The sequence below is a fragment of the Zoogloea sp. GW822-FHT05C07 genome (assembly GCF_058800215.1).
The window spans coordinates 3,556,957-3,613,235 of the sequence record NZ_CM179510.1 but is presented as its reverse complement, the minus strand read 5'-3'; the positions used below and the strand labels follow the sequence as shown (position 1 = coordinate 3,613,235).

The following is a 56,279-nucleotide window of genomic DNA, read 5'->3' as shown; positions in this document are numbered from 1 at the left end:
GTGGGCAACAAATCCACGCTGCTCAACGTTGGCCTGAACTTCACGTTCTGATCCCCCGCCCCGACACACCAGAAGATCACAAGGACCACACCATGAAGATCGCCCAAATCCGCCTGGCCGCCTGCCTCGGTGCCGCCGGCTTGATCGCCGGCAGCGCGCTGGCCGCCGACACCCGCCCCGGCTACGCCGACCCGGACAACTGGCCCCAGTACCACCGCAGCTACAACGCCTGGCGCTTCAGCCCCCTCACCCAGATCAACAAGACCAACGTGAAGAAGCTCAAGGTGGCGTGGATCCACCAGCCGGGCAACATCACCCACGGCCTGCAGGCCACCCCCATCGTCATCGACGGCATCCTGTACTACGTGTCGGCCAACAACAACGTGTGGGCGGTGGATGCCAGCAACGGCAAGACCCTGTGGCACTACGAGCCCAAGCTGGCCGCCATCTCCAAGCAGGTCTTCTACGCCGCCGCCAGCCGCGGCGTGACGGTCGGCCGCGGCAAGGTCTTCCTCGGCACGCTCGACGGGCGCTTCATCGCCATCGACCAAAAGACCGGCAAGGAGCTGTGGTCCACCCAGCTCACCGACCAGAAGACCCAGTACGGCGCCCTCTTCTCGGCCCCGCCGCAGCTCGCCGGCGACGTGCTGTTCGGTGGCACCACCGGCGGCGACCAGCCCATCGCCGGCAAGATCTACGCGGTGAACGCCGACACCGGCAAACCGGTGTGGAACTTCGACATCATCAAGAACGACCCGGCCAGCTGGCCCGGCGACAGCGGCAAGGTGGGCGGCGGCTCGGCGTGGATGCCCGGCACCTACGACGAGAGCACCGACACCATCTACATCGGCACCTCCAACGCCGCCCCCGACTACTACACCGCCGGCCGCGAAGGCGACAACAAGTACACCTCCACGCTGCTCGCCCTCGACCCCAAGACCGGCAAGCTCAAGTGGCACCGCCAGGAAATCCCCCACGACACCTGGGACTTCGACGCCGCCTACGAGGCTCTGCTGGTCAAGAAGGACGGCAAGGACGTGATCGTCCACCTCAACAAGAGCGGCTTCGTCTTCGTGATGGACAAGCAGGACGGCAAGCTGGAGAACGTCTGGCAGTTCGCCGAGAACATGAACTGGGCCAAGGGTATCGACCCGAAGACCGGCGCCCTCATCGAGCCGCGCCGCCCGCAGCCCGGCAAGCGCGAGCTGCTGTGCCCCAACCTGCTCGGCGCGCGCAGCTGGAACCACGGCGCCTACAACCCGGGCACCGGCCTGTGGTACTCCCACGCCATGGAAGTGTGTAACGAAGTGGTTTCCGGCAAGGACGACCCGTCCAACCTGAACGCCATCTCGGCCCTGTCCCTCGGCATCGACGAGATCAAGCTGGTGCCGCCGCCCAACGGCAAGAAGCCGGACGGCCGCCTCGACGCCCGCGATCCGCTGACCGGCAAGATCAAGTGGAGCATCCACTACGACCTGCCGCCCCTTTCCAGCGTGCTGACCACCGCCGGCGGGCTGGTGTTCACCGGCGACATGGAAGGCCGCCTATATGCCTATGACGCCGACAACGGCAAGGAACTGTGGCGCTTCAACGCCGGCTCCGGCGCCCGCGGCGGCCCGGTCAGCTACTCCGTCAAGGGCAAGCAGTACATCGTGATCCCGACCGGCCTCGGCTCCCACGCCCCGGGCTTCCTGTCCGGCGCCTTCCCGCAGATCAAGGACCTGCCCGGCGGTGCCGCGCTGATCGGCTTCACCCTCGAGTAAGCCCGCCTTACGAGCTCCGCGGCACGACGGGTCCGGACGCGGCCCGCCGTGCTGTTCCTAGGGTGTGGTGCAGACCTTCCAGGCGCCACACCCCTTTTTATTTCAGTCCGCCGCAGCATCCTATAAGACAGCCCGTAACGGAGACCCCATCATGCAATCCATCCGCCGCCGCCTCCGACAGCTCGCCCCTGCCCTGCTCGTCGCCCTGTCTGCCGCCGCCCACGCGGTCGCCCCGCCGCCCGACGAAGGCAAGGCCCTGGTCGCCGCCGGCCACAACCGCTTCGACAAGCTGTGCGTGAGCTGCCACGGTGCAGGTGGCGCCGGCGTGGCCCCCGGCGGCGCCAATGCCAGCTACGGCCCCAAGCTGGCCTCCCGCAGCGATCTCACCGAAGAACGCATCCGCGACCGCATCATCCACGGCAAGCACGGCGACAAGGCCATGCCGCCATGGGGCACCGTGCTCGAAACCAAGGAGATCGACCAGCTCGTCGCCTACGTGCAGCGCATCGCCGGCACGCCCGCCGGTCGCGCCACCGGCCCGCTGGCTCCCTTCGACCTCAACGAGCAGGCCCGCATCGACGCCGGCAAGCGCCGCTTCGCCAAAACCTGCGCCGGCTACTGCCACGGCTTCGAAGGCGTCGGCGGCCGCGCCCCCGACTTCAAGGGCCGTACCGACCTGCCCGCCGAAGTGGCCTACGAGACCATCTCCAAAGGCCGCCAGGGCGCCGACGTGATGCCCCCGTGGGGCGGCGCCTTCACCGAAGAACAGATCTGGGAACTGGTCGCCTACCTGCAATACCTGGGCAAGCAGCAACCGTAAGCGGGCAACTGCAGCGGCCCTTTCGACCCCGGCATGGCGGGAACGGAAAGATACTTTCCACCTTTCGAGCTCTGCGCCCGAAAGTTCGAGCTCAACATCCGAAACTTCGACCGGAATCACCGAAACTTCGGACTCAAAGCTCGAAGTTTCGGACTCCGAGCTCGAAACTTCGAGCAATGCGGTCGAAACTTCGAGCTCGGAGTCCGAAGTTTCGAGCTCGCGATCCGAAGTTTCGGCAAATTCATCCGAAAAACGGAAGGCAACCATCCAATGACGGATGGTTACCTTCCGTTTTCAGTCAACAAGCGGGCGCCGGCGCGCGCCCGTGCTTGTCAGTACTTCAAGCTCAGACTCAGCCCCACGATGCGCGGCTCGCCGTAGCCGGTCGGGTAGTGGCCGTTGGTGGCGTTGGTGCCGCCCTGGTAGAGCATGGCCTGGTTCTTGTAGCGCTGGTCGGTCACGTTGTTCACGTAGGCCCCGACGGTGACCTTGCTCCCGGGCAGCGTGTAGGCGGCGCGCAGGCTGCCGAGCCAGAAGGCTTCCTGGATGGCGTAGGGGTCGGTGTTGTCGGTGACGTTGAAATTCACCTGGCTGGTGTAGCTCCAGTCGGTGCTGAGCAGCAGGCTGCCGCCGGCGACGGGCAGGCGGTAGTCGGCGCCGAGCAGGCTGGTGACGCGCGGCACGCGGGCGAAGTTGAAGCCGGCGTAGCTCTTGCCCCCTGCGGTGAGCTCGTTGAACTTGGTGCGCAGGCTGCTCAGGTTGGCGCGCAGCTTGAGGGCCGACGTGGCCTGGAACTGGGTCTCGAACTCGATGCCGTCCACCTCGCCGGCACCGGCGTTCATCAGCGTCGGGTAGAAGGCGCTGCCGAACACCTGGTTCACCACCAGCTGCATGTCCTTGTAGTCGTAGTGGAAGGCGCTGGTGTTGAAGATCAGGCGCTGGTCGAGCCAGCTGCTCTTGTAGCCCACCTCGTAGGACTTGAGCTTCTCCGGCTTGACCACCGAGAACTGCGAGACGCCGGGCACGCCGTTGGGGGTGATGTAGGTGTTGTAGTTGCCGGAGCGGAAGCCGCTGGCGTGGCGCACATAGACCAGCTGGTTGGTGGCCAGGCGGTACTCGGGCGTGAAGTCGTAGCCGAGGTTGGACCAGCTGTTCTCCACCCGCCCGTTGGTGGAGTAATAGGTGCTGGTGGTGGCGGCGCCCAGGGAGTCCGGCGACCACCAGTCGGCCGCCACCGGAAAGGCCGCGCCGCTTGACGCGATGCGCGTGGTGAGGTCGATGCCGACCGTCTCGCGGGTGTAACGCACGCCGCCGTTGAGCTTGAAGCGCTCGTTCACGCGGTAGCCGGCGTTGCCGAAGAGGGCCGTGCTGCGGGTGTCCTGGGTGTAGACCGTGTAGTTGTACGACTGGGTGCCCGTCGTGCCGGTGAGCTTGGCGTTGGTGGTGAAGGAGTCGTTCTTGTCGTGGAAGAAGTAGGCTCCGGCGATCCAGCTGAGGTCCTGATCCTTGCGCGAGGCGAGGCGGAACTCCTGGCTCTCCTGGGTCACGCTGTTGCGGTTGTAGGAGCGCGCGTTGCTGCCGGTACTGTATTCGTAGGGCGTGTAGTCGGAATCCGCGATACCCCAGCGGCGACCGTGATCGACGGCGGTGATGGAGGTGAGGGTCAGCCCGCCGAGGGCCCAGTTGAGGGTCAGGTTGAGGCCCTGGGTCTCGACGCGCAGGGGCAGGTCCACGTTGTAGGCGACGTGGCGGCGGTCGCCGTTGCCGTTGCCGATGGGTGCCACGTAGCCGTTGAGGTCCGCCGCGCCGTTGCGGGTGACCGAATACCAGGGGTTCTGGGTGCCTTCCAGGTTGCGCAGGTTGAGGGCCAGGCTGGCGTCGAAGTCCGGCGTCACCAGGGCCAGCAGCTGGAAGCGCCCGGCGAAGTCGCGGAAGTCGCCCACGTCGCGGCCGGTCACGGTGTTGGTGGCGAGGCCGCCGCGCTCCTCGTAATGCACGGCGGCACGGCCGGCCAGCACGCCTTCCTGCAGTTCGCCGCCGATGGCGCCTTCGGCCACGCGGCTGCCGTAGCTGCCGGCTTCGAAGCGGGCGTAGCCGTCGGTGTTGAAGGTGGGTTTCTTGGAGATGAAGTGGAAGGCGCCGCCGGTGGTGTTCTTGCCCCACAGGGTGCCCTGCGGCCCGCGCAGCACTTCCACCTGCTGCAGGTCGTAGAGCGGCGCGCCCTGGAACAGGTTGTTGTTGTAGTAGACCTGGTCGGCGTAGAAGCCGATGGGATTGACCGCGTTGTTGGTGGCTTCGTTGGAGCCGACGCCGCGGATGAAGAAGCGCGGCCGCGCGCGGCTCTCGGTGTTCCAGCCCTGGGCCGCCGGCACGAACTTGGCCACGTCCTTGGTGGTGCGCAGCTCGGCGTCCTGGATCTCGGCGCCGCTGATGGCGGTCACCGCGGCGGGCACCTCCTGCAGCTTTTCCGAGCGCTTGGTGGCGGTGATGACCACCGTGTCGAGGGCGGCGCTGTCCGCCTCGCCGTCGGCGGCCCAGGCGGCCGGAACGCTGCCGAGGCCGATCAGGGTGCCGGCGACGGCCAGGGCGATGCGCTGTCGTTTGAATCGCTTTACGTGATGCACTGTGTTCTCCGCGCAAGAGGGCACGGCCCGCCCGCCAGGGGCGCGGCCGGCCGTTTCGGTTTCAATGAAAAAGGGGAATAAGGGTCGGGAATCGGGGCTCGGGCTAGACCTTGCCGGCGGCCTTCCAGTCGGCCAGCAGCTGCCGGGCCTCGGCGAGGGGCGCCGGGTCCACCCACGGCCCGATGTCGAAGTCCTGCGGGATGAAGCCGTGTTCGAGCAGGAAGTCCTTCTGCACGCGCAGGCTGGCAACCTTGTCCGCGTCCAGGTCGATCTGCACGCCCCGGGCCACGCTATCGTAGGCGCCGGCGAGGGTCTCGGGGGCCACGTTGAAGTCGCGGGCGATCAAGGTCACCGTCTCGTCCGGGTGGGCCAGCGCCCAGTCGGTGGCCTGCAGCAGGCGGGCCAGGTAGCGCACCACGATGTCGCGCCGCTCGTCGAGCAGCGCCCCGCTCACCGCCAGGCCGCGCAGCACCGAGGGATGCACGCGGGCCAGCGGGTCCGGGTTGTCGCGGCTCTCATACACGGTGCGGATACCCAGTCCGGCCTCCACGTCGGCCGGCAGGCGGGCGAACACCGCGTCCACCTGCCCGGTGCGCAGGGCCTCGGCGAGCACGGCGGCCTGCTCCCTGAAATAGTCGCGGCGCAGCCCGTCGGGCCCCGGCTCGGTGGAATGGGGCGGCGCCGGCAGATCGACGCGCTGCACGTCGGCAAGGCTGAGTCCGGCGGTCGCCAGGGCCGCCGAGAAGAGCTTGAGCTGCTGGGCGATCATCAGGTCGAAGGCCTGCTCGGCTCGCCCGATGATGCCCACGCTGCGGCCCTTGAGGTCGGCCGGCGTGGCGATGCCGGAAGCCGCCAGCACCTTGAGCGGGTAGGAACCTTCCAGCCAGGCCAGCGCGACGATGCGGTTGTCCACCCCGTGGGCGCGCGCCCACACCGCCGGCGCGTGGCCGGCGTTGCGGATCCACAGGCGCTCGTGGTGGGCGTAGGACAGCTTGCCGGTGAAGCCGATGGACTTGAACGTCACGTCGAAGCCGGGCTCGTCGGCGAACTCTTCCTGCAGGTAGCCCAGCTGGTAGGCCAGCGCCGAGGCGGTGGGCACCGCCGGGCAGCGGGTCAGGCTGAGGGCGCTGCGGGTCGGGGTGGCGGCGGGCGCGGCCGCTGCCGCGTCGAGGGTGAGGCTCATCGGAATCTCCTGGGGCGGTGGGGCTGGGCGGCGCTCAGGCGGCCCGGGCCAGGCGTTCGAGAATCTCGCGCCCGTTGTTGAAGAGGGTCTGCAGGGTGTGGGCGTCGAGGCCGCTGCCGCGCACCGCGGCCAGCACCGGCGCACTCGGCACCAGCGGGTAGTCGGAGCCGAAGAGGATCCGCTCGGCCCCGAGCACGCGCACCGCCAGGCCGAGGGCTTCCGGGTCGCTGCCGAGCACGCCGGTGTCGATGTACACCCGGCGCAGCGCCGGCAGCTGCGGCGGCAGGCCTTCCTTGCGGCCCCGCGCGTCGATGGAGCCGGCCAGCGCCGGCAGGATGCCGCCGAGCATGGCGAGCTGCACCGTCACGTCCGGGTAGCGTTCGAGGTAATCCGTGAGGACCAGAGTGATCCACGCGGCGGAGAACTGGGACGTGGATTCCAGCAGCCAGCGGGCGGTGGCGGCGTCGGCCGCCGGCGGATGGGCCCACTGCCCCGGCACGCTGGGATGGGCCAGGCCGGTGTGCAGGTAGAGGTGGCTGCCGTGGCGCTGGGCCACTTCGAGGATGGGCGCCACGTGGCGGGCGCCGTCGAGGCTGAGGAAGGCGCCGGCCGGCAGCACCGCGCCGATCAGGCCCAGCTCCCGGTGGGCCCGGTCGAGTTCGCGGGCCGACCATTCGACGTCGGCGGTGGTCAGCGCAGCGAGGCCGCTGAGGCGGCCCGGATGGCGGGACACCAGCTCCGCCAGGTCGTCGTTGTAGTCGCCGAACAGCGTGCGGGAGGCCGCCGCGTCGAGGGCCGGGTCGACACCCAGCGTGGTCGGCCAGGAGATCACCTGGTGGTCGATGCCGGCCTCGTCGATGTGGGCGATGCGGGTCGGCCCGTCGAAGAAGGTCGGGCCGATGGGGATCGCGCGGGACAGCACCGAGCTGTTCACCAGGAACTCCAGTCCGCCGTCGGGGCGGCGCTGCACGCGCGGCGCGGCGTCGCGGCTTTCGAGGAAGGCCAGCGCGCGGGGCGACAGCCAGTGGGTGTGCCAGTCGATGATCTTGGTCATGGTCGGGTTCTCTCTCGGGGTCGGGGATGCAGGCGGCTCAGGGCTGATGGTTCAGGCCTGGGCGGGTTCGGGGAAACGCGACGGGAAGCGCGGCAGGGTGCCGTTCAGCGCGTAGTCGCCGACCAGGCGCAGGGACAGGACCAGCGGGTCGTGGGAGGCCAGCGTGCGGACGTCGCGCCAGTAGCGGTCGAAGTCGTTGGCGGCGCTGGTGCCGCGGCCGCCGGCGAACTCGAAGACCCGCGGCGTCACCTCCAGCGCGATCTGCGAGGCGTGGGAGCGCAGGCCCAGGGACTTCACCGACAGCTCGGACAGGCCGTCCTCGTCGATGTGGGCGCGGCCGTCCCAGCCCGCCTGCAGGTCGGCGATGAAGCGGTCGAAGTAGCCCAGCGCCGCCTCCACCTTGATCCACAGGTCGGCGAACTGGGTCTGCACCAGCGGGTCGCCGCCGATGGAACTGGCCCCCGGCAGGATGGACTGGCGCCGGTCGTGCAGCGCGTAATCGCGGGCGGCATCCAGCGCGGCCAGCGCCGAGCCGAGGTACACCGCCGAGTAATACAGCGCCCCGAAGGTGGTCCAGAAGGGCAGCACGCTGCGCTGGGCGCCGGCATGCTTCCACGGGATCACCTCGTCCGCGTAGAGGCGCACGTTGTCGAAGCTGACGGTGCTGGAGTCGGCGCCGCGCAGGCCGATGGGGTTCCAGTCGTCGTGGAAGCGGATGCCTTGCCGGTCGGTGGGCAGGTAGCCGTAGATGAAGTGCTGGCGGTTGCTGTGCTCGGCCAGCACGGTGGTGACGTTGGCGAGGGGCGCGCCGGTGTTCCACTTCTTGACGCCGTTGATGACGTAGCCGCCGTCCGGGTGGGGCGTGGCGAAGAACTCCCGGTTCACGTACTGGGTCACGTTGCCCCAGTACCAGCGCCCGGCGGTGGCCTGGCGCACGATGGCGGCGTTGTCGCCGGTGAAGTCGTGGAACAGCGGCACCGCCGAGTTGTACATGTGGAAGCCGAGCAGCGCGCCGACCGAGCCGTCGCCGCGGGCGATCTCCAGCACCGACCAGGCGGCGTCGCGCACGCTGCCGCCTCCCCCGCCGTGCTCCCGCGGGTAGAAGAGGTTGACGATGCCGGTTTCACGCAGGCGGCGGATCGCGTCGGCAGGACGGATGCGCTGGTGGTCGCGCTCGGCGGCGCCGGGCTTGAGTTCGGCGGCGAGGGCGCGGGCGGTGGCGATCCAGTCGCCAGGATAGGGTTCGAAGCGGAGGTCGGCGGGCGCAGCGGCGCGGGCGGCGTCCCGTTCGGGAGTCGCGGTGATGAGGCTCATGGCAGGCTTTCGTTGCGGGTTGCGGGGGAAGTTCAGGACGCGCTGGGCAGCACGCGGGCCGGGCTCAGCTTGACGGCCACGGCCAGCCCCAGCCAGACCAGGCCGGCGGCGAGGTAGCAGGCCGGCGCCACCAGCACCGCCGTAGCGAGGGAGTAGCGGTCGGACAGCACACCGACCAGCTCGGGGCCGATGACGCCGGCCACGCCGGAGGTCAGCACCACCGAGAAGGCGGCGGCGCTGTTGCGCAGGCGCGGCGGCACGGTCTCCACCACCAGCGTGGTCAACGTGCCGGCGCTGAGGCCGAAGCTGGTGATGGCGGCGACGATCAGGATCTGCGCCAGGGCCAGGTCGGCCGTGGTGTAGGCCAGCGTGAAGGCCGCCGCGGCGATCACCGAGGTGCTGCTCAGGAAGGCCGGGAAGCCCCAGCGGTACTGGCGCAGGAACAGGCTCGACAGGTAGCCGCCGATCAGCCCGGCCGGCAGCGTGAAGAGCAGCGTCTGCGCCAGGAAGGCCGAGGCCTGCTGGTTGGGCAGCCCATGGACGCGGTGCAGGAAGGCCGGAATCCACATCTGCACCGACATGGCGGTGAAGAAGAACACCAGCGCCACGCCATGCAACACGTAGCCGGGGCTGCGGAACACCGCCAGGCTGGCGCGGAAGTCCGGCCGTTCGACCGGCTTGCCGTCGGCCGCGCGCGCCTCGCTGCCGCCCAGCTCCGGCTCCCGGACCCACAGCAGCGCCAGGAACAGCGCGATGCCCGGCACCCCGGCGACGAAGAAGGCGGCCCGCCAGCCATATTGAGCGGCGACCCAGCCGCCCACGGCCAGCGCCAGCGCGGCGCCGATCTTGTTCTTCAGCATGTACAGCGAGAACACCAGGTTGCGCCACTTGGGGCGGTACAGGTCGGCCAGCCAGCTGGGCGCCAGGCTGTTGTAGGCGGCCTCGCCAAAGCCGGTGACGATGCGCCACAGGAGCAGGCCGGCGAAGCCCTCGGCGAGGCCGGTGGCCGCCGCCGCCACGCTCCACAGCAGCACGCCGGCCAGCAGCACCGCCTTGCGCCCGAGGCGGTTGGCGAGGAAGCCGAAGACCGGCGCGCCGACGATGCCGGCGAGGGTGAACAGGGACGACAGGCGGCCGATCTGCTCGTCGCTGAAGCCGAATTCGTTCTTGATCGGCGTGAGCAGCGACGCAATGATCATCGCGTCCATCACGCAGACCACGCCGAGGGCCAGCAGCAGCGCCAGGGAGGCATGCGCGCCCCAGTCGCGGGACGACGCGGCGTCGGCCGGATTCGGGAGGCGATCGGCCGGCGGCAATGGCGCGGCAAGAGTGGATTCGCGGGGCGGGGCCATGGTCGGAAATAGATGAATGAATAAGGGGGTATGGCTTCGGCGTGCCGTCCAATTCACTGCGGGCGCATCGCCTAATCTGGACGCTATTGTTGGCGAGCGCCCATCCGTAGAGAAGGACAATCCGTGCCACGTTTAGAAGGATTAATGGATTGCTTATCGCAAGGATTGCGTTTGGGCCACGGTGCGCCTTTGTTATATTTTTTCCGGGGCGCCTGGCGGCGGACTGCCGCGCCTTTCGACTTTCCCTATTGGGCCTCGCAAGAAGCCGCCACTCCCGATACCCATTCACGCCCGCCGCGCCCCCGGCGGCGCCCACCAATCCGATCATGGAGAGCCCCGATGGGATACCTGGACCCGGACAATCTGCGCCACACGGTTTCCACTGCGGGCTACGGCGCCGCCCGGGGCTGGGACATCGGCATCCACGACCGCCAGTTCACGCTCTACCAGCTGTCCGGGCTGATCGCCTGGGCCCGCGAGCGGGGCGCCCTGCCGCCCGCGCTGGAGCGGGAGCTGGGGCTCGACGTGTCGGCCCAGGACTGGCCGTCGATGGTGATCTCCTACGTGGACTTGCGGCGCATCCTCGAACGCCTGTGGCACGGCGCCGACAAGGGGGAATCCCTTTTCAATCACGCGTCGCGCGTCAATTTCGCCAGCTTCGGCCTCATCGGACTGGCGGCCATGGCTTTTCCCACCGGCGAGGAAGGCATCCGCTTCTGCGCGCGCAGTTTCCGCACCGCGTGGAGTGCGCTGCCGGAAACCGGCGGCGATGGCGGACTGCGCATGCTGCATATTCCGAAATTCCACGACCCGGAAATGCGCAGCGCCCTCGAGCTATTCCATTTCGTCAATTGCCTGTCGGTATCCCGCTCGCGCACGCCGGGCATTCCGATTGCACGGCAGGTGGAGCTGACGAATTCCGAAGGTATTTCCCGGCAGGCCCTGGAGGACTTTTTCGGCTGCCCGGTGCAACTCGGCGCCGATATCGCCCAGATCCATTTCACGCGGGAGTGGATCCAGCGCCCGACCGGCGTGCCCAATTCCGACGTGCGGACCCAGCTGCTGCGCCTGTGCGCCCAGGTGGACAGCGCCGAGGCGCCGGGCGCCCGCACGCCGCTGCAGTTCCTGTCCGATCACATCCGCGAGATCCGCTCGTCGGAGGAGATGGCCCGCTACATGGGGGTCAGCCGCCGCACGCTGGCGCGCATGCTCGACCGGGAAGGCGTCAGCTACAGCGTGCTGTCGCGGGCGGCCCGCTCCCTCCATGCGCAACGCATGCTGCGCGGCCGGGAGCCGATCCGCGAGGTTGCCGACGTGCTCGGCTTTGCGGACGAACGCAGCTTCCGCCGCGCCTTCCGCGAGTGGACCGGCCTGTCGCCGAGCGACTACCGGACCCGGCACGGCACCGGGGACGCGCCGGCCCGACCGGCCGATGGCGGCCCTGCGGGCGGGACACGCCACACGGCCTGAGCGGCATCCGGCCGGCCCTCACGGTTCAGGTATCGAAACGGAAGCCGGCGGGCTTTGGCCGCTGGCGTTCCCGGAAGGCGGTCATGAAGGCATCGCGGGAGCGCGGCAGAAAGAAGGGATTGCGCTGGCGCTCCTCGCCGATCGTCGACACGGTGCGGCCGTGCACGTCGTGGCCGGGAAAGACCAGCACCTCGTCGGGCAACGCAAACAGCCGGTGCACGACCGAGTCGTAGATGCGCCCGGGATCGCAGACCTCCCCTTCCGCCAGGCCGCAGCCGCCCAGCTCCAGCGCGTCGCCGCAGAACAGGCGGTCCCGCCACAGGTAGCTGACGCTGAACGGCGTGTGGCCGGGCGTGGCGATCACGCGGATCGCCTCGGCACCAAGCAGCAGCGAGTCGCCATCGCCAGCCGCCCGGTAGCGCTCGCCGCCGCCGGGCGGCGCACCGGCCACCAGCGGCACCGCCGGATAGAGATGGGCCAGGCGTTCCAGCATGTCGCCATGGACATGGGTCAGCAGGATCGTCTGCAACTCGAAGCGGCGCTCGGCCAGCAGGGACTTAAGCAGCAGCGCCTGGCAGGGATCGGGATTGGGATCGACGGCGACCGCTGCGTCCCCGTCCGCCGGGGCGAACAGGTAGCTCATCGCGGAAGTCTGCGGGTCGAAGAACTGCCGGAAATACATTACTGCGCTCCTCAATGCCCCGCCATCCGCAACGCGGCCAGCAGAACGCCAGTCAGCAGGGACAACAACCGCAGCACCGGGTCGGGGTCGCCGGGCATTCCGGCATCGGGATGAATCTTGCGCATGGACATCCTCCGCCGACCTCAGGCCACCGCGGCATCGTCCGCGCCGATCAGCAGGCGGGTGTCGCCCAGGTACTTGTAGGGCGGGATTTCCAGGTTGGTCGGCGCCGGCTTGTTCTTGAAAACCCGCCCCGCCAGATCGAAGGTCGAGCCGTGGCAGGGGCACAGGAAGCCGCCGGGCCAGTCGGCGCCGAGAGCCGGGTTGCCGGCCTGGAAGGCGCTGGACGGCGAGCAGCCGAGGTGGGTGCAGATGCCGACCGCCACGAAGACTTCCGGATTGCGCGAGCGATGGGCGTTGCGGGCGTAGTCGGGCTGCTGGGAGGCCACGCCGGATTGCGGATCGGCCAGCTGGGGCTCGACCCGGGCCAGCGCGGCCAGCATGTCCGGGGTGCGCCGCAGGATCCACACCGGCTTGCCGCGCCATTCGACGACCATCAGCTCGCCCGGCGCGAGCTTGTCGATGTCCACCTCAACCGGCGCCCCGGCGGCCATCGCGCGCTCGGACGGGGTCAGCGTCGCCACGAAGGGTGCGGCGGCGGCCACCGCCAGGGCCCCGCCGGCTCCGGCGGTGGCGATGAGCAGGGTCCGGCGGGACGGATCGCGGGGAGATTCGGGTCCGCCGAAGGCGGGCGGCAAGGTCGTGGTGGGCATGGAGTCCTCTCGGTTGGGCTGGCGGTGGTCGTCAAGCTGTATCAGCTCCGGCTAATCAACATCCATGCCACCCCAGTGCGTCACGCCAAGCCCTTGCGCATCAAGCACTTACGCCCACGCACCGCAGAACGCGCTGCCATCCGGCCTGCCACGCGAACTGCCACACGCGTGCCTGGCAGTTCCTGCGGCCGCCAGCGCACATCAAGGCCCGAAAGCGACCGCTCAGCATGATTTGACCGTGGCGGTCTGCCATGACAGCATCCGGCAGATCTGCTGGCAGAAAGCCTTCCCCATGAGCATCGGCCCCCATCCCCTCCCCGAACTCGTGTCCTTCCTCGACACGCTGCCGGAGCCGCACATCCTGTGCGACCGCAACTACCGGATCCTGGCCGCCAATGGCGCCTACCGCGCCAAGTGCGAGCGGCCGGACGACCTGATCGGGCGCCACTGCTACGAGGTGTCCCACCACTACCCGGTGCCCTGCGACCAGGCCGGCGAATCCTGCCCGCTGGCGCGCAGCCTGCAGTCCGGCCAGCGGGAGCGCGTGGTGCATCTGCACCACACCGCCGGCGGCGAGCGCTACGAGAACATCGAACTGTCGCCGGTGCGCGACCGGGATGGCGAGATCGCCTTCTTCATCGAGAAGCTGGAGCCGCTGCCGGTGGCCCGCGGCGTCGCGGCGGACCAGGGCCTGGTCGGCCGGGCTCCGGCCTTCCTGGCGATGCTGGAGCTGGTGGCCCGCGTCGCCCCGTCCGAAGCCAGCGTACTGCTGCAGGGGGAGTCCGGCACGGGCAAGGAGCTGGTCGCCCAGGCCATCCACGAGGCGAGCCGGCGCGCCGACCGCCCCTTCGTGGCGGTGGATTGTTCCGGCCTCACCGAAACCCTGTTCGAGAGCGAGCTGTTCGGCCACGAGCGCGGCGCCTTCACCGGCGCGAGCACGCGCAAGAGCGGCCTCGTCGAAGTGGCCAGCGGCGGCACGCTGTTCCTCGACGAGCTGGGCGACATTCCACTGGCGATGCAGGTCAAGCTGCTGCGCCTGCTGGAAACCGGCACCTACCGAAGGGTCGGCGGCACCGAGCTGATCCGTGCCGACATCCGCCTGATCTCCGCCACCCACCGGCCGCTGAAGGCGCTGGTGGAAAAGGGCCAGTTCCGCCAAGACCTGTTCTACCGCGTGAATGCCTTTCCGATCGGCCTGCCGCCGCTGCGCCGCCGCCCGGAAGACATCCCGCAGCTGGCCGAAACCCTGCTCAAGCGGGTCGCGCCGGAGCGCCCGCTGGGCATCGCTGCGGACGCGCTGGACTGCCTCGTGAACTACGACTATCCGGGCAACGTGCGGGAGCTGCGCAACATCCTGGAGCGCGCCAGCCTGCTGTGCGACGGCGATCTGCTGCAACTGCGGCATCTGCCCGAGGAGCTGCAATTCGGCGAATCCAGCGACGCTGCGATGCCGGACGCCGACGACGTGATGAGCCGCAGCGCCCTGCCCGCCGGGCGCCAGGCAGCACCGAGCGACGCCCAGCTGCGCGCCGCGCTGCAGGGCCACCGGGGTTCCCGCAAGAGCCTGGCGGCACAGCTGGGCATGAGCGAGCGCACGCTGTACCGGCGCATCAAGGAGCTGGGCTGACGGGTATCCGCAGGGTGTACCGCCCGGTATTCAGGGCAGCCAGGCCGGCAGGAGCCAGCGAGCACCTCAGCCACTCATCCACCGACCTTCCGGACGTAAAAAAGGGAAGCCGGATCGCTCCATGCCTCCCCTCCCCTGCCGCTGCGCCAGGCCCCACGCGCAGGTGGAGCCGGCAGCTTCCGGTACTTACTGCGGTATCAGGAACACCGACTTCTCCCGTACCGCCACGGTTTCGTCGTCCAGCGCCTTCACTTCGATATACACGGTGTTGGAGCCGGGCTTGCCCGACTCGGGCGGCGCCGCCACTTCGATGGTGACCGACTTCAGTTCCGCCGCATCGAGCTCGATCGGCCCGGCCGGGCTCAGCTTCACCCCATCCAGCCCGCTCGCCGACAGGGCGTAACGCCGCGGCTTCTCGGTCATGTTCATCACCTGCAGATTGTACACGTTGGCGATCAGCCCCCCTTCGATCTCCCGGCTCAGCGTCGAGCGGTCCTTGATCACATCGACCCGCAGCGTCGAGCGCGTCGCCAGGCCCCACACGAAGGCCGTGCACAACGCCATCAGCACGCCGGCGTAGATCAGTATCCGCGGGCGCATCACGTGGCCGAGGATTTCCTTCCTGCCCCAGTGCCGCTTCATCGCGTTTTCGGTGGTATAGCGGATCAGGCCCTGCGGGTAGTTCATCTTGTCCATCACCTGATCGCAGGCGTCGATGCAGGCCGCGCAGCCGATGCATTCGTACTGCATGCCGTTGCGGATGTCGATGCCGGTCGGGCAGACCTGCACGCAGATGCCGCAATCGACGCAGTCGCCCTTGCCGACCGTCTGCGGGTCGACGCCCTTGCGCCGCGGGCCACGCGGCTCGCCCCGCTCGGGGTCGTAGGTGATCACCAGCGTGTCCGGGTCGAACATCACGCCCTGGAAGCGGGCATACGGGCACATGTATTTGCAGACCTGCTCGCGCATCACGCCGGCAAACAGGTAGGTGAAGCCGCCGTAGAAGCAGATCCAGAACAGCTCCCACGGGCCGAAGCTGAAGCCCGCCGCTTCGCTCAGCAACTCGTGGATCGGCGTGAAGTAGCCGACCAGTGTGAAACCCGTCCACAGGGACAGCAGGCCCCAGGTGCCGAACTTGGCGCCCTTGATCGCCAGCTTGCGGACGCTCAGCGGGGCCTGGTCCAGCTTCATGCGCTGCGCGCGGTTGCCTTCGATCTTCTCCTCGATCCACATGAAGATCTCGGTATAGACGGTCTGCGGGCACGAATAGCCGCACCACAGCCGCCCGGCCACCGCGGTGAAGAAGAACAGGGAATACGCACTGATGATCAGCAGCACCGCCAGGAAGAACACGTCCTGCGGCCAGAAGATCCAGCCAAAGATGTAGAACTTGCGCTGTACCAGGTCCAGCAGCACGGCCTGCCGGCCGTTCCACGGCAGCCAGCACAGGCCGTAAAACAGGATCTGCGTCGCCCACACCAGGATCCACCGCCAGGTGGCAAAGCGGCCCGTCACCGCGCGCGGGTAAACCTTCTGGCGGACGGCGTAGAGGGTTTCTTCAGTTTCCGCCCGCGCCTTGGCCTGGGCATCGGGGGGGATGATGGTTCGAGGGTCGGCTTCGCTCATGGCTGCAAGGAACTCGCGTTGAAATGGGTCGGCACCACGGCGGAAGCTGCGTTACAAAACCGTGGCGAATCACCCGATCCATAACAACATCCGTGCCATCCGGTCCTGCTGGCGGAAAGCCCATTCGATCAAGGGTTTGGCCTGAGCTGCCACTGGCCCGGCACGCCACACTGGCAGTCTTCTGACAGAAACGCTGCCACAGCTGGCAGCGTTTCTGTCCGGAACACGTGGCGGCAAGCCCTTGCCACCACGCGACCGCAGCCCCGGATCAGTCGCGCAGCCCGCGCACGGCCAGCGCAGCCAGGGACGTCAGCGTTGCCAGGCCGGTGACCGCCAGCCAGCCCCACTGGGCGAACAGCAGGCTGCCAGCCACCGCCCCCGCCGCCATGCCGACGAACATGCTGACCACCAGCACCGCGTTCAACCGGCTGCGCGCGCCGGGGTCGAGGCCATACACGATGCTCTGGTGGGCAATCAGCGAGGCCTGCACGCCCAGGTCGAAGCCCACCGTGGCGATCCCCAGCACCACCAGCTGGACGGTCGGCGGCAGCTGCGTGCCAAGCCCCATCAGGCCGAAGGACAGCGCAGCGAGGCCGGACGCCAGGCGGATCACCAGGGCCGGCCCGCGACGGTCCGCCAGGTGGCCGGCCATCGGTGCTGCCAGCGCACCGGCCGCGCCCGCCAGCCCGAAAGCACCGGCAGCGGCGCTCCCCAGGTGGAAAGGCGCGCCGTGCAGCATGATCGCCAGCGTGGACCAGAAGGCGCTGAAACCCACCGACAGCAGCCCCTGGGCCAGCGCCGCGCGGCGCAGCTCCGCATGGCGGCCGAGCAGCGCCGGCAGCGACGCGAGCAAGGCGCGGTAGGACAGCTGCGTGGTCGGCGCGAAATGCGGCAGCCAGTGCCACGCGGCCAGGCCGATCAGCGCAATGCCGACCGCCGCCGCCGCGAACATCGCCCGCCATCCCCAGTACTCGGCCACCAGCCCGCTGACGACACGGGACAGCAGGATGCCCATCAACAGGCCGGTCATCACCGTGCCGACGATGCGCCCACGGCTCTGCTCCGGCGCGAGGCTGGCCGCCGCCGGCACGAAATCCTGGGCCAGCGTGGCGGTCAGGCCGATGGCCAGGCTGGCCAGCAGGAAGCTGCCGAAGTCTCCGGCCAGCCCGGCCGCCAGCAGGGCCAGCACCAGCAGCACCGACTTGCCGAGGATGATGTGGCGGCGGTCGTGGCGGTCGCCCAACGGCGCCAGCAGCAGGATGCCCAGCGCGTAGCCGAGCTGGGTCAGCGTCGGCACGAAGCCGGCTTCCCGCGCACCGGTGCCGAACTCGGCCGTCAGCACGCCGAGCAGCGGCTGGCTGTAGTACAGGGACGCGACAGACAGGCCGGCGCCCGTAGCCAGCAGGAAGATCAGCGAGCGGGCCGGCCGGTGGACCTCTGGCAGCGCCGCTTCAGGCAGCTCAGGCAGCGCCGGCACCAGCGGGACGGCCAGCGGGTCATGCGTCTTACAAATGGAAGTCATGGCAAAACTCCTGTTTCATGGGTGAGCGAAGCTTGCCCGTCGCCCAGCCACCACGGTAGTAGCCTGACATGCAGATTTGCTATACGTTTGACGCATGAAGAAGACGCTCATCACCGCCCCCGGCGAGCCGCGCGCCCGCATCGATGCCCCAGCCACCGCATCGGCTGCCGGCGACCGCCTGGAGCTCATCCAGACCTTCGTGCGCATCATCGAGGCCGGCAACCTATCGGCCGCCGCCGCCCAGCTCGGCATGACCCAGCCGACCATCAGCCGGCGCCTGCAGACCCTGGAGAAATCCCTCGGCGTGCGCCTGCTGCAACGCTCCACCCACACCATGCGCCTGACGGTGGACGGCGAACGCTGCTACGAAGGCGCCAAGGCCTTGCTGGCCAACTGGGCAGCCTTCGAGTCCGACCTGAAAGGCGCCCGCGAAGAACCGGAAGGCGTGCTGCGCGTCGTCGCCCCCCACGCCTTCGGCCAGGAGCGCCTGGTCGGCCCGCTGGCCAGCTACCTTCAGCGCTACCCGCGCATGAAGGTCGAATGGCTGCTGCACGACGACAGCGCGATCCAGGATTTCATCGCCGCCGGCATCGACTGCGCGATCCAGGTCGGCGAGATCGACGACTCGTCGCTGGTCGCCATCCAGCTCGCCGAAGTGCCGCGCATCGTCGTCGCGGCGCCGTCGGTGCTCGCCGCCGGCGCCATGCCCCGCGAGCCGGAGGACCTCGCCGGACTGCCGTGGCTGGCCCTGCGCACCTACTACCGGCACGAGATCGCGCTGCGCCACGTGACGACGGGCGAGCGCCGCGTCGTGCCGATCGAACCGCGCCTGAGCACCGACAGCCTGTACGCGCTGAAGAGCGCGGCCCTGATGGGCCTGGGCGTCGGGGTCGGCTCGGCGTGGGTGATGACCGAGGCGCTGGCCGACGGGCGCCTCGTGCAGCTGGCACCGGACTGGCAGGCCGCGCCGCTACCGGTCAGCCTGGTCTATCCCTACGCCCGCTTCTACCCGGCCCGCCTGCGCTGCTTCATCGACGTGATGCGCGCCGCCCTGCCCCAGGCGATCGCCGGCTGACTACCGTGGGACAGGGCATGGCTTTCAGTGATGCGAGCACAGCCGCATCAAAGTCTGCCATCAACATCCACTTGGAATTCACCCGGGAGCGTCTAAGTTGAATGAATGATGAGGTGACAGACGCCTTGCCACGCCAGGAGCGTGAGACCTCTGGCACCCATCATGGGATGAGGCAACAAGGGCGCATATCCGGGCACATGACAAACCGTCGCCCCTTCAAACCAGAGCCCGGCCTGGCAATTCGATGATGGACACCAACACCAGAGGATCCCACCATGGCTGCAAGACGTTTCAGGCTGTTACCCACCGCCACGGCAACATTCTTCGCGCTGTCGCTATTTGCCGTGCCCGGGGCCCGTGCAGACGACAGCCTCAGCGACATGAATTCGCGCATCAAGCGCGGCTTCGAAATCGTCCCGCTGGGAGTACACCTGAATCTACGCGGCAAGAACCGCGAATTGGTAGGCCTCGGCAGCTACATCGTGAATACCAACGGCTGCAATGACTGCCACACCCATCCCGAATTCGTGCAAGGCGGAAACCCCTTCCTCGGTGAAGCCGAGCTGATCAACTACACCGTGTATATGTCGGGAGGGCGGCAGTTCGGTCCCTCGATCACCTCCGCCAACATCACTCCGGATTCGACGGGTAAACCTGCCGGACTGACGCTGAAGGACTTCATGACGACAATGCGCACCGGCCACAACCCCAACGACCCACCGGGCTCGATCCTGCAGGTCATGCCCTGGCCGGTCATCGGCAAGAAGACCGACCAGGACCTTCGGGCCATCTACGAATACCTCAGCGCCATCCCGGCGCTGCCAGACAACCCGAACCCCGGCCCCTGAAGCTGAAACCCAGGCCAAGGCTCGGGCTGCGGCATTCAGTGGTCCCGTCGGTTGGGCGGCACGATGTTGAGGCGGGTCAGCTTGCGATAGAAGGTGGCCCGCGACAGGCCCAGCTCTTTCGCCGACACCGTCACCTGCCACTGGTTGCGGCGCAGCACTTCCAGCATGCGCTCGCGCAGGCGGGCGTCCTTCTCCTTCAGCGGCGGCGCGGGCGGTTCCGGCAGGGACTCGCGCAGGCTGTGGATGTCGTGATCATCCCGCGGCGCCGGCCGGGCCGACACCAGGCGCGGGCCGAAGAACAGGTCCGGCGGGAAATGCGCAGTGTGCAGCAGCGTGCTCTCGCAGATCGCACAGGCGTAGCGCATCGCATGACGCAGCTGGCGGATGTTGCCGGGCCAGCCGTGGCGGATCAGCGCATCGCGGGTTTCAGGCGCCAGGCGTAGAGACTCCCGCCCCATCGCCTTGATCTCCTCGACCAGCACCCGGTCAATCACCGTGCCGATGTCCTCCCGCTCGCGCAGCGGCGGCAGCACGAACACCGCGCCGTTGAGGCGGTAGTACAGATCCTCGCGGAAGCGCCCCTCTTCAACCAGGCGCGGCAGGTTCTGGTGGGTCGCGCAGATGATGTGCAACTTCACCGGGATCGGCTGCTCGGCGCCCAGCGGCAGCACCTCGCCCTCCGCCAGCACGCGCAGCAGGCGGCTCTGCAGCACCAGCGGCATGTCGCCGATCTCGTCGAGGAACAGTGTGCCGCCGTCCGACTGCAGGATCTTGCCGCGGGCGCCCTTGGCCCGCGCGCCGGTAAATGCACCGTCCCGGTAACCGAACAGCTCGCTCTCGATCAGGCTTTCCGGAATCGCCGCACAGTTGAGGGCGATGAAGGGTTGCTTGTGGCGGCTGCTGCAGTCGTGGATGGCCTTGGCGAAGGCTTCCTTGCCGGTGCCGGTCTCGCCCAGCAGCATCACCGGGATGTCCCGGTTGGCCACCTTCAGCGCACGGCTGACGTTGGTGCGCACCCGCGAATCGTCGGTGGCCAGGTGGCCGAAACCGCGCACCTCGTTGCAGCCCTCGTCGTTGGTCGCGCCGTGGTGCACATCGCTCGGCGCGCGGCGCCGTGCATCGGGCACCCGCAGCAGCGCGAAGAAACGTTCGCCGCTGTCCTGCACGCGCAGCGGAATGGCCTGCCCCGGCTGCGCGTGGGCCGCCGCCAGCAGATCGGCGGCCGAGCATTCGAAGAGGTCGGACACGCAGCTGATCATCCGCCCCGGCCGCTGCAGCAGTTCCTTGCGGGCCCGCCGATTGCCACCGACGATCATGCCTGTGTCGTCGAAGGCGAGCAGGTAGTCGGTCTGCACGTGCAGCAGTTCAGGACTGCGACCGAACTGCAATATCCAGTACTGGCGCAGGCTGTGGAACGCAAAAGCGTCCTCGATCAGGCGCGCCTTCTCGACCACCATCTGGAACACCAGCAACTGGCTGTCCCGGTTCTCGGGTGAATACAGCGCCGACGCATCGAGCACCGCCAGCGGCTGGTCGTCGATGCCGAGGATGGGCGCCGAGCTGCAGGTGAAGCCGATATTGTGGGAGCGGAAATGCTCGCCCCGATGCACAAGGATCGGCTGGCCATCCACCAGGCAGGTGCCCACGCCGCAAGTGCCCTCGTCCATTTCAGACCAGCGCGTGCCGTTGCGGAAACCCTGGGCGCGGAATTCCTTGTCCAGTTCCGGCACGGTGCGGAAATCGACGGTGACGCCGGTCGCGTCGGTCAGCAGCACGCAATAACTCGACGGCCGCAATTGTTCATGCAGGCGATCCATGCCCTCTCGCGCAATGCGCATGAAGGCATCCAGGCGGTCGCGGTGCTCGCGCAATTCCTGCGCGGTCACCACCTGGGGCGTCGTCGCCAGCCCCGGATCGACCTGGTATTTGCTCAGAGAGCGTTGCCACGAGCGCGTCAGCCGGTCCTGCGCCGGATGTCTGGGCAGCCGCGCGCCCCTCTCCACCACCTCGACCACGCGTTCCACGTGGCGGGCGATCTCACCTTGTCCCCGCATCATTTTATTTCCCCCATATATATCGGGAGTGTTTTAGGAAAAGCATCCTTTGGTAACGACAAAGCGTATTCCGCTACGGCAATTAAAGCAATGCTGACGTTTGTCTCCGTAAATTGAGACACCTGTCTCAGTTTCTCGTCTCTTTCTCGTCCTGGCGCCTCATTTCTCACTCCCTCTTTTCGAATCCATTTTCACCGCACAGCAAAATCAAAAATAAAAAAACATTACTTTTCATGACCATACAAAAATAGCAGCGCACAAATCCGGTATTCAATCGGCAATTGGCACGCCCCGTGCACAAAGGAACGCAATTCGCCAACCAATTGAAACCCAATTGTGAAACACGACTCCCAAATCCCTCCGATCGGCATCCTGGCCAATCCCGCCTCGGGGCGGGACATCCGCCGGCTGACCAGCAAGGCGCTGGTTTTCCCGACGGTGGAAAAGGTCAACATGATCGAGCGCCTGCTCGGCGCCTTCGGCGCGGTGGGCGTACAGCGTGTCGTGATGATGCCGGACGTGGTGGGCATCGCCGCCGGCCTGACCCGCGCCATCGACGGTCACCGGGCCGACCGCGGCCAGCCGTGGCCGCAGGTGGAGTTCCTGTCCATGCCGCTGCGCCACGATGCCAGCGACACCACCGAGGCGATCCGCCGCATGCGGGCGGCCGGCGTAGCGGTCATCGTCGTGCTCGGCGGCGACGGCACCCACCGCGTCGTGGCCTCCGCATGCGGCGACATCCCGCTGGCGACGCTGTCGTCCGGCACCAACAACGCCTTTCCCGAATTGCGCGAAGCGACGCTGACCGGCCTCGCCGCCGGCCTGCTGGCGAGCGGCGCGGTCAGCATCGAAGAAGCCGCGGTGCCCAACAAGCAGCTGCGCGTTCAGGTCGGCGAGCGGGAAGAGATCGCCCTGGTGGATGTCTGCGTGACCCACCTGGACCACGTGGGTGCCCGCGCCGTGTGGGACCCGTCGAGCATCGCCGAGCTGTTCGTGAGCTTCGCCGAACCGGACGCCATCGGCCTGTCCAGCATCGCCGCGATGCTCGCCCCGGTGGGCCGCAACGAGTGGCAAGGCGCCTGGGTGCAGTGCGACGGCGCCACCTCCGCGGTGCTGGCCCCCATCGCACCGGGGCTGGTGGTGCCGGTGCCGGTGGCCGCCCACGGCCTGCTGCTGCCCGGCGAGCCCCGTCCGCTGCGCTGCCTGCGCGGCAGCCTGGCCCTCGACGGCGAACGGGAGATCGAACTCAACGGCCGCGAGCCGGCCAGCGTAACCCTCGAACTGGACGGCCCGCGCACGCTGGACGTGCGCGCCACCCTCGCCGCCGCGGTGCGCCACGGCGCGCTGCGGCGGCCGCTGGCCACGGAGATGCCGGCATGACTCACCACCTTCTTCCCGCCTGCGGCCCGCCCGCAGCCCTCAACCCCGGACGGCGCCCCGCGGCGCCGACCGCCACCGACCCCGGCGCGGGCAGCCCGCTCCGCACCGGAAGCACCACCCAAAAATCCACAATCTGGAGACAACCGTGACCAAGAAACTGACTCGCGATGACCTGCTGACGGCCTACCGCACCATGCGCACCATCCGCGAATTCGAAGAGCGCCTGCACACCGACTTCGCCACCGGCGAGATCCCGGGCTTCGTCCACCTCTATGCGGGCGAAGAGGCGTCCGCCACCGGTGTGTGCATGAACCTCACCAAGGACGACCACATCGCCAGTACCCACCGCGGCCACGGCCACTGCATCGCCAAGGGCGTCGATCCGGTCGGCATGATGGCCGAGATCTGGGGCCGCAAGACCGGCACCTGCAAGGGCAAGGGCGGCTCCATGCACATCGCCGACCTGTCGGTGGGCATGCTCGGCGCCAACGGCATCGTCGGCGGCGGCGGCCCGCTGGTGTGCGGCACCGCGCTGGCGGCCAAACTGCGCGGCACCCGCAACGTCAGCGTGTGCTTCTTCGGCGACGGCGCTTCCAACCAGGGCACCATCTTCGAAGCCATGAACCTGGCCTCGGTGTGGAACCTGCCGGTGATCTTCCTGGCCGAGAACAACGGCTACGCGGAAGCCACCTCCTACAACTACTCGGTGGCCTGCGACACCATCGCCGACCGCGCCTCGGCCTTCGGCATGCCCGGCATCACGGTGGACGGCTTCGACTTCTTCGCCGTCCATGAAGCCGCCGGCGAGGCCATCGAGCGCGCCCGCAACGGCGGCGGCCCGTCCCTGGTGGAAGTGAAGCTGTCCCGCTACTACGGCCACTTCGAGGGCGACCAGCAGACCTACCGCGCCCCCGGCGAAGTGCAGAACATCCGCGACACCAAGGACTGCCTGCTGCAGTTCTCCCGCCGCGTGACCGCCAGCGGCGAGCTCGCCCAGGCCGACCTGGACGCCATCGACGCCGAAGTGAAGGCCCTCATCGACGGCTCCGTGGTCAAGGCCAAGTCCGACCCGAAACCCACCGAAGCCGACCTGCTCACCGATGTGTACGTGAGCTACTGATCACGCCCGCCCAAAGAATCCAGGAGACATAAAAATGGCACGAAAGATTACCTACCAACAGGCCATCAACGAGGCTCTCGACCAGGAAATGAGCCGGGACCAGAACGTCATCGTGATGGGCGAAGACGTGGCTGGCGGCTCCGGCGCACCGGGCGAGCAGGACGCCTGGGGCGGTGTGCTCGGCGTGACCCGCGGGCTGTACGCCAAGCATCCGGGCCGCGTCATCGACACCCCGATCTCCGAATCCGGCTACGTCGGTGCCGCCATCGGCGCCGCCTGCTGCGGCATGCGCCCGGTGGCCGAGCTGATGTTCGTGGATTTCCTCGGCGTGTGCTTCGACCAGATCTTCAACCAGGCCGCCAAGTTCCGCTACATGTTCGGCGGCAAGGCCGAAACCCCGGTGGTGATCCGCGCCATGTACGGCGCCGGCTTCCGCGCCGCGGCGCAGCACTCCCAGTGCCTGTACAACATCTTCACCCACATCCCGGGCCTGAAGGTGGTGGTGCCGTCCAACCCTTACGACGCCAAGGGCCTGCTGATCCAGTCGATCCGCGACAACGACCCGGTGATCTTCCTCGAGCACAAGGCCCTCTACACGATGGAAGGCGAAGTGCCGGAAGAGCTCTACACCGTGCCCTTCGGCGAAGCCGCCGTGGTCCGCGAAGGGCACGACGTGACCATCGTGGCCATCGGCCGCATGGTGCTGAAGGCCCAGGAGGCCGCCGCCGACCTGCAGAAGCAGGGCATCCACTGCGAGATCATCGACCCGCGCACCACCTCGCCGCTGGACGCCGACACCATCCTCGAAAGCGTCGAGAAGACCGGCCGCCTGGTGGTCGTGGATGAATCCCATCCCCGTTGCAGCATGGCCTCCGACATCGCCGGCCTGGTCGCCGAGCAAGCCTTCGACAGCCTCAAGGCGCCGATCCGCCAGGTCACCGGCTTCCACGCTCCCGTGCCGTTCAGCGACGCACTCGAAGAGCTTTACATCCCCAGCGCGGCGAAGATCGTCGCCGCCGTCAAGAGCGTCAAGGAGTACAAGTAATGTCTGCCATCCAAACCATCACCATGCCGAAGTGGGGCCTTTCCATGCAGGAGGGAAAGGTCAACGGCTGGCTCAAGCAGGTCGGTGATGCCGTCGAGCAAGGCCAGGAAATCGTCGAAGTCGAGAGCGAGAAGATCGCCGGCGCCGTCGAAGCAGGCGCCACCGGCGTGCTGCGCCGCCAGCTCGCCAATGAAGAAGACGTGCTGCCGGTCGGCGGTCTGCTCGGCGTCATCGCCGACGCCAGCGTGTCCGACGCCGACATCGACGCCTTCGTCGCCGACTTCCTGTCCAACTTCAAGCCGGCCGACGGCGAAGAGGAAGACCAGGGCCCGACCACCCAGAAGATCGAGGTCAATGGCCACAAGCTGCGCTACCTCAAGCGCGGCGAAGGCGGCGAGCCGATGCTGCTGATCCACGGCTTCGGCGGCGACCTCAACAACTGGCTGTTCAACCACGAAGCGCTGGCCGCCGACCGGGCGGTGTATGCCCTCGACCTGCCCGGCCACGGCGAATCCACCAAGGACGTCGGCGAGGGCAACCTGGCCGCACTGGCCGACACCGTCGCGGCCTTCCTCGACGCGGTCGGTGTCGCCTCGGCCCACCTGGTCGGCCACTCGATGGGCGGCGCGGTGTCCCTCACCGTAGCCCTGCGCCACCCGGCCAAAGTGCGCTCCCTCAGCCTGATCGGCAGCGCCGGCCTGGGCAGCGAGATCAACACCGGCTACATCCAGGGCTTCGTCTCCGCCGCCAACCGCAACGCCCTCAAGCCGCTGCTGGCCGACCTGTTCGCCGACAGCAGCCTGGTGACCCGCCAGCTGGTGGACGACCTGCTCAAGTACAAGCGCCTGGAAGGCGTCGGCCAGGCCCTTTCCACCCTGTCCGGCAATCTGTTCGCCGACGGCCGCCAGAACAGCGTGATGGCCGACCAGCTGGCCGCACTGGGCAAGCCGGTGCTGGTGATCTGGGGCGAGGAAGACCGCATCATCCCGGTCGCCCACGCCCACGCGGTGTCCGGCAAGGTGCAGGTGGAAGTGCTCGGCAACCGCGGCCACATGGTGCAGATGGAAGCCGCCAACGACGTCAATCGGGCCATTGCCCGCTTCGTCGGCTGACCGGCTCCGCCGGCGGGCGGAACGCCGGCCCACGGGTATCCCCCCTCCCCGTGGGTTGGTGTCCGCCCTGCCGCGCGGGCCACCGCAGGCCTGAACACACCGGAGTCCGGCCCAAGCCGGATCGCAAGCCCCCACCCCAAGGAGACATCATGCCCACCGCCCACGCCACGCCCGTCAGCCTGCGCGGCGCCGACAAGCTGGCCCGCATCCCCGTGAAGGTGGACAGCCAGCGGGCCTCGCCCCCCAAGCCGCCCTGGCTGCGCGCGCGCGACCCGGGCACCGCCTCCGTGCGCGACCTGCAGAAGCTGCTGCGCGAACAGGAGCTGCACACCGTCTGCGAGGAGGCCGACTGCCCCAACATCGGCGAGTGCTTCGCCCGCGGCACCGCCACCTTCATGATCATGGGCAGCATCTGCACCCGCCGCTGCCCCTACTGTGACGTGGCCCACGGCCGCCCGGCCCCGCTCGACGCCGACGAGCCGGCGCGCCTGGCACGCACCGTGGCGGCGATGGCGCTGCGCTACGTGGTCATCACCTCGGTGGACCGGGACGACCTGCGCGACGGCGGCGCCGGCCACTTCGCGGCCTGCATCGCGGCCATCCGCAACACCTCGCCGTGGGTGCAGATCGAGATCCTGACCCCCGACTTCCGCGGCCGCGAGGCGCTGGCTCTGGAAACCCTCGGCGACGCGCTGCCCGACGTCTTCAACCACAACCTGGAAACCGTGTCGCGCCTGTACCGCGCGGTGCGCCCCGGCGCCGACTACGCCGCGTCGCTGCGCCTGATCGCCGACATGAAGGCCCGCCACCCGGCACTGCCCACCAAGTCCGGGCTGATGCTCGGCCTCGGCGAGACCGACGAGGAAGTCCTCGCCGCGATGCGCGACCTGCGTGCCCACCACTGCGACATCCTGACCCTCGGCCAGTACCTGCGCCCGTCCGCCTCCCACCTGCCGGTGGAACGCTACGTGCCGCCGGAGGAATTCGAGCGCTGGCGCCACATCGCTCTGGAGCTGGGCTTCATCGAAGTGGCCGCTGGGCCGCTGGTGCGCTCTTCCTACCGGGCCGACCAGCTGGCCGCCGGCAGCGGGCTGATCGCGGAGGATGCAGCGTGAGCATCCCGATCCGTCTCAACGGCCAGACCCGCGAGATCCCCAACCCGTGGCGCGTCGCCGACCTGGTCATCGACCTGGGCTACGCCGGCAAGCGGGTGGCCGTCGAAGTGAACGGGCAGATCGTGCCCAAGAGCCATTACGCCCACACCCCGCTGGTCGGGCAGGACCGGGTGGAAATCGTCGTCGCAGTCGGAGGAGGCTGATATGGGAAAACCCGAAGCGCATCACGTCACAACACCGCTGGACACGCCCTTCATCATGGGCGGCCAGACCTTCCGCTCGCGCCTGCTGGTGGGCACCGGCAAGTACCGGGACTTCGCCCAGACTCGCGACGCGGTGGAAGCCAGCGGCGCGCAGATCGTCACCGTGGCGATCCGCCGCACCAACATCGGCCAGGACCCGGCCCAGCCCAGCCTGCTCGATGTGCTCGACACGCGCCGCTACACGCTGCTGCCCAACACCGCCGGCTGCTACAGCGCGATGGAGGCGGTCCGCACGCTGCGCCTCGCCCGCGAGCTGCTGGACGGCCACGACCTGGTCAAGCTCGAAGTGCTGGGCAGCGCCGAAACCCTCTACCCCAACATGCCGGAAACGCTGAAGGCTGCCGAAGTACTGGTGCGCGACGGCTTCCGGGTGATGGTGTATTGCTCCGACGACCCGGTCCAGGCGCGCATGCTGGAGGACATCGGCTGCGTGGCGATCATGCCGCTGGCCAGCCTGATCGGTTCGGGCATGGGCATCCTCAACCCGTGGAACCTCAACCTCATCATCGACGCCGCGCGGGTGCCGGTGATCGTCGATGCCGGCGTCGGCACCGCGTCGGATGCCGCCATCGCAATGGAGCTGGGCTGCGACGGCGTGCTGATGAACACCGCCATCGCCGCCGCCGGCGACCCGATACGCATGGCCACCGCCATGCGCCTCGGCGTGGAAGCCGGCCGCCACGCCTTCCTGGCCGGCCGCATGCCGCGCCGCTTGTACCACGCCAGCGCCAGCTCGCCGCTGGAAGGCGTCATCGGGCGCTGAAGCATCCCGCTGCCGGCCCCACCGGCGGCGGGATGCCAGGATGGATCAGGCATTGGGGAACGCGCGGCGCCCGCCGCGACTCGAAAGGGCTTTCCCTATTGGCGGCGCCGGCGCCCGCCACCGACAATGCGCACCATGAAAGCCCTGAACCAGATTGCCCTGTCCATGCTCGACCTGGTTGCCGTCCGTGAAGGCGGCAGCGTGGCCGATGCCCTCGCCATCTCCCTGCGCACCGCGCGCCACGTGGAGTCCCTCGGCTTCACCCGCTACTGGCTGGCCGAACACCACAACATGGCCGGCATCGCCAGCTCGGCCACCGCCGTGCTGGTCGGCCACATCGCCGGCGGCACCTCGCGCATCCGCGTCGGTTCCGGCGGTGTGATGCTGCCCAACCATGCTCCGCTGGTGGTCGCCGAAGCCTTCGGCACGCTGGCCGAGCTGTACCCCGGGCGCATCGACCTGGGCCTCGGCCGCGCCCCCGGCACCGACGGCCTCACCATGCGCGCGCTGCGCCGCGAGCGCATCGAGCGCGAAGAAGACTTCCCCCGCGACGTGGCCGAACTGCAGCAGCTGCTCGCCCCGGCCCAGCCCGGCCAGAAGCTCATCGCCATGCCCGGCGCCGGCACCAATGTGCCGATCTGGCTGCTCGGCTCCAGCCTGTTCTCGGCGCGCCTCGCTGCCGAGCGCGGCCTGCCCTACGCCTTCGCATCCCACTTCGCACCGCGCCTGCTGCTGCAGGCCCTCGACGTGTATCGCAGCCACTTCCGCCCGTCGGAACAGCTCGCCAAGCCCTACGCCATCGTCGGGGTGCCCTTGATCGCCGCGCCCACCGACGAGGAAGCCGACTTCCTGGCCAGCAGCACCTACCGCCGCGTGCTGGGTATCCTGCGCGGCGATCGGCGCCGCCTGCAACCGCCGGAGGAGCATTTCATGGCCAACCTGCATCCGGAAGAGCGCGCCGCCATCGGCGACTTCCTCGGTGCCGCGGTGATCGGCAGCCCGGACAGCGTGCGCAGCGGCCTCACCCGCCTGGCCGAAGCCACCGACGCCGACGAGTTCATGCTGGTCAGCGACGTCTTCGACGCGGACCTGCGCCTGCGCGCCCTCGACATCGCCGCCCAGGTCTGCAAGGCTTGAGCCCCGACCCCGATCAATCCACGCCTCCGCATCCCATGCCCGACTCCGTTTTTGCCGGTCTTCAGCCGGCCGCCGTGTGGTCCCATTTCGCCACCCTGTGCCGCACGCCCCGTCAATCCAAGGCCGAAGACGCGCTGCGCGACCATCTCCTCGACTGGGCCCTGGGCCGCGGCCTGGCGGCCCAGGTGGATGACGTCGGCAACCTGATCGTCCGCAAACCAGCCAGCCCCGGTCATGAGGCGGCCCCCGGCGTGGTGCTGCAAGGCCACCTGGACATGGTCTGCCAGGCCAATGCCGACACGCCGCACGACTTCGCCCGCGACGCGATCCGCCCGCGCCGCGACGGCGGCTGGCTGGTCGCCGACGGCACCACCCTCGGCGCCGACAATGGCATCGGCGTGGCGCTGATCCTCGCCGCGCTGGAGGACAAGCACCTCGTCCACGGCCCCCTTGAAGCCCTGTTCACGGTGGACGAGGAAGCCGGCATGGGCGGCGCCCAGGGCCTGGCGCCCGGCGTGCTGCAAGGCAGCTTGATGCTCAACCTGGATACCGAGGATTGGGGCGAGTTCTACCTGGGTTGCGCCGGCGGTGTGGACGTGAACGTCCAGCGTCCGGGCCACCCGGCGCGGCTGCCCACCGGCTTCATCTGCCGGCAGATCCGCCTCAGTGGCCTGCGCGGCGGCCATTCCGGCGTGAACATCCATGAGGAACGCGGCAACGCCATCAAGCTGCTGGTGCGCGTGCTGCGCAGCCTGGAGGCGGACTTCCCGCTGCGTCTGGCCAGCCTGCAAGGCGGCACCGCCCGCAACGCGCTGCCCCGCGAAGCCCAGGCGGTGGTGGCCCTGCCGACGATGCAGGTCGCCGAGCTGGAGGAAGCCCTGGCCGACTGGCAGGCCCTGCTGCGCGAGGAACTGGCTGGCGTGGACGACGGCGTCAGCCTGCACGCGGGCCCGGCCAGCACCGACACGCTGCTGGCCGAGAGCGAACAAGCGGTGTGGCTGGCCTCCCTGCACGCGGCGCCCCACGGCGTGCGGCGCTGGAGCCTGGCGGTGCCGGGCGTCGTCGAAACGTCCAACAATCTGGGCGTGGTATCGGTAAGCCCCACGGAGGGCAGCGCCAACTTCATGGTGCGCTCCCTGCGCGACAGCGGCAGTACCGCGCTGGCGGAAGAGATCGTCAGCCTGTTCGCGCTGTCCGCCACGCCGGCCGAAATCTCCGGCCACTATCCGGGCTGGACGCCCAATCCCGCCTCGCCCTTGCTGGCCCTGTGTCAGGCAGCCTACACACGGGAGTTCGGCGGCGAATCGCAGGTCAAGGTGATCCACGCCGGGCTGGAGTGCGGCATCATCGGTGCCAAGTATCCGGGGCTGGACACGGTCTCCTTCGGGCCGACGATCCGTGGCGCCCACGCGCCTGGCGAGCGCGTCGACATCGACTCCGTCGGCCGCGCTTGGCAGTTGTTCACCGCCATCCTCGCCGACATTGCCCGTAGCCCGCGATGAACCCGGACGACCTGCAGGCGCTGGTCGACTACGTGATGCCCTTCGGCAAGTACAAGGGCCGCGTGTTGGCCGACCTGCCGGGCAATTACCTGGCCTGGTTCGCCCGCCAGGGCTTTCCGCCCGGCAGGCTGGGCCAACTGCTGGCGTTGATGCTCGAACTCGACCACAACGGGCTCAAGCCGCTGCTGGCGCCCCTGCGCCGCCGACCGCCGCCAGCCTGAAAAAATGCCGGCCCCTCACGGGACCGGCATTTTTCATTTCCTGGACGGCACTCAGTCATGAGCCCGTCCGACGGCGACTCAACTGCCACCCGGCTCCATCTGCGACTGCAGATAGTTGGGCAGGGTCACATCGTCGATCAGCGACAGCTGGGTCTCCAGCCAGTCGATGGCTTCTTCACAGGCTTCCAGCAGTTCCTGCAGCAGGTCGCGGCTGACGTAGTCGCCCAGCGTCTCGCTGAGGGCCACCGCCTCGACCAGCAGCGGGTGCTGCACGTCCTTCTCGTACTTGAGGTCGCCTTCCAGACATTCCTTGACGTTCTCGCCGATCAGCAGCTTGCCCAGGTTCTGCAGGTTGGGCAGACCTTCCAGGAACAGGATGCGCTCGATGATCTCGTCCGCTTCCTTCATCACCCGGATCGACTGCTTGTAGTTGTAGTCGTTGAGCTTCTCGAAGCCCCAGTTGCGGAACATGCGGGCATGCAGGAAATACTGGTTGATCGAGGTCAGCTCGTTGGTGAGCGCCTTGTTCAGGATGTCGAGGACCTTCTTTTCGCCTTTCATCGCAGACCTTTCTTATGCGTTGGGGTGGCCAGGCTTCATCTGGCTTTGCAGGTAGTTGTGCAGGCCCACCGCGTCGAGCAGGCGGAGCTGCTTTTCCAGGTAGTAGGCGTGGTCCATCTCGGTGTCCTCGAGCTGCACCAGCAGCATGTCGCGGGTCACGTAGTCCTGGGCCTTCTCACAGGCCGCGATGGCCTTCTTGAGTTCGCCGACCACGTGGTATTCCAGCGCCAGATCGGCCTCCAGCATCTCCTTCACGCCCTTGCCGACCTTGATCGGGCTGCGCTTGTCCACGTAGGCCGTGCCTTCCAGAAACTGGATGCGCTGGATCAGCGCGCGGGCATGCTGGCGCTCGTGGTCGGACTCGTGCAGGGCCTTCTCGGACAGGTGCACATAGCCCATGTCCGAATACATCTCACCGTGAATCAGATATTGGTCAACGGCCGCCAGCTCTCCCGCCAGCAGGTCGTTGAGAATGCCAATGATTTTCTTGTCGCCTTTCATGGGAAGACTCCTTTTATTCCAGCTTTTCAGGCTGGCATGGAAACGGCGTGGAATCAAGCCATTCGGGGGAGTAGCGCGGCATATCAGAACTTCAGCGTCAGCCCCGCGTAGAGCGAACGCCCCATGCCCGGCACGCCAATGCCATACGGTGCGCCGGCACCGTTGAGAGCCATCGTGGTGCCTTGGCCGATATATGCACCGCCCAGCGGCAACACGTATTGCTTGTTGAAGGCGTTGTCGATGCCCAGGTCGACGCGGTAATGCTTCCGGTCGTAGCTGCTGCGCAGGTTGAGCAGGCCATAGCCGGCGGTACGGATCTCGTTGCGGACCTGGGATACGTCGTCCTTGGCCTTCACGAAGACCCCTTCGACGCTATTGATCCACGCATCCACGCGATGCTCGACGGTGAGCCGGGCGTTGAGCGGCATGATGTTGTACAGATGGTCGTCGTGCCGCGCATCCTTGCCGCGCACATAGCCCACGACCGCCTTGCCGGTGACGCTGCCGAAGCCCGCCCCCTCCGCCAGCAGCACCCGGCCGGACAGGTCGATGCCGGCGATGCGCGCATCGGTATTGACCAGCTTCAAATAATTGAAGCGCTGCGCCGTACAGGCTGTGAGGCAGCGCGCATCGATGTAGTTGTCGATATAGGAGTAATAAGGCGTGACTTTGAACGCCCAACGCTGCCGCTCCACGTCACGGAAATCGGCGCTGACGCTGACGGTATGCGCCACCTCCGGCTTCAGCGCCACGTCACCCACGTAGCCGTTGCCGTCGTTGAGCCAGTTGTTCATGGTCATCGCCATGCCGTTGGTAGACCACGTATAGCGCTCGTAGAGGCTCGGCGAGCGGGTCTTGCGCGAATAGCCGCCCTCGAAGACGCGCCCCGCGGCGGGCGTGAAGCGCAGCATCAGTGTCGCGTCCACGTTGTCGTCGGTCTTGCGGCGGTCGGCGGCGTTGAAGCGCGCCGCGTCGGTGGCATAGCCCGCCATCGTGTTGTAGCCCTGCACCGTGCCGGCGTTCGTTCGGACCGTGCTGCTGCGCACACCGGCCAGCGAGGTCCACCGCGGCGTCCATTGGGCTTCCCATTCGCCATACACATCGAAGCGGTCGCGCTGGCCATCGTTGATGTTCGAGAAGGTGTTCGGCGACATCATCATCGAGTTGGCCACCGGCGACCACCAGTCGTCCAGACGATAGCGCTGGTACTCCGTGCCGACACGCAGCATGTCGCGCTCGTTGAGATTGATCTCGGCCTTCAGCTGCGCGCCGATGGTGTTGCCCTTGGTGTCCATCGGCATACCGGCCACATTCTTCGCGGCGCCATACCAGTAAAGCTTGTCCTTGCCGAAATCCATCTGGTGGCGGGTCTGCTCCTGATAAATCCGCCCCTGCAGGCTGCCCCACTCGAAAGTCCCGCTGTAATTGAAGGCGAAGCGGGCACTCTTGTTGTCGGTCATGTCCATGTGCTGGTTCGGGAATCCCTGGTAGGGAATGTGCTGCACCCCGGCCTTCAGCTCGAACAGATGATTGCCATTGCGCAAGGCCACATCCAGCGCCTGGTTGATTGATTTGTAGGCCGACGAGCCCACTTCGTCACCGGCGATCCAGTGATCGCCCACCCGCGTATTGAGCGCCGTCGTCCCGTTCTTGAAATCCTTCGCCGAACGGTAATTCCGCGATTCCGCCTCCGAGCCCGCATACGTGACACTGAGGTTTTCACTGGCCCAGGTCGCCGTCGCATTGAAGCCATGCGCATCGCCGTTGGAACGGTAGAACGCCCCGACCTCACCGGTCGCGAGATGACCCTCGCCCGCCGCCGCAAAACGCGGCGCACGGGAATCGACGACCACCGTCGCGCCGATGCTGTCGCCGCCCAGGCTCACCGGCCGCACGCCGGAATACACCTGGATCTCGCCGATGCGCGTGGGATCGATATAGGACAGCGGCGGATTCATGTGATTGCCGCAGGCCGAAATCAGGTCCATGCCATCCACCTGGATGCGGTTGCGGTCGTCCGCCAGACCCTGGATGACCGGCAAGCTCGACACCCCACCCGCCGTCGACATCGCCGCTCCCGGCACACCCAGCAGCAACGCCGCCGAATCGCTCGTCGCCGCACGCTGACGCGCGATCCACGACCGCTCCACGCCCTGCCCACCGCGCAAGAGCTCGACACGCGACGCCGACACCGCCACCTCCGACAACTCCGCCGGCCCATCCGCCGCCCACGCGGCCGGAACGGAAACCAGGGGGAACAACGAGGCCATCATCAGGGCAAGCCGGGAGGGCACGGGCGCAACACGTCGCATGGGGACTTCCTTATCCACTCAATTTCGTCAGGCCCGGATTCTCTCCTCAGACGAAATGAATGCCGATGCGACACGATGCCGCAGCAAGACGACGGAATGAGGCTTAGATGGCGGCGGATGGAAGCGTGTTTGCCCGCGCGGATGTCATGTAGGCGGTTGCGTCTCGGATGCTTGCAGGGCAGCACAACATCCATCGTGCCCTGCTCACACCCTTATCGACGTGCAGCACCATCGCATCGTCCCCGCGCACGGATGATCCGCCGATTGTCACACCGCCATGCGCCGACCGGATATTCCATTTGAAATGAATCGATTGGCATGCACAACGTGAAAAAAGTGAACTGCTGCGCTGCGAAGATGCCGCCCCAGAACCGAGAATAAAGGGCAGTGTTCGACCAGGTGCGGAAGAGCCGGTGATACTGCCTTCAAGTCTTTCAATCACAAAAGAAAGGGCAGACATGCTGCACAAGATCATTCAGGGGGCGCGCGCATCGTTCATCGCCGCTTCGGCGATGGCGCTTCTTCAAGCAGCCCATGCGGGAGACTTCCCGAAGGACGTTCCGGGATCGACCGATCCGGCACTCATCAAGCGCTTCGCCGGCTCCACCCTGATCGGCTACAAGGCCGAGCCGTGGGAGGCTGCGCGCTTGCCGACGTCTGCGGTTATCAACAAAGACATGCAGGGCAAGCCGTTCCGGGATGTGGTTACAGTAGAGGGCAAGCGCACGCGCGCTGTTTACCTGTCGCCAGCCGGCAAGAGCCCGCTTGAGGTCTATCGCAACCACGAGCAGGCATTGAGCGCAGCCGGGTTCAAAAAGAAATTCTCGTGCGAGGTGGCCTGCAGCGATCAGTACTTCGCCTTGACACCCCTTGAATTCGACAAGGGCCTCTTGTGGTCGCGCGGATCCATTCCCGCATTGGGGTCAAGTGCCACATACAACCCGGATGCCGCAGTTGCATTCGAAGAAGGACGCATGTGGGTCGGCACGCTGGCTCAGGGCGGCGTCGAGACATGGGTGTTGCTGTACGTGAGCAAGGCGGTCAACTCGAACACCGACTACAGCGCGGCCTTTATCGAAGTGGTGGAGCCGAAGGCCATGCAGGCAGGGCAGGTGACCGTGCTGAAGGCATCCGACATCCAGTCCGGCCTGCAAAAGGAAGGCAAGGTGGCCTTCTATGGCCTGTACTTCGATACCGGCAAGGCCGAGATCAAGCCCAACTCCAAACTGCAACTCGAAGAGATGGGCAAGCTGCTCAAGTCGCAGCCGTCTTTGCAAGTCTATGTGGTGGGGCACACCGATGGGCAGGGCCAGCTCGACGCCAACCTACTGCTTTCGCAACAGCGCGCCCAGGCAGTGGTCGATGCACTGGTCAAGGATCAGCGCATCGAAGCCAGGCGTTTGATGGCAAAGGGGGTGGCCAGCCTCGCACCGCTGGATACGAACGCGACCGACGACGGGCGCGCACACAATCGGCGGGTAGAGTTGGTAGTGCGCTGAAGCTGGCTGTCCCCCTACCCGACCATCGCCCGAATGGATGCCTCGTCATTCAGCCAAGTGTCCTCGAAGAAGGTGACTTCGCCCGTGGCCAGGTCGTGTTTGGCGCCAATGATGCCGATCTTGCCGGCGGCGACCATGTGCTCGAGGATGTAGCTGCGGTTGATGATCGAGCGTACCGAATGGCGTACGTTCAGGTTGGCAACATTCTCGACGAACGCGGTGTTCTTCGAATTGCGCTTTGCCGGTTCCAGGGTCTGGCTCTCCTGATACACGGCGGGCTGGATCTTCGACAGCAGTTCGGTCAGGTTCCCGAGTTCCACGTGGTCGCAGGCGCCTTTGATTGCGCCGCATGAGGAGTGGCCGAGCACCACGATGAGTCTCGACCCGGCCACGTTGCAGGCAAACTCGAGGCTGCCGAGGATGTCGGTGTTGATCACATTGCCGGCGATACGCACCGAGAAGATATCCCCGAGGCCCTGGTCGAAGATGAGTTCGGCCGATGTGCGGCTGTCGATGCAGCTGACGACGGTGGCGAACGGCCATTGACCATCGCGCGTCTCATTGGCTTGCTGCAACAGGTCGCGGCTCACGCGCAGGTTGTTAACGAAGCGTGCGTTGCCTTCCTTGAGGAATTGCAGGGCGAGTGCCGGGGTGACGGTGGCCTGGGTTTGGGGGGTGTGCGTTTTCATGGTGGGTCGTGTCTGGCTTTCCAGCGATTGGGCTGGGTCGCATACTACCGACGGAAGAAAATAAGCAATAATCGATATTTACGATGATATTGATCGATAAATATCTATGAACGCCACCTTTCGCCAGTTGCGCCTCTTCCTGGCGCTGGCCGAGCGCGGCAGTATCACCGCAGCTGCCGAGGCCTGCCATGTCACCCAGCCGACGGTGTCGATGCAATTGCGCGAGCTGGCCGAGGCCGCCGGTCTGCCTCTTTACGAACAGATCGGCAAACGTCTGTTCCTGACCCCTGCCGGCGAGGCGCTGGCAGTGACAGCACGGGCGATGCTCGACGAGTGGCTCGCCTTCGAGCAGACCCTCAATGCCATGAAGGGGCTTGAGCAGGGACGCTTGCGCGTCGCGCTGGTGAGCACCGCGAAGTACTTTGTGCCGCGCCTCTTGGGCAACTTTTGTACGGAACACCCGAACATCGAGATTGCACTCGAGATCCTGAATCGCGACGGGGTGGTCGCGCGCCTGCGCGAGAACCGTGACGATCTCTACATCATGTCGATGCCGCCCGAGAATCTCGACCTCGAACAGCACGCCTTCCTGCCCAATCCATTGGTCCTGATTGCCCCCGAGGAGCACCGACTGAAGGGGCGTCATCTGGAACTTACCGACCTCTCGGCCGAGCGCTTCATCCTGCGGGAGCGTGGTTCAGGCACACGCCTGGCATGCGATGCGTTTTTCTCGCGCGCGGCCTTCGTGCCGCAGGTCAGGCTCGAGCTGGGCAGCAACGAGGCGATCAAGCAGGCGGTTGCCGGCGGCCTCGGTCTCGCCGTGATCTCGCGCCACGCGCTGCCGGCGCGCCCCGCGGACGATCAACTGACCATCCTGAATGTGGATGGCTTTCCACTCCAATCCCGGTGGTTCACACTGTATCCACGCGGTAAAAGGCTCTCTCCCGTTGCGGCGGTGTTTCTCGCACATCTCGAACGGACAGCGCGGGAATGGAGTGAGCGGCGCGAGTCGGGCTCATAGGCGGCAAGGATGGCTCAGAAACAATGGGCTCCGCGAAAACGGGACGATATGAAATGCCCATGCTGATCCGCAGCGCCCAAGCTGAAGACGCCGAGCACATCGGCTCAATCCGCGTTGCAGCCTGGCAGGCGGGCTATCGTGCCCTCCTGCCCGCTGCCTATCTCGCCGCCCTCGATCCGGGGGCGAATCTCGATGGGCTTCGCGCAGCCTTGCGCGCGGATACGCCGCCCTTCACGCTGCGCATTGCGGAGATTGACGGGCAGCCGATCGCATTCTCGATCCTGGGCCGCCCACGCTACGACGCCGATCAGTCCGTTGCCGAGCTATGGGCCTTAAATGTTCACCCTGCCTACTGGCGAAAAGGCGCAGGCCAGGGACTTGTGAGACAGGCCATCCTCGACGCCAGGGAACAGCGGTTCGCTCGCCTGGAACTCTGGTGCATGCGCGACAACCCGGCCGCCCGGCGCCTGTACGAAAGTTGTGGTTTCGTGCCCACCGGGCAGGTTCGCACCATCGACGCACTGACGGGCTACCCACTGCATGAGCTGGCGTATGCGTTGGTGCTTTGACCGCACGGCACGCCTCACACCTGCCCGGCAGCAAAATGCTGCGTCACCCATTTCTCGCACACGGACCACAGCTGCGGCGCCCCTCTCCTGATAACCGGCCCATAGCGCGAGAAGACCTGTTCCAGTGAAACGCCGTTCTCCGTCCAGGTTCCGCCGCCGGTGAAGACATTGATCAGCAGTGGCTGAAAGCGGTCGAGGGCCTTGGCGAACTTCGCATCCTCGCTCTCCGCGCGCTCGAATTCCTGCCACAGGGCCAGAAGCGCGTCGCCTTGCTGCTGCGGCAAAAGGCCAAACAGGCGCGCCGCGGCGACGGCTTCCTGCTCGGCCTGCAGCTCGGCGGAAGAGCCACCGTGGATCGGAAAGTCGCCGACGTCGATCTCGACAATGTCGTGGATCAGGAGCATCTGCAGCACGCGGTTGGTATCCACCGGCCCGCTGGCGTATTCGCTCAGCAGCAGGGCGTACATCGCCAGGTGCCAGGAATGCTCGGCCGAGTTTTCCTTGCGGCTTTTGTCGAGCAGTGGCGATTGCCGGACGACGGATTTCAGGCGGTCGATTTCCCGGAGGAAATTGAGCTGTTGTTCGAGTGTCGTGGATTGCATGATTTTCAGATCGTCAGGAGGTCTGCAAAAGTCTGCGCGAGCAAGGTCGGCTGGACGGGGAGAACAAGGGCGCAGGTGGATCTGGCATCGTCGTCGCTCAGGCGCACGAAGACGACGCCCTGATTGCCGAGCGTCGTCATGCGCTCAGGCACGATGGCAATCCCCCGCCCGGCGGCAACGAGATTCAGCATCGAGGTCTTGGGGGAGACGATCTGCGCGGTGCTGGGCACAAAGCCACGCTGCAAGCACAGATCCGTGACGACCCGCGCCAGGCCGCCGCGCTCCCGATACACGGCAGAGACAAACAGTTCGTGCTGCAGGCTGGCCACCGTGACGCTTCCCTGGCCGGCCATCGGATGATCTGCAGGAAAGGCGACCCACAAGAGCTCGGCCGCCAACTCGACAAAGCGCACGCGCGAATCCCGCCGCAGCACGGGCAGCCGGATGACGCCCAAGTCCGCGTTGCCATTGGCCACCAGCGAGACCTGCTCCTCGGACGACGCCCGGTCGAGCTCGACCCGTGCCTTCGGACTGCGTGCGGTGAACACGTCGAGAGCCGGCATCAGACTCATCGCCGGGATCGTGCTGGAGTGCAGCAACTTCAGCACGCCCGACTCGCCGCGCGCCAGTTGCAGGCCTTCCTCCGCGGCGAATGCCAGGGTCTTCGGAATGCTCGCGACCCGTTCCCGATAGACCGCGCCGGCCGGCGTCAATCGCACGCCGCGCGGTTCCCGCTCGAACAGGATGAAGCCCAACTCCTCTTCCAGTTGCGAGATCTGCCGGCTCAAGGCCGACTGCGCAATGAACAGGCTGGCAGCCGCCTGGGTGAAGCCGCCCAGATCGGCAACGGTCAGGAAATACTGGATTTGCCGAAAGCTGGGCATGCCGAAACGAGATGAATGGAGGGCTGATTTGGTATTTGTCTTATACCGACCCGCTCCACAGAATGAAACACCCCACACATTTCTGCGGAATCATTCATGTCCATCACGTCCCACGCCCTGTCGTACCTGCTGGTGGTGTTGGCGGGCGCGAGCGTCGCGCTGCAACAACTGCTCAACGCCAATCTTCGCGCACATCTCGGCTCCCCGTGGTGGGCCGGGTCCGTCAGCTATCTGGTGGGCCTGGCGGCAATGCTCGCCGTCGCGCTCATTGCACCGGGGCCGCGCTTCACCGAATCGTTTTCCGGTGCTGCGCCCTGGACGTCCTGGACCGGCGGCCTGTTCGGAGCCCTCTTCATCGGCATCGCCATCCTGATGGTCCCGCGACTGGGCGCGGCAACCACCCTGGCCCTGATCGTCGTCGGGCAGATGATCGGCTCCCTCACCTTTGACCACTTCGGCGTGCTGGGCATCCAGCAACAACCGGCCACGCTGATCCGGATGGCCGGCGCGGCGTGTCTGATTCTGGGCGTGGTGTTGATCCGCGCCTGAGGAGCGACCGTCGCCCCGCCCCGCTCAAGCGCTCAGCCGCTCCACCATCCGCACCAGATCCGGCAGTCGGGTGACGCCCATCTTCTGCATGATGTTGTGGCGGTGCACCTTCACCGTCATCTCGGATACCCCGAGCTCGGCGGCGGCTTGTTTGTTTAGGGCGCCTTTGACGATGAAGGCGATCACTTCGCGCTCGCGGGCGGTAAGGGAATCGTAGCGGCGGCGGATCTCGCCGACTTCGGTTTCGTCCTTGTAGGAGGCCCGTGCGCGTTCGAGGGCAGCGTGGATTGCGGCGAGCAGGTCGTCGTCGCGGAATGGCTTGGAGAGGAATTCGACGGCGCCCTTCTTCATCGCCAGCACGGCCATCGGAATGTCGCCGTGGCCGGTGATGAAGATGATCGGGATCGACAGGCCGTCCTGCGCGAGCCGCGTCTGCAGTTCCAGCCCGTTGAGGCCGGGCATGCGGATGTCGAGGATCAGGCAGGCCACGCCGGGCGGGCGCTGCGCCGCCAGAAAGTCCTCCGCCGAAGAAAAGGTCTCGACCGGCAAGCCGACCGAGCGGATCAGGCTGCTCAGCGCCTCCCGCACCGACAGGTCGTCATCGACCACATATACCCGTTCGGGGCTGTCCACCATGCTGTCTCCGTGCGCTTTCAGTTGTCGGGGATCGTGAAGCGGAAGCAGGCGCCCGGCCCGGCGCCGCGCTCCAGCCACAGGCGGCCGCCGTGGTTCTCGACGATGCCGCGGCTGATCGCCAGCCCCATGCCGAGGCCGTCCTGCTTGGTGGTGTAGAAGGCGTCGAAGAGCTTGGCCTCCACACCGTCGGGCACGCCCGGACCGCTGTCCTGCACCGAGAATTGCAGCCCGCCTGCTTGCGCCGGCTCGACGCGGATCTGCAGCAGGCGCTCGCGACCGGGCAGGTCGCGCATGGCATCCACCGCGTTGACGATCAGGTTGAGGATCACCTGCTGCAGTTGCACCGCATCGGCGATCAGGCACGGCGTGGGTACGGGCAGGTCGACGCGCACCTGCACGCCGGCGTCGGCGAGCATGGCGTGCAGCATCTGCAGTAGCTCGTCCAGCATGCGCGCCACATCCACCGGCTCGCGGCGGATCGCTCCGGCGCGCAGGAAGCCGCGGATGCGCGAGATCACCGAGCCGGCCAGGCTGGCGTCCCGATTGACCCGCTGCAACGCGGCCTCCACTTCGCCGAGATCGGGCGCCGGCCGGGCCAGCCAGCGCAGCGCGGCCTGGCTGTTGGTGATCACCGCCGACAGGGGCTGGTTGATCTCGTGGGCGATGGAGGCGACCAGCTCGCCCATCGCGGTAAAGCGTGCCACGCGGGCCAGCTCGCCGCGGGTCGCCGCCAGCGAGCGTTCCGCCTCCATGCGCAGCGTGATGTCCTCGACGATCACGGCCAGCATCGGCCCGTCCTGGGCCATGGCCGGGATGCGCGACGCGCACACATTGGCCCACAGGTAGCCGCCATCCTTCTTCTCGTAGCGCTTCTGGGTCTTGTAGCCGGGCAGCTCGCCGTCGAACAGGCCATACACGTTGCGCTGGGCGGTCGCCCGCTCGGACGGCTCGGTGATCTCGATCAGCGACACGCCGACGATTTCGTCGCCGCCGTAGCCGAGCATGCGCTGCAGCGCCGGGTTGGCGGAGAGGATGCGCCCTTCCCGGTCGGCCAGCGCGATGCCCACCGCGGTGTTTTCGTAGAGGCCGAGCCAGCGCCGGTCGGACACCTGCAGCGCGGTGAAGCTGCGTTGCAGGGACTTGCGGCTCTCCACCAGCCCCGACGTGAGTTCGAGGATGTCGGAAGCCTGGGAGTTGAGCTCCCGCTGCAGGATGTCCACGGTGCGCTTCACCGCCACCAGGTTGCGGGCGCGGGCGCACAGCTCTTGGGCCGAGAAGGGCTTGATCAGGTAATCCTGCACCAAGTTTTCGAGGAGGTTGGAGCGCAGCGCGTCGTCGGCCCGCGCCGACAGCACCAGCACCGGCACGTTCGGGTAGTCCGGCCGCTCGGCCAGCGCGCGCACGAAGCGCTCGCCGTCCCAGCGCGGCATCATCAGGTCGGTGACGATCAGGTCCGGCGGATCGGCCACCGCCGCCTCGAAGGCCGCTTCCCCATCCTCGCGCAGGATCACGTTGTACTCGTCCGACAGCACGTCATGCAGGAAGAGGCGCAGGTCCGGATTGTCCTCGGCCACCAGCACCTTCGGCTTGCCGGGCTGGAAGGCGCCCGGGTGGAAAGTCTCCGCGTCGGGCAGGCTCAGGTCCGCCGCCTGCGGCAACGCAGGCTCCGGCACCAGCAGCGCCTCGCGCCCCGCGCTCGTGCGCACGAAGGCGCCATCCGGCGCGCGGGCCGGCAGCTCCACCTGGAAGCAGGCGCCGCCGCCCGGCGCATCGACCACCACCACCGTCCCCCGGTGCAGCTCGACGAACTCCTTGACGATGTTGAGCCCCAGCCCGCTGCCGCCCGTGCCGAGTCCTTCGCGGCCCTGGGTGAAGCGGTCGAAGATGTGCTGCTTCATCTTGTCCGGCACACCGGGGCCGGTGTCCTGCACGCTGAGCAGCACACGGCCGCCAGGCAAGTGCTCGAAGCCGCAGGCGATGCGCCCGCCCGGCGGCGTGAACTTGAAGGCATTGGACAGCAGGTTCTCCACCACGCGAGCGAACTTGGCCCGGTCCACGTCGGCGTATAGCTCGTCCTCGCCGCGCAGGCTGAAGGTGATGTGGCGGTCCTCCGCCGCCGCGTCAAAGCCGGCGGCGATCTCGCGCACCAGGGCCACCAGGTTGGCCTGCACATAGGCCATCGGCATCCGGTCGGCGTCGATGCGGGCCAGATCGAGCAGGTTGTTCACCTGCTGCAACAGGGAGCGCGCGTTGCGCTGGATCGTGGCCAGGCGGAAGCGATCCCGCTCGCCAAGAGCAACGCCTTCGTGGATCAGCTGCTCCACCGGGCCGAGGATCAGGGCCAGCGGCGTGCGCAGTTCATGGCTCACGTTGGCGAAGAAGCGGGTCTTGTAGCCGTCCAGCTCCTTCAGGCGTTCCAGCGCCGCCTGCAGCTCGCCGTTCTTGCGCGACAGCTCGGCGCTGCTGGCGATCTTCTCGGTGATGTTGCGCCCCTCCGGCAGCAGGAAGGCCACCTGCCCCGCATCGTCGAGGATGGGCGTCAGCGAGAAGTCGATGACGATGGTGCGGCTGCCGTGCAGATCGCCGAACACCTCGAAGTCGCAGCGCACGAAGCGGCCCGTGCGGGCCTCCCCGATCATCTCGCGCACCCGCTGGCGCACCTCTTCCGACACTTCCCACCAGCGCGCCTGCCAGAAGGGCTTGCCGATCACGTCCTCCAGCGCGAGGCCGGCCCCGTCGAGCGCCGTCTGGTTGATCTCCAGCACATTGCCGTCCAGGTCCAGCAGGCCGAGGAACTGGTACATCGCATCGAGGATGATCCGCGCCATCTTCTGGCGGCGCACGTCCATCGCATCGCCCGCATCGATGACGACCCCGCGCACCGAGGTCTGCCTGGCCACCCTGCAAATCTTGTCGTCGGGATTCATCCCGTCTTCTCCCAATGCGGACAGGCCGCGGGGACAAGATCTGTCCCCGCGGCCGCCCTTTTTTCTGGCAAGGATGCGCGTTCAGAAGCGATAGGTATAGGCCAGCGTTGCGTTGTCCTGGGCGTGGCTCACCCGGATCGGCGCCGAGGTGTTCGGCAGACTGCCGTTATCCATGCTCTCCTTGAACGCGTGGGACCACGCGAGATCCACGCTGGAATTCGGCGACACCGCGTAACCGAAGCCCGCCGACAGATGCTTGCGGGGAATCGCCGGGATCACCGCGAACAGCGTCGAGCTGGGCAACGCCTGCTGCGCAAAGCGGAAGCCGCCGCGCACCGTCCAGCGGGAATCCGCCTGCCAGGCACCGCCCACCGCCAGGATGGTCTGGTCCTTGTAGTTCTGCGGCAGCAGGATGTTCAGGTCGCCCCCGGCATCGGCGGCAAAGCCCACCTTGATGTCCTTCATCACGCTGGACCAATACACCCGCGACAGATCCGCCGCCAGCGTGAGGCGCTCATTCACCCGCTGGCTCACGCCGAGGTTGAGCACCGCCGGCATCTGGAAGTCGCGGATGCGGATGCGGCCCTGCAGCGGCACCTGCCCCGCCCCCCCATCCACAGCCGTCAGCGTTGCCCGGCCTTCCATGTCCGACACATGGCTGCGACCGGTATAGGCTGCGCCGACGCGGGTCGCTTCGGAGAACGCATAGGTCATGCCGACGCGCGGCGTGTAGCCCCACGCGCCGATGCCGCTCGCCACCGGCGAATTGCGGGTCAGGCTGAAGTGCGCGCCGCGCAGGTCCGGCAGACCGCCGAGCACCGGCAGCAGCGAGCCGGACACCCGCCCGGCGCCGATCAGGCTGCCCACCTGGTCGGCCCCCAGCAGCAGGTTGAGGTTCATGCCCTGCCAGGTGGCGTCGATGCCTGCGCCGACGGTCAGCGCTTCCGACACGCGGAAGCTGGCCGCGAACGGGATGTTCAGCACCAGCAGGCGGCTCGAATTCTCCAGCCCGGTATCCAGCCCGCCAGTCGCACGGGACAGGAAGCTGCGGCTGCCGAACTCGGTGCCCAGCCCGCCCTGCGCGAAGGCGCCGACGCCGAAGGTCCACTCGCCCACGCGGCGGCTGTAGGCCAGCTGCGGCGCGTAGTACGGGCCACGGTTGGCGCTGTGGGCGTCGGAATGCGCGTTCTCGCCGGTGCTCCGGTTGCGCACGTCGATGTCGGTGGTCACCAGATCGACGCCGAGCAGGAAGGCGTTGTCGGTCTGCATCAGCGACAGGGTCGCCGGGTTGGTCATCATGCCGGCGGGGCCGGTGTCGAACGCCGTCGCCGCGCCGCCCATGCTGCGGGAGACCGCCCCGAAGCCCTCCAGGCGGAACACATCGGTGGCGCTGGCGCTGCCGCTGGCCGCCGCGAGGGCCAGCGCCACTGCGCTGGCGGCCACGCCGCGGTGCTGCACGCCCTGCCCCTGCCCCTTCGAATACCGTCTTCTCATTGTTGTCTCCGCATCGGTTCCAGCCGGAACCTCAAAAGAATCGATCGAAATGGATCTGCTCGAAGGGCACCCGGTGATCGACCATCAGCATTTCCTGCAGGGCCTGGGTCATTGGCGGTGGGCCGGCAAAGTAGAACTCATAGTTGGAGAGGGCGGCCGGCAGGGCCTGGGGAAGGCGGGTGTGCACGAAGCCCGTGACACCCGCCCAGCCCTCTACGCCCGGGGAGGAGACCACCGGGCAGTAGACGATGTGCTCACTGAAGCCGTCGAGCACGGCGAGCATCGACTCACCGCACACGTCACGGGGCTCCCGTGCGCCGTAAAAGAAATAGAGTTTGCGCGGGCCGAGCATCCCGGCCTCCACCGCCCCACGGGCGATGGAGATCATCGGCGCGAGGCCGGAGCCGCCCGCCACGCAGACCAGGTCGCGCGGCGAATCGGTACGCAGGTAGGCCACGCCGTAGGGGCCGTCCAGCCCGATCTCCATGCCTGGACGCAGCAGGTTGAACAGGGCGTAAGTACCCTTGCCCTGCCCCACCCGGCGGATCTGGAAATGCCACTCGCCGGTCTTGTTGGGGGTGTTGGACAGGGAATAGGCGCGGGACGTCCCGACACCCGGCAGGTCGAGCATTGCGAACTGGCCGGGCAGAAAATCCGCCGGGCCTTCGCTGTGGAAGCGGAACTCCCGAATATCGTGGGTAATGTCGGTGACGCCGGTCAGCACCGCCCGGCGCCGCTTAGGCGGGACGGCCGGCACGTATTCCTTGCCGGTCGGCGCCTTGATGGTCACGTCGCCCACCGCCCGGCACTGACAGGCCAGATGGCGCCCGCGGCGGCGGTCGCGTGCGCCGAGGCCCGGCGCGTCGGGCCACAGGTCCTCGACCTCGCCGCTCAGCAGCTCGAACTTGCAGCCGCCGCAACCGCCGGAGTTGCATTCGTAGGAGAGGCCGACGCCGCCCCGCAGCGCGGCGCGGAGGATGGTATCCCCCGGCGCCTGCTCGAAGCGGCTGCCGTCCCGCTCATTCAGGATCAATGGCGCGTTCATGGCGTTTCAGCCCGGTCAGAGGCCCAGGCCGCGGCGAAAGTCGCGGGTGGCGGCCTTGGCGGATTCGGCGGCGCCCGGCACATCGGGCAGCACCGCGCAGTAGGCATCGATGGCGCGGTCGGCCAGCGGCTCCCACTTGGCGATCCAGCCCTGCATCAGTTCCTTGTTGCCCGGCGTTTCCTGGGCCATGGCGGCAAAGGCCGTCGCCCAGCGGCGGTGGCGAGCCACGTCCATCAACTGCGCATCGGTGATCAGGCCCAGCAGCGTGTCACCGTTGTGGCGGGCGGATTCGCCGAGGCGGCGCAGCACGGTCTCCTCGACCGCCGGCTTGACCACCAGGTTCAGCACCACCACGGCCTCGCCCCAGTCCCACACGGTCAGCGCCTTCTCCATCAGCTCGCGGAAGCCCTGCCAGGCGGAATCCTCTTCCCAGTAGCGCCGTTCGTCCGCGCCAAAACCCTTGTCGGCGAAGGTCTGGGACAGCTCCTTGGTGCGGTAGGCGGTGTGGCTCAGCCAGCGCAGGCTGTCGGCCATCTGGAAGTAGTTGCAGTTGGTCAGCGTGCTGGCCGGCGACACCTGGCCGACGTAGGCCGACGCCATCTGCAGGGTGTGGAACAGGTAGCGGGCCGGGGTGTACAGGCGGGCCAGCGTGCCGGCCCAGCGCGGGTCGAGGGCCTTGTCGTGCTCGCGCTCGTTGAACTGGTCGAACAGGCCGAAGACGTAGGTCTCCTGGCCGTCCTGCATCAGGTTGTAGGTGCGATAGACCACCTCGTCCGGATCGCGGAAGGCGTTCCAGTCGGCATGCTTCAGCGCGGTACCGAAGGTGTTCTTCTTGTACCACTGGTTCATGAACATGTTCGGGTCCAGCTCGTAGGGCGAGTCCGGGCGCTTGTCGTTGTAGTGCAGGTTGGTGCTGACGATCTCGTATTCGCTCGGCTTGCGGCGGCGGGCGGCCAGGTGGCTCCAGGTCTTCTGGGGCTTCAGGACTTGAATCTCGGACATGCGGTGTCTCCTCGCGTCGTTCTTGTCTGGGGTGGCGGTCTGCGGCCGCTCAGAGCGTCTTGTTGAAATAGAAGCGGATCTGGTCGTCGCGGCTCTCGATCTGGCCCGCGAAGGAGCTCAGGTCCACCTCCAGGTCGTTCATGCGGAACGGGCGCCCCAGCTCCTCTTCGATGGTGGCCTGGCGCAGGATCATTTCCTGGTCGGCGTGGATGCGGATGTAGGCGCGCTTGTCGTCCACGAAGATTTCCTTGCCCGGGTTGTCCACCTTGGCGGCCTCGATGACCGCCTGGGCCAGGTCGCCGGCGCGCATCACCGGGCCGACCATGTTGTTGTGATAGGCCTGCGCCGAATTTGCAGTGCTCATGCTCGTGTCCTTCTTAACTGTGGGCAAACAGGGGCTCGACGCCCTCGGTGCTGACGAACACGTCGTCGCCATCGATCTGCACCGGATAGCTCGCCAGCGCGCAGTCGTCCGGGTTGATGCCCTTGCCTGTGCCCGCATCGAACTGCCACAGGTGGGCGCGGCAGATCAGCTTCTTGCCGTCGAACTTGCCTTCCGACAGGGCGATGTCCTGATGCGGGCAGATCGCCTGGAAGGCCTTGATCTCGCCGCCGTCGGCACAGACCAGCAGCACCTCGTGGCCATTGACGGTGTAGGGCGCCATCTCCCCTTCCCACACGTCATCGACCGTACATACCTTGGTGAAACTCATGCTCTTGCTCCTCGATCCGGCAGGCGCCTCAGGCGGCCTGCCAGATGATGTCCACCGTCTCGGTGGGCTTGAAGCCCGCCTCGGCAACCTTCAGGTTGCGCGGCAGGAACTCGGTGCTGCCGTGGCGGCGCACCCGCAGGATGTGGCCCGGCCGGTCACGCACGCGGCGGCCGACGGAATGCACGGCGGCAGCAGCAGCCACCTCGTCCATGGTGTGCTCCGTATCCACGGGCACCAGCTGCAGGACGAAATCCCCCTCGAAATTGGAGGTCAATGGAAAAAGGGCCATGGTGCAAATCTCCTCGTGTGGCACACGACGCGCCGGCAGCAAGCCTGCCGGGCGCGCCGGATCAGGGGGTCAATGGGGAAAAATCAACCCGCCTTACGGGTCTCGCGGAGGGCGCGGTAAACCTCGGCCCAGGCGTAGTTGTGGGCGTCGTCGCCGATCTCGCCCGGAGCCAGGCCCATGTACTGCAGGGCGCCGCCCAGATCCATCGGCTGGATCATCCCGGCCAGGAAGCGATCGACGATGGACAGGTGGCCGGCGTAGCGCTCGGGCTCCTGCTGGAACACCCAGCGATCCACCTCGGAGCCGAAGTGATACAGGCGGCCGTTGTATTCGAGCGGGTAGTCCTTCACGTCCCAGCCCTTGCCCGGCACGCCGAGGATGGGCAGCTGGCACATGTTGCAGACGTAGGGCAGCGTTTCCGGATAGGTCATGGCCATGTTGCCATCGACCACGTTGTCGATGAACACATCCCAGCACTGGCCCCAGGTGTCGTTCCAGCCGGGGTACTTCTCCTCCAGCCAGGCGCGCTCGTCCGGGGTCACGCCGGCGGCCGGGTTCCACCACAGGGTCGGGCGCCAGAAGTAGGAGCCCAGGTGCATGCCGTGGTGGGTCTGGCCGATATCCTTCAGGAAGATGTCCCAGTACCAGGGCAGATCCAGGCCCATGTCGGTGAGGGCGCGCTCGAACTGGGCGACGATCCACTCCTCCATGAACTCCTTGAAGGACTGCTTGCGGTGCTCCAGCGGGGTGTAGTAGTCCATGATCGGACCGGTCAGCACCGAGAACAGCTTCCAGGCGCCCCACACCGCAATATCCACGCGCTTCTGCGCTTCTTCCTTCTTGCCGTTCTCGATCAGCACCTTCAGGGCCGGGCCGCCGATCTGCGCATGGCGCGACTCATCCGTCTGGATGCTGGAGATCAGGTTGGCGAAAGTATGGTCGCCCGCCTCCGCCGCATCCGCCGCAAGACCGAGGAACTGCATGTTGGTGAAGCCGGTCTCGAAGCTGAAGGTCAGCATGATGGAAACGCTGATCGCGTCCCGCGTCATCATGATGTCGTCGAAGAAATGGCGGGCCGCGATCATCGCCCACTCATTGGTGTCGTAGGCCTTGAAGGCCCAGTCCATCTGGCGGTCCTTCGCCACGTGCTCGTGGGGGAAGTAGAGCTGCATCTGGCCGTGGCGGATCTCGTCCATACAGCCCAGCGTGGACATGTTGCGCATGCCCGGCGCCTTGGAGAACCGCATCATCCGCGCCTCGGCGCTGGCCGCCGCGTATTCGCCGCGGGCAATCGCGCCGTAGTGCGCCTTCATCACCGACTTCCAGCCCGGATCGGCGTTCTCGAAAATCCGGCTGCGCTCCAGCGCCGCCTTCACCGAATAAGCCCCCGCATCCTTCTCGCGCTGGACCTTCACGTATTCCGGATAGGTCTGCTTGTAGGGCTCGTCGTAGTTTTCCCAGGCGGCGAGCGGCAGACCGAATTCGCCCGACAGCTTGGGCGGAAACAGTTCGTCCTCGGTAACGTACTTGGGTGTCCAGTTGGTGGAACGGGCCAGGTCATACCAGTCCATCCGATTGAGTACGGCCATTCATGTCTCCTTCATAACGGGATGCAGGAGCCCTGCAGCTCCCCCTCGTATCCGGTCGATCTGCGCCGACCGGAGCGACCAGCCGAACCGACGCTGCGTTTCGACCGTGTGGAGGAAAGTTATAAGGAAACAAAAACGCGGGGTATTAGACGATGGTTTAGGTGCTGTGCAGCATGGGGGCGACGACACAAACCCAAAATGGATAAATTGGCAACAACAGAGTGTGCCGCCCAATCAATAATGGAGCAGCAACACGGCCGACCTGACAAAGCACATACCCATCACTTTGAACATTGAAAACCATACCCGTATCGGGCATAGTTTGGAAAACCAGATGACGCACATCCTCAAGCGGAAGGATTTTGCACGGTGGCAGGTGGGCGAGAAGCTGCCCGACACCGTCTTGTGCAAGGCAGTCAAGGAAATGGAAGACGGCCTGATCGACGCAGATCTGGGCGGCAACCTCTACAAGAAGCGGGTGGCGCGCCCCGGCGGCGGAAAGAGTGGCGGCTACCGTACGCTGCTGTCAGCCAGGATCGGCAACCGCTACGTGTTCCTGCACGGTTTTCCCAAGAGCGACAGAGCGAACATCACTCAGAACGAGAAGAAGGCGCTGCAATTCGCAGGCAAAGTGTTCCTGGAACTGTCCGCCGAAGATGTGTCGAAGGCATTGCAGTTGGGTGTTTTACTGGAGGTGCATTGTGAGCAAGATCATTGAATCCCTGCGCGACGACCTGGCTACGCTCAACGAGGCGGGAGCCATCAGCAAAGTGACGATGCGCGAGTTCGACGCGATCTGCCCGCCGCCGGTGCGGGCGTTCAACGCTACAGACATCAAACGCCTGCGTGAAAAGCTGCAGTTCAGCCAGCCGGTATTCGCGCTACACCTGCACACCACCGCTTCGACCGTGCGCAAGTGGGAGCAAGGCGAAACCCATCCCACGGGACCGGCACTCAAACTACTCAATATCATCGCCGACAAGGGCTTGCAGGCCATCATCTGATGCCTGGCTGAAACGGGCCCTCCCGTCAATCCGGCGGTTGCCCCCTCGCCCGCAGGTAGTTGTCCTGCAACATCGGACTCATGATCTCCAGAGCTAGCCGCACGAACTAGCTCATTTCAGACTTTGAACATGGCTGTAGTGCTGTCTCTGATACTCCAGGTTCGATGGCGACTTTCTGCACCAACGTAGTGCACAAAAGTTGACTACGGTGCTCAGGTTTTGCAGAGGGGATGCACCGACATGGGGCCAGCTCCTTCAAGTCATTGATTCAATGAAGCAAGACTCTGCTTCGCTTGGTGTGGCATATGCCTTGCTGATGGCTTCTCCTGATGACTTCGTGGAGTTTCAGCATGGCAGGCATTCCGAACACCTCGCAGGCAGGCAGCGGTAATCAAGGCCTGTGGCCGCTCCAGGGCTTCGCCTGGGTGAGCACGCTCGTGGCGGGCCTCTGCGCCGGAGCGCTGCTTGCCGGTGGGCCGGGCTGGCTGCTGGCGCCGGGGCTGGTGCTGCTCCTTGCCTCGCTGTTCGCCGCGCTTGCGCTGCCGCGCCGGATCGCCCGTGCCGTTGCCGAGATCGAACGCGTCGTGCTGGCGCTTGCCGAGGGCCGGCTGGTCACCCGTATAGATCTGGCCGCCTGTGGCCCCTTCGTGCCTCTGGCCGAGCGCATGAACGGCATGGCCCGTTCGCTGACCGGCATCTTCCTGGCCTTCTCGCGCATGGCTCAGGAAATCTCCAGCGTTGCCGGCGAGAGCAATCGCAACGCCAGCGGCGGCGACCGTGGCGTCCGCCAGCAGCGCGACATCACGCTGTCGTCGTCGGCAACCCTTGAAGAGCTCAGCGTCAGCCTGAGCATGACCAGCGAAAGCGCCTCCGGCGCCCAAAGCGTCGCCGAGGCCTCGGGCAGGATGGCCGAACTCGGTGCCGGCCGCGTTGCCGGCCTCGCCGACAGCCTCACGAAGCTTGCCGAGACCGTGCGCCAGAGCGCCGAAAGCGCCGAGCGCCTGGGCCAGCGTTCGCAGGAGATCGACGCCATCGTCGTGCTGATCTCCGACATCGCCAGCCAAACCAACCTGCTGGCCCTCAACGCGGCCATCGAGGCGGCGCGGGTCGGCGAGCAGGGGCGCGGCTTCGCCGTCGTCGCCGACGAAGTGCGCAAGCTCGCCGAGCGGACCACCAACGCAACGCGCGACATTGGCGAGCGCATCACCGGCATGCGCGACGAGGTTGCGGTGATGATCGGCACGATGGGCGACACCCGCCGCAGCGCCACCGCCAGCCTTTGCGACGCGGGCGTTGCCGTCGACGACCTGCGCCAGCTCGAAAGCAATTCCGCCCAGACGCTGGCGCTGATCCGCGACATCGCGGCGGCCAGCCGCGAACAGAGCGAGGCGGGCCAGAGCATTGCCCGCGACATCGAACAGGTGGCGCAGCTGGCCGACACCAACGAGCAACTGGTGCGCGAGAACAGCGAGCTGTCGCGCTACCTCGACGACCTGGCCGGGCAACTGACCACGACCCTGAAACAATATCAATACGAGTGAGGCCACCATGGACAGCCTGATCTACCCCCTGATCGCTCTCGCCACCGTGATCGCCGCGGCCACCGGGTGGCTGCTGCGCCAGCGCACGCCCCCGGCGGCCCGGCAGGCACGCGAGGCGACACTGGCCGGCTGCCAGGCCATGCTGGCGCTGGTCTGCCACTTCCAGCAGCACCGCGGCATGAGTTCGGCGCTGCTGTCCGGCGACCACAGCTTCCGCACCCGCCTCGACCGCAAGGCCGCGGAGATCGAGGCCCTGATCCCGGCACTGCAGGAACTCGCCCGCATCGAAACGGCGATGCCCTTCCCCTGCCTGACCAGCAATGATCTGTCGCTGTTCAAGTTCAACTGGCAGGCCCTGCGCGACAAGCTCGCCGGCCTGTCGGTCGAGCAGAGCGTGGCCCAGCACAGCCTGCTGATCGCCAGGCTGCTCGACTGGCTGGCGGCGCTCGGCGAGTCGCGGGTCGAGCCGGTGCTCGGCGACCGGGCATTGGCCCGCAACTACCTCGGCCGCCTGCCCGCATTGACCGAATGCCTCGGCCAGGCGCGGGCCCTCGGCGCCAGCGTCGCAGCCCGCCATGCCTGCTCGGCGGTGGCCCGCGTCCGCCTGATGTTCCTGGTCACCCGCGCCGAAGCCCTGCTCAGCCAGGCCACCAACGCCTGCAGCAGCATGCCCGAAGCCGACCGGGCAACGCAGGCTGTTCAGCAGATGGCCCGCGTCGTGCGGACCCAGATGCTGTTGAGCTCGGACATCAAGGTCAGCACCGAAGAGTACTTCCAGATCGCCACCCAGGCCGTAGACGGCGTCTTCGGCTGGATTGGCGGTTGCGGCCGCTCGGTGTCCGCCAGCCTTGCCCGTCGAGACGGCGCTGCGGATACCCGACTCTCCGTTGCCTGACGGCGAGCTCACCGAGACGGGAACGAATATACGGCCTGATTGCGTGCCACCACCCGCTCATCCAGGTCGTCGCTGGTGGCAAGGAGCGCGCGATAGCTCTCCAGGTCTTCGCGGTCCAGGGAACGGCCGGGATCGCCCGTTGCGGCTATCGCCATGGGCCTTGCCCCCAGCTGGAAGGTCGATCCCAAGCCGGCATACAGGTAGTGCTCGCCGAAGGCCTTCCTCAGGGCGGTGAAGGTCGGCTCGCCCGTGCAGTGGCCGGGAGCCAGGTAGTCCACCTTGTAGGTGTCGTGGAGGATGGTGACGATCTTGTCGATATCCGGGTCCTTGGCCACCACCAGATGGAAACCGCCGGCGATGAAATGGACGCGGGGATTGATCCTGGCCGCAGCCTCAACAATCCTGTCGATGCCCGGGTGAGCGCAGCCAACCACCACCACCATCCCATCGGGCGTGTCGATGGCCAAGGAGAGTTCCTTCAGCTCCATGGTCCCCGGCTTGTCTGAAACCAGGGCAATGAGGTGTATTCCGGGCATGATTTCGGTGGTCTTATCGACCAGCCGGAAATTCGCCCCCGGCCACGCGGCACCGAAGCGCATGACCTCCGGCGGCGCACCGTCGAAGTAGCGCTGCTCCGGCGGCAGGGACGAATCCGCGCGGAAGAAACTGCCCGGGAGATCGGCGCCATAAACGCCGAAGCCCTCCTTGGGCGCGTAAATCGGCACCTTGGGATTGACGGCCAGGAGATAAGCGAGCCCGCCCATGTGATCCCCATGGCGGTGGGACATCACGACGAAGTCGAGACGCGAGAGATCGACCCCCTTGGCCTTCGCGTTCCGGGCCAGGACATCCGGATTGTTGCCGGTATCGAAGAGGATGCGTTTCCCGCCGTATTCCACGAGGGCCGCATACCCCCAATCCTTCTGCATCGCAGACGCCTTGCCAAACGCGTCGTAAAGCACGGTGATTCTCGCCACCTGGGGATCGGCAGCGGCAGACGGACCGGGACTTGAACAACCAGCGATGAAAAAACTCGCGACGAGCCCGAGGGCCCATATCAAGGTTTTCATGGTTTTTCCTTTCGCTCTGTTGATCGCACTACAAGCGGCAGCGCTTTCGCGCTGCATCGGGAACCGACGCCATATCGTCTAGTGCTAGTACCGGCACGGAACCATGTCAATCCGGCCCCTCCCGTCAATCGGGCGTCCGCGCCTCCCCTCGCGCCCGCAGCGCCCCGAACAAGTCCTGTATCTCCCGCGCCATCATTGAGCACGCCCACAGGTAATTGTCCTGCAGCGTCGGATTCATGCGCCGGAAGGCATCCCCCGCATCGCCATAGGTCATGGCGAGCAAGGACAGCAACTGCACCTGCCGGGCGGAAAGCTGATCGACGATGGCCAGCGCATTGGCCTCCTCGGCCAGCCGGTAAAACGGCCCTGCCGGCGCGGGGAAACTGAGCGGCGTACTCATCGCAGCGCCCTCCCCTCGCCCCGTGCCCGGCGCGGAAGAGGCGAAACAATTACGACGGCATTAGGGATGGACGCGTGCGAACCAACGCACGCCAGGGTGGAAACAACCATGGTGCGGACTCCTTGTTTGGAACACTTCCGCTCTCCGTCGCCAAACGGGGGGCGGGCCAAAGCAGGGTTGGCGAACCGGAAACAAGGAACCGGCAGGGCCGAAGCCCTCCCCACCCGGCCCGCCATTGATCATGGACGCACCAAGGGCGCACGGATAAAAAAAGCCGCTGCGCGGCTCACTATCCGCCTTGTTTTCAGCAGGTCGCCAAACCTGATCGCTGTTGTTTCAGCGACGGGCGGGAGTATCGGCTGGGTGTTGCGGGGGCGTCAAGGGAGGGTGGTGGCGGGGATGAATGGGGAAATCGTCAAAGGATTGCGAGTCTATGAAATTTGAAAAATGTGAAGTGGTTCGCTGCGGGAGCCTCAAATTTCATGGGATACATTTATCCAAAAGAAGTATGTCTTTCCAATTTAAACTCAACTTCAACCACTAGTCCTCAACCACCACAATTCGTGCACACCAAGAAAAATATTTCTATAGGACAGCGCAGATCAAGCCTATTCATCATTCATTAGCCGGATTATCAATTAGCCACAATAGGCTCTCCGCATTGAGCCGCCCCAAGAAGACGCATTGAGTCTTTTTATTTAAACAACCATCAGGATTTACAAAAAACTGGGAAATGAATATGAACCAAGAGGTAAAAACAATCAAACTAAAGGACCTAGTACTCTGGACCGAGAATCCACGCGACCCAATTGACGAAGAGTCAACTGATCAAGACATCGTAGATAGAGCACTTTCTGACAAGTTGTCGAAATGGAACCTTCCTCGGTTAGCAAAGGAGATGGGGGCGCGTTACGACTTCAGCGAACTCCCCACCGTCGTTTTACATGGCAATAAGCCCGTGGTATACGATGGAAACAGAAGAATAGCCCTTGGTAAAATAAAACAAGGACTGGTATCTTCCCACGACCTGGATCTAGAAACT

The 56,279-nt window shown here is 66.6% G+C and carries 53 protein-coding genes (2 of these 53 only partly in view); 26 read left to right on the top strand and 27 right to left on the bottom strand.

Features of this window, described 5'->3' with window-relative positions:
• The 3 genes from AC3QL2_RS16760 to AC3QL2_RS16750 all read left to right on the top strand — a co-directional run.
• On the top strand, positions 1-51 hold the final stretch of the coding sequence (locus tag AC3QL2_RS16760) for a porin (RefSeq protein WP_493235851.1). 1,098 nt of this gene lie to the left of the window's left edge; only the last 51 of its 1,149 coding nucleotides appear in the window; its start codon lies off the left edge, out of view; the stop codon is at positions 49-51.
• Between the two features lie 41 nt (positions 52-92).
• Positions 93-1,763 (top strand): pyrroloquinoline quinone-dependent dehydrogenase, encoded by a 1,671-nt coding sequence (locus AC3QL2_RS16755; RefSeq protein WP_493235852.1) that lies wholly within the window; start codon positions 93-95, stop codon positions 1,761-1,763.
• A gap of 151 nt (positions 1,764-1,914) precedes the next feature.
• Positions 1,915-2,583, top strand: a complete 669-nt coding sequence (locus tag AC3QL2_RS16750; protein ID WP_493235853.1) for a c-type cytochrome — start codon at positions 1,915-1,917, stop codon at positions 2,581-2,583.
• Between the two features lie 332 nt (positions 2,584-2,915).
• On the opposite strand, the gene AC3QL2_RS16745 is transcribed toward AC3QL2_RS16750, so the two are convergent.
• The 5 genes from AC3QL2_RS16745 to AC3QL2_RS16725 all read right to left on the bottom strand — a co-directional run bounded on the left by AC3QL2_RS16745 (position 2,916) and on the right by AC3QL2_RS16725 (position 10,110).
• A complete protein-coding gene (locus AC3QL2_RS16745) occupies positions 2,916-5,207 on the bottom strand; it encodes a TonB-dependent receptor (protein WP_493235854.1) in 2,292 nt (763 codons plus the stop codon).
• A 103-nt stretch (positions 5,208-5,310) separates the two neighbouring features.
• Complete coding sequence (locus tag AC3QL2_RS16740) at positions 5,311-6,390, bottom strand: ABC transporter substrate-binding protein (protein WP_493235855.1); 1,080 nt, start codon at positions 6,388-6,390, stop codon at positions 5,311-5,313.
• Between the two features lie 34 nt (positions 6,391-6,424).
• Positions 6,425-7,444 carry an amidohydrolase family protein gene (locus AC3QL2_RS16735; protein WP_493235856.1) on the bottom strand — a complete coding sequence of 340 codons (1,020 nt, stop codon included), beginning with the start codon at positions 7,442-7,444 and terminating at the stop codon, positions 6,425-6,427.
• Positions 7,445-7,495: 51 nt separating this feature from the next.
• Positions 7,496-8,758 (bottom strand): acyl-CoA dehydrogenase family protein, encoded by a 1,263-nt coding sequence (locus AC3QL2_RS16730; protein WP_493235858.1) that lies wholly within the window; start codon positions 8,756-8,758, stop codon positions 7,496-7,498.
• A 32-nt stretch (positions 8,759-8,790) separates the two neighbouring features.
• Positions 8,791-10,110, bottom strand: coding sequence for an MFS transporter (locus tag AC3QL2_RS16725; protein ID WP_493235859.1), 1,320 nt, complete (start codon positions 10,108-10,110; stop codon positions 8,791-8,793).
• A 339-nt stretch (positions 10,111-10,449) separates the two neighbouring features.
• Between AC3QL2_RS16725 and AC3QL2_RS16720 the strand changes: the two genes are divergently transcribed.
• Positions 10,450-11,580: an AraC family transcriptional regulator gene (locus AC3QL2_RS16720; RefSeq protein WP_493235860.1), complete on the top strand. Its 1,131-nt coding sequence runs from the start codon at positions 10,450-10,452 to the stop codon at positions 11,578-11,580.
• A 25-nt stretch (positions 11,581-11,605) separates the two neighbouring features.
• On the opposite strand, the gene AC3QL2_RS16715 is transcribed toward AC3QL2_RS16720, so the two are convergent.
• Both AC3QL2_RS16715 and petA read right to left on the bottom strand, forming a co-directional pair.
• Entirely contained in the window at positions 11,606-12,262 is a 657-nt protein-coding gene (locus tag AC3QL2_RS16715; RefSeq protein ID WP_493235861.1) for an MBL fold metallo-hydrolase, read from the bottom strand.
• Between the two features lie 143 nt (positions 12,263-12,405).
• On the bottom strand, positions 12,406-13,035 hold the full coding sequence (gene petA, locus AC3QL2_RS16710; protein ID WP_493235862.1) for a ubiquinol-cytochrome c reductase iron-sulfur subunit: 630 nt from the start codon (positions 13,033-13,035) through the stop codon (positions 12,406-12,408).
• A gap of 292 nt (positions 13,036-13,327) precedes the next feature.
• On the opposite strand from petA, the gene AC3QL2_RS16705 reads away from it, so the two are divergent.
• Positions 13,328-14,662 carry a sigma-54 interaction domain-containing protein gene (locus tag AC3QL2_RS16705; RefSeq protein WP_493235864.1) on the top strand — a complete coding sequence of 445 codons (1,335 nt, stop codon included), beginning with the start codon at positions 13,328-13,330 and terminating at the stop codon, positions 14,660-14,662.
• 186 nt (positions 14,663-14,848) lie between these two features.
• Here AC3QL2_RS16705 and ccoG read toward each other — a convergent pair whose 3' ends face one another.
• Together ccoG and AC3QL2_RS16695 are read right to left on the bottom strand one after the other, a co-directional pair.
• Positions 14,849-16,288 carry a cytochrome c oxidase accessory protein CcoG gene (ccoG, locus tag AC3QL2_RS16700; protein ID WP_493237107.1) on the bottom strand — a complete coding sequence of 480 codons (1,440 nt, stop codon included), beginning with the start codon at positions 16,286-16,288 and terminating at the stop codon, positions 14,849-14,851.
• A 268-nt stretch (positions 16,289-16,556) separates the two neighbouring features.
• The gene (locus tag AC3QL2_RS16695; RefSeq protein ID WP_493236228.1) at positions 16,557-17,810 is read right to left on the bottom strand and encodes an MFS transporter; all 1,254 of its coding nucleotides are present in this window, start codon (positions 17,808-17,810) and stop codon (positions 16,557-16,559) included.
• Between the two features lie 94 nt (positions 17,811-17,904).
• On the opposite strand from AC3QL2_RS16695, the gene AC3QL2_RS16690 reads away from it, so the two are divergent.
• Positions 17,905-18,885 (top strand): LysR family transcriptional regulator, encoded by a 981-nt coding sequence (locus tag AC3QL2_RS16690; protein WP_493236227.1) that lies wholly within the window; start codon positions 17,905-17,907, stop codon positions 18,883-18,885.
• Positions 18,886-19,160: 275 nt separating this feature from the next.
• Positions 19,161-19,733 (top strand): hypothetical protein, encoded by a 573-nt coding sequence (locus AC3QL2_RS16685; RefSeq protein ID WP_493236226.1) that lies wholly within the window; start codon positions 19,161-19,163, stop codon positions 19,731-19,733.
• 35 nt (positions 19,734-19,768) lie between these two features.
• Here AC3QL2_RS16685 and AC3QL2_RS16680 read toward each other — a convergent pair whose 3' ends face one another.
• Positions 19,769-21,790, bottom strand: a complete 2,022-nt coding sequence (locus tag AC3QL2_RS16680; RefSeq protein ID WP_493236225.1) for a sigma-54-dependent Fis family transcriptional regulator — start codon at positions 21,788-21,790, stop codon at positions 19,769-19,771.
• Positions 21,791-22,123: 333 nt separating this feature from the next.
• On the opposite strand from AC3QL2_RS16680, the gene AC3QL2_RS16675 reads away from it, so the two are divergent.
• The 10 genes from AC3QL2_RS16675 to AC3QL2_RS16630 all read left to right on the top strand — a co-directional run bounded on the left by AC3QL2_RS16675 (position 22,124) and on the right by AC3QL2_RS16630 (position 31,445).
• Entirely contained in the window at positions 22,124-23,167 is a 1,044-nt protein-coding gene (locus tag AC3QL2_RS16675) for an ATP-NAD kinase family protein (RefSeq protein ID WP_493236224.1), read from the top strand.
• Positions 23,168-23,312: 145 nt separating this feature from the next.
• Positions 23,313-24,287 (top strand): thiamine pyrophosphate-dependent dehydrogenase E1 component subunit alpha, encoded by a 975-nt coding sequence (locus tag AC3QL2_RS16670; protein WP_481115474.1) that lies wholly within the window; start codon positions 23,313-23,315, stop codon positions 24,285-24,287.
• A 34-nt stretch (positions 24,288-24,321) separates the two neighbouring features.
• Positions 24,322-25,332 carry an alpha-ketoacid dehydrogenase subunit beta gene (locus AC3QL2_RS16665; RefSeq protein WP_493236223.1) on the top strand — a complete coding sequence of 337 codons (1,011 nt, stop codon included), beginning with the start codon at positions 24,322-24,324 and terminating at the stop codon, positions 25,330-25,332.
• On the top strand, positions 25,332-26,444 hold the full coding sequence (locus tag AC3QL2_RS16660) for an acetoin dehydrogenase dihydrolipoyllysine-residue acetyltransferase subunit (RefSeq protein WP_493236222.1): 1,113 nt from the start codon (positions 25,332-25,334) through the stop codon (positions 26,442-26,444). The genes AC3QL2_RS16665 and AC3QL2_RS16660 overlap by 1 nt, the downstream gene beginning before the upstream one ends.
• A gap of 149 nt (positions 26,445-26,593) precedes the next feature.
• Complete coding sequence (gene lipA, locus AC3QL2_RS16655; RefSeq protein WP_493236221.1) at positions 26,594-27,559, top strand: lipoyl synthase; 966 nt, start codon at positions 26,594-26,596, stop codon at positions 27,557-27,559.
• Positions 27,556-27,762, top strand: coding sequence for a sulfur carrier protein ThiS (gene thiS / locus AC3QL2_RS16650; protein ID WP_493236220.1), 207 nt, complete (start codon positions 27,556-27,558; stop codon positions 27,760-27,762). Before lipA ends, thiS begins: the two co-directional genes overlap by 4 nt.
• Positions 27,763-27,817: 55 nt before the next feature.
• Entirely contained in the window at positions 27,818-28,585 is a 768-nt protein-coding gene (locus tag AC3QL2_RS16645; RefSeq protein ID WP_493236229.1) for a thiazole synthase, read from the top strand.
• Positions 28,586-28,720: 135 nt separating this feature from the next.
• Positions 28,721-29,722: an LLM class flavin-dependent oxidoreductase gene (locus AC3QL2_RS16640; protein ID WP_493236219.1), complete on the top strand. Its 1,002-nt coding sequence runs from the start codon at positions 28,721-28,723 to the stop codon at positions 29,720-29,722.
• Between the two features lie 35 nt (positions 29,723-29,757).
• Entirely contained in the window at positions 29,758-31,224 is a 1,467-nt protein-coding gene (locus tag AC3QL2_RS16635) for an aminoacyl-histidine dipeptidase (protein ID WP_493236218.1), read from the top strand.
• Entirely contained in the window at positions 31,221-31,445 is a 225-nt protein-coding gene (locus AC3QL2_RS16630) for a DUF3820 family protein (protein ID WP_493236217.1), read from the top strand. Before AC3QL2_RS16635 ends, AC3QL2_RS16630 begins: the two co-directional genes overlap by 4 nt.
• 78 nt (positions 31,446-31,523) lie before the next feature.
• Here the strand turns inward: AC3QL2_RS16630 and bfr (AC3QL2_RS16625) are convergent, their stop codons facing one another.
• The 3 genes from bfr (AC3QL2_RS16625) to AC3QL2_RS16615 form a co-directional block, all read right to left on the bottom strand.
• Positions 31,524-32,006 (bottom strand): bacterioferritin, encoded by a 483-nt coding sequence (gene bfr, locus AC3QL2_RS16625; RefSeq protein WP_493236216.1) that lies wholly within the window; start codon positions 32,004-32,006, stop codon positions 31,524-31,526.
• 12 nt (positions 32,007-32,018) lie between these two features.
• Positions 32,019-32,507, bottom strand: coding sequence for a bacterioferritin (gene bfr / locus AC3QL2_RS16620; RefSeq protein WP_493236215.1), 489 nt, complete (start codon positions 32,505-32,507; stop codon positions 32,019-32,021).
• Between the two features lie 83 nt (positions 32,508-32,590).
• A complete protein-coding gene (locus AC3QL2_RS16615; RefSeq protein WP_493236214.1) occupies positions 32,591-34,819 on the bottom strand; it encodes a TonB-dependent receptor in 2,229 nt (742 codons plus the stop codon).
• Positions 34,820-35,277: 458 nt separating this feature from the next.
• On the opposite strand from AC3QL2_RS16615, the gene AC3QL2_RS16610 reads away from it, so the two are divergent.
• Positions 35,278-36,318, top strand: coding sequence for an OmpA family protein (locus AC3QL2_RS16610; protein WP_493236213.1), 1,041 nt, complete (start codon positions 35,278-35,280; stop codon positions 36,316-36,318).
• 14 nt (positions 36,319-36,332) lie between these two features.
• Here the strand turns inward: AC3QL2_RS16610 and AC3QL2_RS16605 are convergent, their stop codons facing one another.
• Positions 36,333-37,007 carry a carbonic anhydrase family protein gene (locus AC3QL2_RS16605; protein WP_493236212.1) on the bottom strand — a complete coding sequence of 225 codons (675 nt, stop codon included), beginning with the start codon at positions 37,005-37,007 and terminating at the stop codon, positions 36,333-36,335.
• A 106-nt stretch (positions 37,008-37,113) separates the two neighbouring features.
• Here AC3QL2_RS16605 and AC3QL2_RS16600 point away from each other — a divergent pair, with 106 nt between their 5' ends.
• Together AC3QL2_RS16600 and AC3QL2_RS16595 are read left to right on the top strand one after the other, a co-directional pair.
• Positions 37,114-38,028: a LysR family transcriptional regulator gene (locus AC3QL2_RS16600; RefSeq protein WP_493236211.1), complete on the top strand. Its 915-nt coding sequence runs from the start codon at positions 37,114-37,116 to the stop codon at positions 38,026-38,028.
• A 59-nt stretch (positions 38,029-38,087) separates the two neighbouring features.
• Entirely contained in the window at positions 38,088-38,597 is a 510-nt protein-coding gene (locus AC3QL2_RS16595; protein WP_493236210.1) for a GNAT family N-acetyltransferase, read from the top strand.
• 14 nt (positions 38,598-38,611) lie between these two features.
• On the opposite strand, the gene AC3QL2_RS16590 is transcribed toward AC3QL2_RS16595, so the two are convergent.
• Positions 38,612-39,199: an HD domain-containing protein gene (locus AC3QL2_RS16590; RefSeq protein WP_493236209.1), complete on the bottom strand. Its 588-nt coding sequence runs from the start codon at positions 39,197-39,199 to the stop codon at positions 38,612-38,614.
• 5 nt (positions 39,200-39,204) lie between these two features.
• A complete protein-coding gene (locus AC3QL2_RS16585) occupies positions 39,205-40,083 on the bottom strand; it encodes a LysR family transcriptional regulator (protein WP_493236208.1) in 879 nt (292 codons plus the stop codon).
• Positions 40,084-40,179: 96 nt separating this feature from the next.
• On the opposite strand from AC3QL2_RS16585, the gene AC3QL2_RS16580 reads away from it, so the two are divergent.
• Positions 40,180-40,632: a DMT family transporter gene (locus AC3QL2_RS16580; RefSeq protein WP_493236207.1), complete on the top strand. Its 453-nt coding sequence runs from the start codon at positions 40,180-40,182 to the stop codon at positions 40,630-40,632.
• A 24-nt stretch (positions 40,633-40,656) separates the two neighbouring features.
• Here AC3QL2_RS16580 and AC3QL2_RS16575 read toward each other — a convergent pair whose 3' ends face one another.
• From AC3QL2_RS16575 to AC3QL2_RS16535, 9 genes are all read right to left on the bottom strand, one after another.
• Entirely contained in the window at positions 40,657-41,268 is a 612-nt protein-coding gene (locus AC3QL2_RS16575; protein WP_493236206.1) for a response regulator transcription factor, read from the bottom strand.
• A gap of 17 nt (positions 41,269-41,285) precedes the next feature.
• Entirely contained in the window at positions 41,286-44,195 is a 2,910-nt protein-coding gene (locus tag AC3QL2_RS16570) for an ATP-binding protein (RefSeq protein WP_493236205.1), read from the bottom strand.
• An 81-nt stretch (positions 44,196-44,276) separates the two neighbouring features.
• Complete coding sequence (locus AC3QL2_RS16565; protein ID WP_493236204.1) at positions 44,277-45,689, bottom strand: OmpP1/FadL family transporter; 1,413 nt, start codon at positions 45,687-45,689, stop codon at positions 44,277-44,279.
• Positions 45,690-45,720: 31 nt separating this feature from the next.
• On the bottom strand, positions 45,721-46,734 hold the full coding sequence (locus AC3QL2_RS16560) for a 2Fe-2S iron-sulfur cluster-binding protein (protein ID WP_493236203.1): 1,014 nt from the start codon (positions 46,732-46,734) through the stop codon (positions 45,721-45,723).
• 15 nt (positions 46,735-46,749) lie between these two features.
• Positions 46,750-47,736, bottom strand: coding sequence for an aromatic/alkene monooxygenase hydroxylase subunit beta (locus AC3QL2_RS16555; RefSeq protein ID WP_493236202.1), 987 nt, complete (start codon positions 47,734-47,736; stop codon positions 46,750-46,752).
• Between the two features lie 49 nt (positions 47,737-47,785).
• Positions 47,786-48,100: an MmoB/DmpM family protein gene (locus AC3QL2_RS16550; RefSeq protein WP_493236201.1), complete on the bottom strand. Its 315-nt coding sequence runs from the start codon at positions 48,098-48,100 to the stop codon at positions 47,786-47,788.
• A gap of 13 nt (positions 48,101-48,113) precedes the next feature.
• A complete protein-coding gene (locus tag AC3QL2_RS16545; protein ID WP_493236200.1) occupies positions 48,114-48,449 on the bottom strand; it encodes a monooxygenase system ferredoxin subunit in 336 nt (111 codons plus the stop codon).
• Positions 48,450-48,477: 28 nt separating this feature from the next.
• Positions 48,478-48,738 carry a toluene-4-monooxygenase system B family protein gene (locus AC3QL2_RS16540; protein WP_481121397.1) on the bottom strand — a complete coding sequence of 87 codons (261 nt, stop codon included), beginning with the start codon at positions 48,736-48,738 and terminating at the stop codon, positions 48,478-48,480.
• Positions 48,739-48,821: 83 nt separating this feature from the next.
• Positions 48,822-50,327, bottom strand: a complete 1,506-nt coding sequence (locus AC3QL2_RS16535) for an aromatic/alkene/methane monooxygenase hydroxylase/oxygenase subunit alpha (RefSeq protein WP_493236199.1) — start codon at positions 50,325-50,327, stop codon at positions 48,822-48,824.
• A gap of 334 nt (positions 50,328-50,661) precedes the next feature.
• On the opposite strand from AC3QL2_RS16535, the gene AC3QL2_RS16530 reads away from it, so the two are divergent.
• The 4 genes from AC3QL2_RS16530 to AC3QL2_RS16515 all read left to right on the top strand — a co-directional run bounded on the left by AC3QL2_RS16530 (position 50,662) and on the right by AC3QL2_RS16515 (position 53,767).
• Entirely contained in the window at positions 50,662-51,045 is a 384-nt protein-coding gene (locus tag AC3QL2_RS16530; RefSeq protein ID WP_493236198.1) for a type II toxin-antitoxin system RelE/ParE family toxin, read from the top strand.
• Positions 51,029-51,331 carry a helix-turn-helix domain-containing protein gene (locus AC3QL2_RS16525; protein ID WP_493236197.1) on the top strand — a complete coding sequence of 101 codons (303 nt, stop codon included), beginning with the start codon at positions 51,029-51,031 and terminating at the stop codon, positions 51,329-51,331. The genes AC3QL2_RS16530 and AC3QL2_RS16525 overlap by 17 nt, the downstream gene beginning before the upstream one ends.
• A gap of 350 nt (positions 51,332-51,681) precedes the next feature.
• The gene (locus AC3QL2_RS16520; protein WP_493236196.1) at positions 51,682-52,872 is read left to right on the top strand and encodes a methyl-accepting chemotaxis protein; all 1,191 of its coding nucleotides are present in this window, start codon (positions 51,682-51,684) and stop codon (positions 52,870-52,872) included.
• Positions 52,873-52,879: 7 nt separating this feature from the next.
• On the top strand, positions 52,880-53,767 hold the full coding sequence (locus AC3QL2_RS16515) for a nitrate- and nitrite sensing domain-containing protein (RefSeq protein ID WP_493236195.1): 888 nt from the start codon (positions 52,880-52,882) through the stop codon (positions 53,765-53,767).
• Between the two features lie 8 nt (positions 53,768-53,775).
• Here the strand turns inward: AC3QL2_RS16515 and AC3QL2_RS16510 are convergent, their stop codons facing one another.
• Positions 53,776-54,837 (bottom strand): MBL fold metallo-hydrolase, encoded by a 1,062-nt coding sequence (locus AC3QL2_RS16510; protein ID WP_493236194.1) that lies wholly within the window; start codon positions 54,835-54,837, stop codon positions 53,776-53,778.
• 124 nt (positions 54,838-54,961) lie between these two features.
• Positions 54,962-55,237, bottom strand: a complete 276-nt coding sequence (locus AC3QL2_RS16505) for a hypothetical protein (protein ID WP_493236193.1) — start codon at positions 55,235-55,237, stop codon at positions 54,962-54,964.
• Between the two features lie 739 nt (positions 55,238-55,976).
• On the opposite strand from AC3QL2_RS16505, the gene AC3QL2_RS16500 reads away from it, so the two are divergent.
• On the top strand, positions 55,977-56,279 hold the beginning of the coding sequence (locus AC3QL2_RS16500) for a hypothetical protein (protein ID WP_493236192.1). Its footprint extends 633 nt past the window's final position; 303 of the gene's 936 nt are visible here — the first part of the coding sequence; its start codon is at positions 55,977-55,979; the stop codon falls past the right edge of the window.

Coding starts and splice junctions, on each gene's coding strand:
- AC3QL2_RS16755 (WP_493235852.1), top strand. CDS start 93: ATGAAGATCGCCCAAATCCGCCTGGCCGCCTGCCTCGGTGCCGCCGGC.
- AC3QL2_RS16750 (WP_493235853.1), top strand. CDS start 1,915: ATGCAATCCATCCGCCGCCGCCTCCGACAGCTCGCCCCTGCCCTGCTC.
- AC3QL2_RS16740 (WP_493235855.1), bottom strand. CDS start 6,390: ATGAGCCTCACCCTCGACGCGGCAGCGGCCGCGCCCGCCGCCACCCCG.
- AC3QL2_RS16735 (WP_493235856.1), bottom strand. CDS start 7,444: ATGACCAAGATCATCGACTGGCACACCCACTGGCTGTCGCCCCGCGCG.
- AC3QL2_RS16730 (WP_493235858.1), bottom strand. CDS start 8,758: ATGAGCCTCATCACCGCGACTCCCGAACGGGACGCCGCCCGCGCCGCT.
- AC3QL2_RS16725 (WP_493235859.1), bottom strand. CDS start 10,110: ATGGCCCCGCCCCGCGAATCCACTCTTGCCGCGCCATTGCCGCCGGCC.
- AC3QL2_RS16720 (WP_493235860.1), top strand. CDS start 10,450: ATGGGATACCTGGACCCGGACAATCTGCGCCACACGGTTTCCACTGCG.
- AC3QL2_RS16715 (WP_493235861.1), bottom strand. CDS start 12,262: ATGTATTTCCGGCAGTTCTTCGACCCGCAGACTTCCGCGATGAGCTAC.
- petA (WP_493235862.1), bottom strand. CDS start 13,035: ATGCCCACCACGACCTTGCCGCCCGCCTTCGGCGGACCCGAATCTCCC.
- AC3QL2_RS16705 (WP_493235864.1), top strand. CDS start 13,328: ATGAGCATCGGCCCCCATCCCCTCCCCGAACTCGTGTCCTTCCTCGAC.
- ccoG (WP_493237107.1), bottom strand. CDS start 16,288: ATGAGCGAAGCCGACCCTCGAACCATCATCCCCCCCGATGCCCAGGCC.
- AC3QL2_RS16695 (WP_493236228.1), bottom strand. CDS start 17,810: ATGACTTCCATTTGTAAGACGCATGACCCGCTGGCCGTCCCGCTGGTG.
- AC3QL2_RS16690 (WP_493236227.1), top strand. CDS start 17,905: ATGAAGAAGACGCTCATCACCGCCCCCGGCGAGCCGCGCGCCCGCATC.
- AC3QL2_RS16685 (WP_493236226.1), top strand. CDS start 19,161: ATGGCTGCAAGACGTTTCAGGCTGTTACCCACCGCCACGGCAACATTC.
- AC3QL2_RS16680 (WP_493236225.1), bottom strand. CDS start 21,790: ATGATGCGGGGACAAGGTGAGATCGCCCGCCACGTGGAACGCGTGGTC.
- AC3QL2_RS16665 (WP_493236223.1), top strand. CDS start 24,322: ATGGCACGAAAGATTACCTACCAACAGGCCATCAACGAGGCTCTCGAC.
- AC3QL2_RS16660 (WP_493236222.1), top strand. CDS start 25,332: ATGTCTGCCATCCAAACCATCACCATGCCGAAGTGGGGCCTTTCCATG.
- lipA (WP_493236221.1), top strand. CDS start 26,594: ATGCCCACCGCCCACGCCACGCCCGTCAGCCTGCGCGGCGCCGACAAG.
- AC3QL2_RS16645 (WP_493236229.1), top strand. CDS start 27,818: ATGGGCGGCCAGACCTTCCGCTCGCGCCTGCTGGTGGGCACCGGCAAG.
- AC3QL2_RS16640 (WP_493236219.1), top strand. CDS start 28,721: ATGAAAGCCCTGAACCAGATTGCCCTGTCCATGCTCGACCTGGTTGCC.
- AC3QL2_RS16635 (WP_493236218.1), top strand. CDS start 29,758: ATGCCCGACTCCGTTTTTGCCGGTCTTCAGCCGGCCGCCGTGTGGTCC.
- AC3QL2_RS16630 (WP_493236217.1), top strand. CDS start 31,221: ATGAACCCGGACGACCTGCAGGCGCTGGTCGACTACGTGATGCCCTTC.
- bfr (WP_493236216.1), bottom strand. CDS start 32,006: ATGAAAGGCGAAAAGAAGGTCCTCGACATCCTGAACAAGGCGCTCACC.
- bfr (WP_493236215.1), bottom strand. CDS start 32,507: ATGAAAGGCGACAAGAAAATCATTGGCATTCTCAACGACCTGCTGGCG.
- AC3QL2_RS16615 (WP_493236214.1), bottom strand. CDS start 34,819: ATGCGACGTGTTGCGCCCGTGCCCTCCCGGCTTGCCCTGATGATGGCC.
- AC3QL2_RS16610 (WP_493236213.1), top strand. CDS start 35,278: ATGCTGCACAAGATCATTCAGGGGGCGCGCGCATCGTTCATCGCCGCT.
- AC3QL2_RS16605 (WP_493236212.1), bottom strand. CDS start 37,007: ATGAAAACGCACACCCCCCAAACCCAGGCCACCGTCACCCCGGCACTC.
- AC3QL2_RS16600 (WP_493236211.1), top strand. CDS start 37,114: ATGAACGCCACCTTTCGCCAGTTGCGCCTCTTCCTGGCGCTGGCCGAG.
- AC3QL2_RS16595 (WP_493236210.1), top strand. CDS start 38,088: ATGCTGATCCGCAGCGCCCAAGCTGAAGACGCCGAGCACATCGGCTCA.
- AC3QL2_RS16590 (WP_493236209.1), bottom strand. CDS start 39,199: ATGCAATCCACGACACTCGAACAACAGCTCAATTTCCTCCGGGAAATC.
- AC3QL2_RS16585 (WP_493236208.1), bottom strand. CDS start 40,083: ATGCCCAGCTTTCGGCAAATCCAGTATTTCCTGACCGTTGCCGATCTG.
- AC3QL2_RS16580 (WP_493236207.1), top strand. CDS start 40,180: ATGTCCATCACGTCCCACGCCCTGTCGTACCTGCTGGTGGTGTTGGCG.
- AC3QL2_RS16575 (WP_493236206.1), bottom strand. CDS start 41,268: ATGGTGGACAGCCCCGAACGGGTATATGTGGTCGATGACGACCTGTCG.
- AC3QL2_RS16570 (WP_493236205.1), bottom strand. CDS start 44,195: ATGAATCCCGACGACAAGATTTGCAGGGTGGCCAGGCAGACCTCGGTG.
- AC3QL2_RS16565 (WP_493236204.1), bottom strand. CDS start 45,689: ATGAGAAGACGGTATTCGAAGGGGCAGGGGCAGGGCGTGCAGCACCGC.
- AC3QL2_RS16560 (WP_493236203.1), bottom strand. CDS start 46,734: ATGAACGCGCCATTGATCCTGAATGAGCGGGACGGCAGCCGCTTCGAG.
- AC3QL2_RS16555 (WP_493236202.1), bottom strand. CDS start 47,736: ATGTCCGAGATTCAAGTCCTGAAGCCCCAGAAGACCTGGAGCCACCTG.
- AC3QL2_RS16550 (WP_493236201.1), bottom strand. CDS start 48,100: ATGAGCACTGCAAATTCGGCGCAGGCCTATCACAACAACATGGTCGGC.
- AC3QL2_RS16545 (WP_493236200.1), bottom strand. CDS start 48,449: ATGAGTTTCACCAAGGTATGTACGGTCGATGACGTGTGGGAAGGGGAG.
- AC3QL2_RS16540 (WP_481121397.1), bottom strand. CDS start 48,738: ATGGCCCTTTTTCCATTGACCTCCAATTTCGAGGGGGATTTCGTCCTG.
- AC3QL2_RS16535 (WP_493236199.1), bottom strand. CDS start 50,327: ATGGCCGTACTCAATCGGATGGACTGGTATGACCTGGCCCGTTCCACC.
- AC3QL2_RS16530 (WP_493236198.1), top strand. CDS start 50,662: ATGACGCACATCCTCAAGCGGAAGGATTTTGCACGGTGGCAGGTGGGC.
- AC3QL2_RS16520 (WP_493236196.1), top strand. CDS start 51,682: ATGGCAGGCATTCCGAACACCTCGCAGGCAGGCAGCGGTAATCAAGGC.
- AC3QL2_RS16515 (WP_493236195.1), top strand. CDS start 52,880: ATGGACAGCCTGATCTACCCCCTGATCGCTCTCGCCACCGTGATCGCC.
- AC3QL2_RS16510 (WP_493236194.1), bottom strand. CDS start 54,837: ATGAAAACCTTGATATGGGCCCTCGGGCTCGTCGCGAGTTTTTTCATC.
- AC3QL2_RS16505 (WP_493236193.1), bottom strand. CDS start 55,237: ATGAGTACGCCGCTCAGTTTCCCCGCGCCGGCAGGGCCGTTTTACCGG.